The 56171-nt window shown below is 65.3% G+C and carries 57 protein-coding genes and 1 riboswitch (1 of these 58 running past the window's edge); of the genes, 25 read left to right on the forward strand and 32 right to left on the reverse strand.

The features are described from left to right. Window positions 1-258 precede the first annotated feature (258 nt). Window positions 259-402: a hypothetical protein gene (locus tag ACIBI6_RS26360; protein ID WP_364353843.1), complete on the reverse strand. Its 144-nt coding sequence runs from the start codon at window positions 400-402 to the stop codon at window positions 259-261. Window positions 403-576: 174 nt separating this feature from the next. Here ACIBI6_RS26360 and ACIBI6_RS26365 point away from each other — a divergent pair, with 174 nt between their 5' ends. The 7 genes from ACIBI6_RS26365 to ACIBI6_RS26395 all read left to right on the forward strand — a co-directional run bounded on the left by ACIBI6_RS26365 (window position 577) and on the right by ACIBI6_RS26395 (window position 9982). Further along, a complete protein-coding gene (locus tag ACIBI6_RS26365) occupies window positions 577-2289 on the forward strand; it encodes an acyclic terpene utilization AtuA family protein (protein WP_396958216.1) in 1713 nt (570 codons plus the stop codon). After that, window positions 2286-3434 (forward strand): acyl-CoA dehydrogenase family protein, encoded by a 1149-nt coding sequence (locus tag ACIBI6_RS26370; RefSeq protein WP_364353836.1) that lies wholly within the window; start codon window positions 2286-2288, stop codon window positions 3432-3434. Before ACIBI6_RS26365 ends, ACIBI6_RS26370 begins: the two co-directional genes overlap by 4 nt. Further along, window positions 3431-5029 carry a carboxyl transferase domain-containing protein gene (locus ACIBI6_RS26375; RefSeq protein ID WP_364353833.1) on the forward strand — a complete coding sequence of 533 codons (1599 nt, stop codon included), beginning with the start codon at window positions 3431-3433 and terminating at the stop codon, window positions 5027-5029. Before ACIBI6_RS26370 ends, ACIBI6_RS26375 begins: the two co-directional genes overlap by 4 nt. Window positions 5030-5035: 6 nt before the next feature. After that, a complete protein-coding gene (locus ACIBI6_RS26380) occupies window positions 5036-7159 on the forward strand; it encodes a biotin carboxylase N-terminal domain-containing protein (RefSeq protein WP_364353830.1) in 2124 nt (707 codons plus the stop codon). A 73-nt stretch (window positions 7160-7232) separates the two neighbouring features. After that, window positions 7233-8393 (forward strand): acyl-CoA dehydrogenase family protein, encoded by a 1161-nt coding sequence (locus ACIBI6_RS26385; RefSeq protein ID WP_364353827.1) that lies wholly within the window; start codon window positions 7233-7235, stop codon window positions 8391-8393. Window positions 8394-8461: 68 nt separating this feature from the next. Continuing rightward, window positions 8462-9244, forward strand: coding sequence for an enoyl-CoA hydratase family protein (locus ACIBI6_RS26390; RefSeq protein WP_396958217.1), 783 nt, complete (start codon window positions 8462-8464; stop codon window positions 9242-9244). 60 nt (window positions 9245-9304) lie between these two features. Beyond that, the gene (locus ACIBI6_RS26395; RefSeq protein ID WP_396958218.1) at window positions 9305-9982 is read left to right on the forward strand and encodes a TetR/AcrR family transcriptional regulator; all 678 of its coding nucleotides are present in this window, start codon (window positions 9305-9307) and stop codon (window positions 9980-9982) included. Between the two features lie 142 nt (window positions 9983-10124). Here ACIBI6_RS26395 and ACIBI6_RS26400 read toward each other — a convergent pair whose 3' ends face one another. Then, complete coding sequence (locus ACIBI6_RS26400) at window positions 10125-11156, reverse strand: hypothetical protein (protein ID WP_396958219.1); 1032 nt, start codon at window positions 11154-11156, stop codon at window positions 10125-10127. 219 nt (window positions 11157-11375) lie between these two features. Then, entirely contained in the window at window positions 11376-11765 is a 390-nt protein-coding gene (locus tag ACIBI6_RS26405) for a hypothetical protein (RefSeq protein WP_364353815.1), read from the reverse strand. Window positions 11766-11973: 208 nt separating this feature from the next. On the opposite strand from ACIBI6_RS26405, the gene ACIBI6_RS26410 reads away from it, so the two are divergent. Then, a complete protein-coding gene (locus ACIBI6_RS26410; RefSeq protein WP_364353812.1) occupies window positions 11974-12747 on the forward strand; it encodes an NAD(P)H-binding protein in 774 nt (257 codons plus the stop codon). Between the two features lie 127 nt (window positions 12748-12874). Here the strand turns inward: ACIBI6_RS26410 and ACIBI6_RS26415 are convergent, their stop codons facing one another. The 3 genes from ACIBI6_RS26415 to ACIBI6_RS26425 form a co-directional block, all read right to left on the reverse strand. Further along, window positions 12875-14926, reverse strand: a complete 2052-nt coding sequence (locus ACIBI6_RS26415) for an ArnT family glycosyltransferase (RefSeq protein WP_396958220.1) — start codon at window positions 14924-14926, stop codon at window positions 12875-12877. Continuing rightward, the gene (locus ACIBI6_RS26420) at window positions 14923-16176 is read right to left on the reverse strand and encodes a glycosyltransferase (protein WP_396958221.1); all 1254 of its coding nucleotides are present in this window, start codon (window positions 16174-16176) and stop codon (window positions 14923-14925) included. Before ACIBI6_RS26420 ends, ACIBI6_RS26415 begins: the two co-directional genes overlap by 4 nt. 69 nt (window positions 16177-16245) lie before the next feature. Beyond that, on the reverse strand, window positions 16246-16881 hold the full coding sequence (locus ACIBI6_RS26425) for a class I SAM-dependent methyltransferase (protein ID WP_364353803.1): 636 nt from the start codon (window positions 16879-16881) through the stop codon (window positions 16246-16248). A gap of 142 nt (window positions 16882-17023) precedes the next feature. Between ACIBI6_RS26425 and ACIBI6_RS26430 the strand changes: the two genes are divergently transcribed. Continuing rightward, window positions 17024-17746 carry a TetR/AcrR family transcriptional regulator gene (locus tag ACIBI6_RS26430; RefSeq protein ID WP_364353855.1) on the forward strand — a complete coding sequence of 241 codons (723 nt, stop codon included), beginning with the start codon at window positions 17024-17026 and terminating at the stop codon, window positions 17744-17746. A gap of 266 nt (window positions 17747-18012) precedes the next feature. On the opposite strand, the gene thiD is transcribed toward ACIBI6_RS26430, so the two are convergent. Then, entirely contained in the window at window positions 18013-18855 is an 843-nt protein-coding gene (thiD, locus tag ACIBI6_RS26435; RefSeq protein ID WP_396958222.1) for a bifunctional hydroxymethylpyrimidine kinase/phosphomethylpyrimidine kinase, read from the reverse strand. A gap of 70 nt (window positions 18856-18925) precedes the next feature. Between thiD and ACIBI6_RS26440 the strand changes: the two genes are divergently transcribed. Then, window positions 18926-20071: a GTP-binding protein gene (locus tag ACIBI6_RS26440; RefSeq protein ID WP_364353797.1), complete on the forward strand. Its 1146-nt coding sequence runs from the start codon at window positions 18926-18928 to the stop codon at window positions 20069-20071. Window positions 20072-20144: 73 nt separating this feature from the next. Here ACIBI6_RS26440 and ACIBI6_RS26445 read toward each other — a convergent pair whose 3' ends face one another. Together ACIBI6_RS26445 and ACIBI6_RS26450 are read right to left on the reverse strand one after the other, a co-directional pair. Further along, a complete protein-coding gene (locus tag ACIBI6_RS26445) occupies window positions 20145-20768 on the reverse strand; it encodes an SDR family oxidoreductase (RefSeq protein WP_364353794.1) in 624 nt (207 codons plus the stop codon). 322 nt (window positions 20769-21090) lie between these two features. Next, the gene (locus tag ACIBI6_RS26450) at window positions 21091-22227 is read right to left on the reverse strand and encodes an epoxide hydrolase family protein (protein WP_396958223.1); all 1137 of its coding nucleotides are present in this window, start codon (window positions 22225-22227) and stop codon (window positions 21091-21093) included. Window positions 22228-22312: 85 nt separating this feature from the next. On the opposite strand from ACIBI6_RS26450, the gene ACIBI6_RS26455 reads away from it, so the two are divergent. Beyond that, complete coding sequence (locus tag ACIBI6_RS26455; RefSeq protein WP_364353788.1) at window positions 22313-22960, forward strand: TetR/AcrR family transcriptional regulator; 648 nt, start codon at window positions 22313-22315, stop codon at window positions 22958-22960. A 184-nt stretch (window positions 22961-23144) separates the two neighbouring features. On the opposite strand, the gene ACIBI6_RS26460 is transcribed toward ACIBI6_RS26455, so the two are convergent. From ACIBI6_RS26460 to ACIBI6_RS26475, 4 genes are all read right to left on the reverse strand, one after another. Then, window positions 23145-24650: an SH3 domain-containing protein gene (locus ACIBI6_RS26460; protein WP_364353785.1), complete on the reverse strand. Its 1506-nt coding sequence runs from the start codon at window positions 24648-24650 to the stop codon at window positions 23145-23147. Next, a complete protein-coding gene (locus ACIBI6_RS26465; RefSeq protein ID WP_364353782.1) occupies window positions 24644-24880 on the reverse strand; it encodes a hypothetical protein in 237 nt (78 codons plus the stop codon). The genes ACIBI6_RS26460 and ACIBI6_RS26465 overlap by 7 nt, the downstream gene beginning before the upstream one ends. A gap of 268 nt (window positions 24881-25148) precedes the next feature. Next, window positions 25149-25940 carry a thioesterase family protein gene (locus ACIBI6_RS26470; protein ID WP_364353779.1) on the reverse strand — a complete coding sequence of 264 codons (792 nt, stop codon included), beginning with the start codon at window positions 25938-25940 and terminating at the stop codon, window positions 25149-25151. A gap of 79 nt (window positions 25941-26019) precedes the next feature. Then, the gene (locus tag ACIBI6_RS26475; RefSeq protein WP_364353776.1) at window positions 26020-27264 is read right to left on the reverse strand and encodes a KasA/KasB family beta-ketoacyl-ACP synthase; all 1245 of its coding nucleotides are present in this window, start codon (window positions 27262-27264) and stop codon (window positions 26020-26022) included. 39 nt (window positions 27265-27303) lie between these two features. Here ACIBI6_RS26475 and ACIBI6_RS26480 point away from each other — a divergent pair, with 39 nt between their 5' ends. Then, window positions 27304-27861, forward strand: a complete 558-nt coding sequence (locus tag ACIBI6_RS26480; RefSeq protein WP_364353773.1) for a helix-turn-helix domain-containing protein — start codon at window positions 27304-27306, stop codon at window positions 27859-27861. Between the two features lie 113 nt (window positions 27862-27974). Here ACIBI6_RS26480 and ACIBI6_RS26485 read toward each other — a convergent pair whose 3' ends face one another. Together ACIBI6_RS26485 and ACIBI6_RS26490 are read right to left on the reverse strand one after the other, a co-directional pair. Further along, complete coding sequence (locus tag ACIBI6_RS26485) at window positions 27975-28451, reverse strand: DUF1772 domain-containing protein (RefSeq protein ID WP_364353770.1); 477 nt, start codon at window positions 28449-28451, stop codon at window positions 27975-27977. A gap of 514 nt (window positions 28452-28965) precedes the next feature. Then, entirely contained in the window at window positions 28966-29535 is a 570-nt protein-coding gene (locus ACIBI6_RS26490) for a helix-turn-helix domain-containing protein (protein WP_364353767.1), read from the reverse strand. A gap of 125 nt (window positions 29536-29660) precedes the next feature. Here ACIBI6_RS26490 and ACIBI6_RS26495 point away from each other — a divergent pair, with 125 nt between their 5' ends. Then, the gene (locus ACIBI6_RS26495) at window positions 29661-31130 is read left to right on the forward strand and encodes an MDR family MFS transporter (RefSeq protein ID WP_396958224.1); all 1470 of its coding nucleotides are present in this window, start codon (window positions 29661-29663) and stop codon (window positions 31128-31130) included. 65 nt (window positions 31131-31195) lie between these two features. Here the strand turns inward: ACIBI6_RS26495 and ACIBI6_RS26500 are convergent, their stop codons facing one another. Continuing rightward, window positions 31196-31657 carry a MarR family winged helix-turn-helix transcriptional regulator gene (locus ACIBI6_RS26500; RefSeq protein ID WP_364353760.1) on the reverse strand — a complete coding sequence of 154 codons (462 nt, stop codon included), beginning with the start codon at window positions 31655-31657 and terminating at the stop codon, window positions 31196-31198. Between the two features lie 58 nt (window positions 31658-31715). Between ACIBI6_RS26500 and ACIBI6_RS26505 the strand changes: the two genes are divergently transcribed. Both ACIBI6_RS26505 and ACIBI6_RS26510 read left to right on the forward strand, forming a co-directional pair. Further along, window positions 31716-32123 carry a hypothetical protein gene (locus tag ACIBI6_RS26505; protein WP_364353757.1) on the forward strand — a complete coding sequence of 136 codons (408 nt, stop codon included), beginning with the start codon at window positions 31716-31718 and terminating at the stop codon, window positions 32121-32123. Window positions 32124-32190: 67 nt separating this feature from the next. Further along, the gene (locus ACIBI6_RS26510) at window positions 32191-32673 is read left to right on the forward strand and encodes a VOC family protein (RefSeq protein WP_364353754.1); all 483 of its coding nucleotides are present in this window, start codon (window positions 32191-32193) and stop codon (window positions 32671-32673) included. On the opposite strand, the gene ACIBI6_RS26515 is transcribed toward ACIBI6_RS26510, so the two are convergent. Continuing rightward, the gene (locus tag ACIBI6_RS26515) at window positions 32666-32860 is read right to left on the reverse strand and encodes a hypothetical protein (protein ID WP_364353751.1); all 195 of its coding nucleotides are present in this window, start codon (window positions 32858-32860) and stop codon (window positions 32666-32668) included. The two genes, ACIBI6_RS26510 and ACIBI6_RS26515, sit on opposite strands and share 8 nt — an antisense overlap. Before the next feature lie 108 nt (window positions 32861-32968). Next, window positions 32969-33095: riboswitch (TPP riboswitch) on the forward strand. Here ACIBI6_RS26515 and thiC point away from each other — a divergent pair. Beyond that, on the forward strand, window positions 33087-34712 hold the full coding sequence (gene thiC, locus ACIBI6_RS26520) for a phosphomethylpyrimidine synthase ThiC (protein ID WP_396958225.1): 1626 nt from the start codon (window positions 33087-33089) through the stop codon (window positions 34710-34712). Its footprint overlaps the riboswitch before it by 9 nt. A gap of 111 nt (window positions 34713-34823) precedes the next feature. On the opposite strand, the gene ACIBI6_RS26525 is transcribed toward thiC, so the two are convergent. Beyond that, window positions 34824-36224, reverse strand: coding sequence for a lipase family protein (locus ACIBI6_RS26525; protein ID WP_396958226.1), 1401 nt, complete (start codon window positions 36222-36224; stop codon window positions 34824-34826). A 96-nt stretch (window positions 36225-36320) separates the two neighbouring features. Here ACIBI6_RS26525 and ACIBI6_RS26530 point away from each other — a divergent pair, with 96 nt between their 5' ends. Beyond that, window positions 36321-37007, forward strand: a complete 687-nt coding sequence (locus ACIBI6_RS26530) for a TetR/AcrR family transcriptional regulator (RefSeq protein WP_364353742.1) — start codon at window positions 36321-36323, stop codon at window positions 37005-37007. Window positions 37008-37011: 4 nt separating this feature from the next. Here ACIBI6_RS26530 and fahA read toward each other — a convergent pair whose 3' ends face one another. The 3 genes from fahA to ACIBI6_RS26545 all read right to left on the reverse strand — a co-directional run bounded on the left by fahA (window position 37012) and on the right by ACIBI6_RS26545 (window position 40202). Continuing rightward, on the reverse strand, window positions 37012-38187 hold the full coding sequence (gene fahA, locus ACIBI6_RS26535; RefSeq protein WP_396958227.1) for a fumarylacetoacetase: 1176 nt from the start codon (window positions 38185-38187) through the stop codon (window positions 37012-37014). Next, the gene (locus tag ACIBI6_RS26540; protein WP_364353736.1) at window positions 38184-39440 is read right to left on the reverse strand and encodes a homogentisate 1,2-dioxygenase domain-containing protein; all 1257 of its coding nucleotides are present in this window, start codon (window positions 39438-39440) and stop codon (window positions 38184-38186) included. The genes fahA and ACIBI6_RS26540 overlap by 4 nt, the downstream gene beginning before the upstream one ends. A gap of 135 nt (window positions 39441-39575) precedes the next feature. Further along, window positions 39576-40202, reverse strand: a complete 627-nt coding sequence (locus ACIBI6_RS26545) for a TetR/AcrR family transcriptional regulator (RefSeq protein WP_364353734.1) — start codon at window positions 40200-40202, stop codon at window positions 39576-39578. A gap of 157 nt (window positions 40203-40359) precedes the next feature. Between ACIBI6_RS26545 and ACIBI6_RS26550 the strand changes: the two genes are divergently transcribed. Together ACIBI6_RS26550 and ACIBI6_RS26555 are read left to right on the forward strand one after the other, a co-directional pair. Next, window positions 40360-40632: a type II toxin-antitoxin system prevent-host-death family antitoxin gene (locus tag ACIBI6_RS26550; protein ID WP_364353731.1), complete on the forward strand. Its 273-nt coding sequence runs from the start codon at window positions 40360-40362 to the stop codon at window positions 40630-40632. Next, window positions 40629-40886, forward strand: a complete 258-nt coding sequence (locus ACIBI6_RS26555) for a Txe/YoeB family addiction module toxin (protein ID WP_364353728.1) — start codon at window positions 40629-40631, stop codon at window positions 40884-40886. Before ACIBI6_RS26550 ends, ACIBI6_RS26555 begins: the two co-directional genes overlap by 4 nt. A gap of 15 nt (window positions 40887-40901) precedes the next feature. Here ACIBI6_RS26555 and ACIBI6_RS26560 read toward each other — a convergent pair whose 3' ends face one another. Genes ACIBI6_RS26560 through ACIBI6_RS26570 form a run of 3 tightly spaced genes read right to left on the reverse strand, consistent with a single transcriptional unit; the run spans window position 40902 to window position 43345 of the window. Beyond that, window positions 40902-41717, reverse strand: a complete 816-nt coding sequence (locus ACIBI6_RS26560) for an exodeoxyribonuclease III (RefSeq protein ID WP_396958228.1) — start codon at window positions 41715-41717, stop codon at window positions 40902-40904. A 55-nt stretch (window positions 41718-41772) separates the two neighbouring features. Continuing rightward, window positions 41773-42762: a GNAT family N-acetyltransferase gene (locus ACIBI6_RS26565; protein WP_364353722.1), complete on the reverse strand. Its 990-nt coding sequence runs from the start codon at window positions 42760-42762 to the stop codon at window positions 41773-41775. Further along, entirely contained in the window at window positions 42755-43345 is a 591-nt protein-coding gene (locus ACIBI6_RS26570) for a peptide deformylase (RefSeq protein ID WP_364353719.1), read from the reverse strand. The genes ACIBI6_RS26565 and ACIBI6_RS26570 overlap by 8 nt, the downstream gene beginning before the upstream one ends. On the opposite strand from ACIBI6_RS26570, the gene ACIBI6_RS26575 reads away from it, so the two are divergent. From ACIBI6_RS26575 to ACIBI6_RS26600, 6 genes are all read left to right on the forward strand, one after another. After that, window positions 43344-43478, forward strand: coding sequence for a hypothetical protein (locus tag ACIBI6_RS26575; RefSeq protein ID WP_364353716.1), 135 nt, complete (start codon window positions 43344-43346; stop codon window positions 43476-43478). The genes ACIBI6_RS26570 and ACIBI6_RS26575 overlap by 2 nt on opposite strands. A 54-nt stretch (window positions 43479-43532) precedes the next feature. Beyond that, window positions 43533-43880, forward strand: a complete 348-nt coding sequence (locus ACIBI6_RS26580) for a DUF3263 domain-containing protein (protein ID WP_364353713.1) — start codon at window positions 43533-43535, stop codon at window positions 43878-43880. 67 nt (window positions 43881-43947) lie between these two features. Continuing rightward, window positions 43948-44514 carry a LytR C-terminal domain-containing protein gene (locus ACIBI6_RS26585; RefSeq protein ID WP_396958229.1) on the forward strand — a complete coding sequence of 189 codons (567 nt, stop codon included), beginning with the start codon at window positions 43948-43950 and terminating at the stop codon, window positions 44512-44514. 130 nt (window positions 44515-44644) lie between these two features. Further along, window positions 44645-45331 carry a superoxide dismutase[Cu-Zn] gene (gene sodC, locus ACIBI6_RS26590; RefSeq protein WP_364353707.1) on the forward strand — a complete coding sequence of 229 codons (687 nt, stop codon included), beginning with the start codon at window positions 44645-44647 and terminating at the stop codon, window positions 45329-45331. A gap of 13 nt (window positions 45332-45344) precedes the next feature. Then, window positions 45345-46490, forward strand: a complete 1146-nt coding sequence (locus ACIBI6_RS26595; RefSeq protein ID WP_364353704.1) for a glutamate--cysteine ligase — start codon at window positions 45345-45347, stop codon at window positions 46488-46490. 224 nt (window positions 46491-46714) lie between these two features. Further along, a complete protein-coding gene (locus ACIBI6_RS26600) occupies window positions 46715-48001 on the forward strand; it encodes a DUF5933 domain-containing protein (RefSeq protein WP_396958333.1) in 1287 nt (428 codons plus the stop codon). Between the two features lie 72 nt (window positions 48002-48073). On the opposite strand, the gene mnhG is transcribed toward ACIBI6_RS26600, so the two are convergent. The 8 genes from mnhG to ACIBI6_RS26640 all read right to left on the reverse strand — a co-directional run. Continuing rightward, window positions 48074-48406 carry a monovalent cation/H(+) antiporter subunit G gene (gene mnhG, locus ACIBI6_RS26605; protein ID WP_364353701.1) on the reverse strand — a complete coding sequence of 111 codons (333 nt, stop codon included), beginning with the start codon at window positions 48404-48406 and terminating at the stop codon, window positions 48074-48076. Next, entirely contained in the window at window positions 48403-48663 is a 261-nt protein-coding gene (locus tag ACIBI6_RS26610; RefSeq protein ID WP_364353698.1) for a monovalent cation/H+ antiporter complex subunit F, read from the reverse strand. The genes mnhG and ACIBI6_RS26610 overlap by 4 nt, the downstream gene beginning before the upstream one ends. A 73-nt stretch (window positions 48664-48736) precedes the next feature. Continuing rightward, window positions 48737-49303, reverse strand: coding sequence for a Na+/H+ antiporter subunit E (locus tag ACIBI6_RS26615; protein WP_364353695.1), 567 nt, complete (start codon window positions 49301-49303; stop codon window positions 48737-48739). Next, on the reverse strand, window positions 49300-50904 hold the full coding sequence (locus tag ACIBI6_RS26620; RefSeq protein WP_364353692.1) for a Na+/H+ antiporter subunit D: 1605 nt from the start codon (window positions 50902-50904) through the stop codon (window positions 49300-49302). The genes ACIBI6_RS26615 and ACIBI6_RS26620 overlap by 4 nt, the downstream gene beginning before the upstream one ends. Further along, entirely contained in the window at window positions 50901-51272 is a 372-nt protein-coding gene (locus tag ACIBI6_RS26625) for a Na(+)/H(+) antiporter subunit C (protein ID WP_364353689.1), read from the reverse strand. Before ACIBI6_RS26625 ends, ACIBI6_RS26620 begins: the two co-directional genes overlap by 4 nt. Further along, complete coding sequence (locus tag ACIBI6_RS26630; protein WP_364353686.1) at window positions 51269-54130, reverse strand: Na+/H+ antiporter subunit A; 2862 nt, start codon at window positions 54128-54130, stop codon at window positions 51269-51271. The genes ACIBI6_RS26625 and ACIBI6_RS26630 overlap by 4 nt, the downstream gene beginning before the upstream one ends. A 111-nt stretch (window positions 54131-54241) precedes the next feature. Beyond that, window positions 54242-55549 carry a hypothetical protein gene (locus tag ACIBI6_RS26635; RefSeq protein ID WP_364353683.1) on the reverse strand — a complete coding sequence of 436 codons (1308 nt, stop codon included), beginning with the start codon at window positions 55547-55549 and terminating at the stop codon, window positions 54242-54244. 119 nt (window positions 55550-55668) lie between these two features. Beyond that, a protein-coding gene (locus ACIBI6_RS26640) for an AAA family ATPase (protein WP_396958230.1) crosses the window boundary here: on the reverse strand, window positions 55669-56171 show its 3' portion. 1756 nt of this gene lie beyond the right edge of the window; the window shows 503 of its 2259 coding nt (coding positions 1757-2259); the start codon falls outside the window, past its right edge; the stop codon is at window positions 55669-55671.

Raw genomic sequence — 56171 nt, forward strand, 5'->3', positions numbered from 1 at the left:
CGTCGGGGGTGCGCTCGTGCAGCGGTGGGGCCTCGAGCCTGCGGTGCGTGCGCTTCGGTCAACGGACGTGAGACGGGCCGCGGACGTTGCTCGTAGGACGCGTTCCGTGGTGGTCGCTTGTGTGGGGCGTTCGGCGTCGGGGGTGCGCTCGTGCAGCGGTGGGGCCTCGAGCCTGCGGTGCGTGCGCTTCGGTCAACGGACGTGAGACGGGCCGCGGACGTTGCTCGTAAGACGCGCTCCGTGGTGGTTGAGTGGGACCTACATCAACCAGACGACCGCACCCGCGGCGGCTAGTACCGCGAGCACCATGAGGGCGATGGCGAGTGGGCGGGCGGTCTTCCAGGTGGAGTAGGCCCCGCCCAGCAGGAACCCGGCCAGCGCGAACAGGATGACGGACGACATCTGGTCATTCTGCCTCGCGCATCCTGTCCGCTGATAAGCACGGGAGCAATTAACAAGCACGCATGCTTGCTTTTTTCTGGATCCGGTGTGATGCTGGACCCGGAACGCGGACTTCACCGGCGGCGCAACGCGGCGCGCCGGGACGGTTCGCCGCACAGGAGGGCCTTCCAGCTGATGAGTATGCTGGCCGCCGATCCGGAGCTGATCCGAATCGGCAACTGCTCCGGGTTCTACGGTGATCGGCTCAGTGCCATGCGGGAGATGCTCGAGGGCGGGCAACTCGATGTGCTCACCGGGGACTATCTCGCCGAGCTGACCATGCTGATCCTCGGCCGCGACCGGATGAAGGATCCCAGCCTCGGCTATGCCAAGACCTTCGTCCGGCAGATCGAGGACTGCCTCGGGCTGGCGCTGGAACGCAATGTTCAGATCGTCACCAATGCGGGCGGCCTCAACCCGGCCGGGCTCGCGGAGAAACTACGCAAGGTCGCCGCGGATCTGGGACTCGATGCCAAGGTCGCGCATGTCGAGGGTGACGACTTGCTCAGCCGGGCGGGCGAGCTCGGCCTCGGGTCGCCGCTGACCGCCAATGCCTATCTCGGTGCCTGGGGCATCGTCGAATGTCTGAATGCGGGCGCGGATATCGTGGTCACCGGTCGGGTCACCGACGCCTCGGTGATCGTCGGCCCGGCCGCCGCCCATTTCGGTTGGGGGCGAACCGATTACGACCAGCTTGCCGGTGCGGTCGTGGCCGGACATGTCATCGAGTGCAGTACACAGGCCACCGGCGGTAACTTCGCGTTCTTCACCGAGTTGACCGATCTCGGACGGCCGGGTTTCCCGATCGCCGAAGTGCGCAGGGATGGCAGCAGTGTCATTACCAAGCATCAGGGCACAGGCGGTTCGGTCACGGTGGATACCGTTGCGGCACAGCTGATGTACGAGATCCAAGGAGCACGTTATGCGGGGCCGGATGTCACTACGCGGCTGGACAGCATCGAGCTGAGTCGAGAAGGCCCGGATCGAGTGTTGATCAGCGGGGTGACCGGTGAAGCGCCGCCGCCACGGCTCAAGGTGTCGCTCAATACCCTCGGCGGTTTCCGCAATGAGATGGAGTTCGTCCTCACCGGCCTCGATATCGAGGCGAAAGCCGCACTGGCGCAACGACAGTTGGAGTCCTGGCTGCCCGTGCGGCCCGCGGAGCTGACCTGGACGCTGGCGCGCCTCGACCGGCCCGATGCCGAAACCGAGGAGCAGGCGAGCGCTTTGCTGCGCTGCGTGGTGCGCGATCCGGATCCGAACAAGGTCGGCCGCTCCTTCTCCAATGTCGCGGTCGAGCTGGCATTGGCCAGTTATCCGGGCGCCAACTTCACCAGCCTGCCCGGCAATGGTTCGCCGTATGGGGTGTACACGCCGGGATTCGTCGATGCCGCCGAGGTGCCGCATGCGGCGGTGCTGCCGCAAGGCACGCGCGTCGATATCGCGCCCGCGTCGGACACTCTGGAATTGGCGGAGGTGGCCGAGCCGCAGCTGCCGGAGCCATTGCCCACCAACGGAACTCGCCGAGCGCCGCTGGGCACGATCGCGCTGGCCCGCAGCGGCGATAAGGGCGGCAACGCCAATATCGGTGTATGGGTGCGCACCGATGAGCAGTGGCGCTGGCTTGCGCATACGCTGACGGTGCGGCGGATCAAGGAACTGCTGCCCGAGGCCGCGCCGCTGACTGTTACCCGACACGTGCTGCCGAATCTGCGTGCCGTGAACTTCATTGTCGAGGGTCTGCTCGGGCAGGGGGTGGCCTATCAGGCCCGCTTCGATCCGCAGGCCAAAGGGCTCGGCGAATGGCTGCGCTCGCGTCATGTTGATATCCCATTGGAGTTGCTATGAGTCCGTGGAATACGCCGGAACGGCGCGAATTGCGCGCCACCGTAAGGGGTTTCGCTGACCGAGAAGTCCTTCCGTACCTCGATGCCTGGGAGCGCGACGGCGAGATCCCACGCGAACTGCACAAGAAGGCCGGAGCGCTCGGGCTGCTCGGCATTCAATTCCCGGAATCCGCAGGCGGTTCCGGTGGTGACGGTATCGACGCCATGATCGTCTGCGAGGAGATGCATCAGGCCGGTTGTTCCGGCGGCCTGTTCGCCTCGCTGTTCACCTGCGGTATCGCGGTACCGCACATCATCGCCTCCGGTAACGAAGACCTGATCGAGCGCTTCGCACGCCCGACACTGGCCGGGGAGAAGATCGGCTCGCTCGCCATTACCGAACCGGGTGGCGGCTCCGATGTCGGCCATCTCACGACTACCGCGCGCCGCGATGGCGATCACTACATCGTCAATGGCGCCAAGACCTACATCACCTCGGGCGTGCGCGCCGATTTCGTGGTGACCGCCGTGCGCACGGGCGGTCCGGGCTCCGGCGGGATTTCGCTGCTGGTGGTGGAGAAGGACATGCCGGGCTTCACGGTCAGCCGCAAGCTCGACAAGATGGGCTGGCGGGCATCCGATACCGCCGAACTGTCCTATGTGGATGTTCGGGTGCCGGTGCAGAATCTGGTCGGTCCGGAGAATTCCGGCTTCTATCAGATCGCCGGCGCCTTCGTCAGCGAGCGGGTCGGGCTTGCGGTGCAGGCGTATTCACAGGCCCAGCGCTGCCTGGATCTGACCCTGGACTGGGTGCGCAATCGCGAGACCTTCGGCCGCCCGCTGATCAGCAGGCAGGCGGTGCAGAATACGGTGACCGAGATGGCCCGCCGCATCGACGTGGCTCGCGTCTACACCCGAGATGTGGTGCAGCGCAGTGCCGATGGCGAAACCGATTTGATCGCCGAGGTGTGTTTCGCCAAGAACACCGCCGTGGAGGCGGGCGAATGGGTGGCCAATCAGGCCGTGCAGTTGTTCGGCGGCCTGGGCTATATGCGCGAATCCGAGGTCGAGCGGCAGTATCGCGATATCCGCATTCTCGGTATCGGCGGTGGCACAACCGAAATCCTGACCGGACTGGCGGCAAAACGATTGGGGTACCAGTCTTGACGACACTACGCACCACCCTCGATACCGCATCGCCGGAATACACGGCCGCGGCCGAGGCCATGACCACCAAACTCGCCGAGGTGGAGGCCGAATTCGCCAAGGCCATCGCCGGCGGTGGCCCGGATAAGTTGGCCCGGCATCGTAAGCGGGGCAAGTTGACCGCGCGCGAGCGCATCGAACTGCTCATCGACGAGGATTCGCCATTCCTGGAACTGTGCCCACTTGCCGCGTGGGGCAGCGACTTCCATGTCGGGGCGAGTGTGGTGTGCGGTATCGGCATTGTCGAGGGCGTCGAATGCATGATCGTCGCACCGGATCCGACGGTGCGCGGCGGCACGTCGAATCCGTGGACGTTGCGCAAGAACCTGCGCATGAACGACATCGTCATGCAGAATCGACTACCGGTAATCGGACTCGTCGAATCCGGCGGCGCGGACCTGCCGACCCAGAAGGAAGTCTTCGTACCCGGCGGACGGATGTTCCGCGACCTCACCAGGGCATCCGCAGCTGGAATCCCGACCATCGCCTTGGTTTTCGGCAATTCCACCGCCGGTGGCGCCTATATCCCGGGCATGTCCGACTACACGGTGATGATCAAGGAGCGCTCCAAGGTATTCCTCGGCGGACCGCCGCTGGTCAAGATGGCCACCGGCGAGGAATCCGATGACGAATCGCTCGGCGGCGCGGATATGCACGCGCGCGTCTCGGGTCTGGCCGATTATCTGGCGGTCGACGAGCAGGATGCCATCCGCATCGGCCGCTCCATTATCAAGCGGCTGAACTGGAAGAAGCAGGGCCCGGCGCCGCGCGCCGAGGTGATCGATCCGCTGTACGACCAGGAAGATCTGCTCGGAATTGTCCCGTCCGACCTGAAGATTCCGTTCGATCCGCGCGAGGTGATCGCCCGCGTTGTCGACGGCTCCGATTTCGACGAATTCAAACCCCTCTACGGCAGTAGCCTGGTCACCGGATGGGCGGAGCTGCACGGTTATCCGGTCGGTATTCTCGCCAACGCGCGCGGTGTGCTGTTCTCGGAGGAGTCGCAGAAGGCGACTCAGTTCATCCAGCTGGCCAATCAGTCCAATACGCCACTGCTGTTCCTGCACAACACCACCGGCTACATGGTCGGCAAGGAGTTCGAGCAGAAGGGCATCATCAAGCACGGCGCGATGATGATCAACGCGGTCTCGAATTCGAAGGTGCCGCATATTTCGCTGTTGATGGGCGCGTCCTACGGTGCGGGCCATTACGGCATGTGTGGTCGCGCATACGACCCGCGGTTCGTCTTCGCTTGGCCCAGTGCGAAATCCGCTGTCATGGGCGGTGCGCAGCTGGCCGGTGTGATCTCGATCGTGGGTCGTGCGTCCGCTGAGTCCAAGGGCATTCCGTTCAACGAGGAGGCCGACGCCGGGATGCGCGCGATGGTCGAGGCGCAGATCGAGGCCGAATCGCTGCCGATGTTCATGTCGGGGCGGCTGTATGACGACGGTGTGATCGATCCCCGTGACACCCGCACGGTATTGGGAATGGCGTTGTCGGCCATCCACAATTCCCCAGTCAAGGGCGCCGATGGCTTCGGCGTCTTCCGGATGTGAGGGAAAATGACAGCATCGCATAGCGATTCGATGAGGGTCGGCGCTCGCGTGCCGGGTGGGCCTATCACGAATGTTCTGGTAGCCAATCGCGGTGAGATCGCCCGTCGGGTTTTCGCGACCTGTCGTCGCATGGGTCTCGGTACCGTCGCGGTCTATTCCGATGCGGATGCCGCGGCACCGCATGTCGCCGAAGCCGATGCGGCGGTACGTCTTGCGGGCAATACACCCGCGCAGACCTACCTGCGCGGCGAGCTGATCATCGAGGCGGCTTTGGCCACCGGTGCTGATGCGATCCATCCGGGTTACGGATTCCTTTCCGAGAACGCGGAATTCGCACAGGCCGTGCTGGCGGCGGGGTTGGTGTGGATCGGCCCGCCGGTCGAGGCTATCGAGCAGATGGGTTCGAAAGTCGCTGCCAAGAAGTTGATGGATGCGGCCGGAGTCCCGGTACTCGCCGAACTCGACCCGGCCGAGGTCACCGCGGCGCATCTGCCGGTGCTGATCAAGGCCTCCGCCGGTGGTGGCGGGCGCGGTATGCGCGTGGTGCGCGAGCTCGCCGACCTGGAACCCCAAATCGCCGCCGCACGCAGGGAAGCCGAATCGGCATTCGGCGATCCGACGGTGTTCTGCGAGCGGTACCTGGAGACCGGACGACATATCGAAGTCCAGGTCATGGCCGATGCCAACGGCACTATCTGGGCCGTCGGCGAGCGGGAATGCTCGATTCAACGCCGCCACCAGAAGGTCATCGAGGAGGCGCCGTCGCCGCTGGTCCAGCGGATCGACGGCGAGCGCGGGTCAGGCCCGGAGGCGGCAGCGAAGCGTGACCACGCAGGGCTCCCGCGCACGGCCAATGGACAGAGCATGCGCGAGCGATTGTTCGAGGCGGCCACACTGGCGGCCGGTGCAATCGGCTACATCGGTGCCGGGACCGTGGAATTCCTCGCCGACGAGGCGGGGGAGTTCTTCTTCCTGGAGATGAATACCCGGCTGCAGGTGGAACACCCCGTCACCGAATGCACCACCGGATTGGATCTGGTGCGGACTCAGCTCGAGGTCGCGGCTGGCGGCCAGCTGGCTGCCGCGCCGCCACCGCTACGTGGGCATTCGATCGAGGTCCGGCTGTATGCCGAGGATCCCGCGCACGAATGGCAGCCGCAGAGCGGGACGGTGCATCGGATCGATATCCCGCTGGTGGCAACCGAATTCGACATTCTCGACCGTCCCGGCGTACGCCTGGATACCGGTGTGGTGAACGGTTCGGTCGTCGGTGTGCATTACGACCCGATGCTGGCGAAGGTCATCTCCTACGCCGAGACTCGCGGTGAAGCTGCACGGTTGTTGGCAACAGCGCTGCAGCGAGCCAAGATTCACGGTCTGGTGACCAACCGCGATCTGCTGGTGCGGGTGCTGCGCCATCCGGCATTCCTGGCCGGGGACACCGATACCGCGTTCTTCGCAACGCACGGATTGGATTCGCTGTCCGCGCCGCTGGTGTCCGAAGCGGATCAGGCACTGTCCATCGTCGCCGCCGCGCTCGCGGATGCCGCGGCGAACCGGAAGGCGGCCAGGGTCGGCGCCGGGCTGCCCGCGGGCTGGCGGAATCTACCTTCGCAGTCGCAGCACAAGTCGTACGAGAGCCGCACCAGCGCAACGCATGACATCGGTTACCGCTTCACCCGAACCGGAGTCGCGGTTGCTGGTCACGACGGCCTCGAACTGGTAGAGGCGGGTCCGGAGCGTGTGGTCCTCTCGGTTCCGGGCGAACGCGGTCTGGTGCGTAGGCAATTCGATATCGCCCGCTACGGCGACCTGGTCTGTGTCGACTCGCCGCTCGGACCGGTTTCGGTGCGCAGACTGCCGCGTTTCAGCGATCCGGCCGATCAGGTCGCGCACGGTTCACTGCTCGCGCCCATGCCGGGCAGCGTGATTCGCATCGGCGCGGAGGTCGGCAGCGCCGTCGAACAGGGCCAGCCGATTCTGTGGCTGGAGGCCATGAAGATGGAACACACCATCTCCGCGCCCGCCACGGGCGTGCTCAGCGCCCTCAATGTCACCGTCGGCCAGCAGGTCGATGTCGGCGCAGTGCTCGCCGTCGTCGATCCCACCGAATCCCAGGAGAACTCATGAGAGAGCGAAGCGAACGAATCATGTGTCAGTGCGGAAAGCGCATGCCGGAGCCGAGCGTCAGCGAGGCGCAGGCATGAGCTTTATCGAAACCGATGAGCAGAAGGCACTGCGGTCCGCGGTCGCCGCGCTCGCCGCGAAGTACGGCTTCCGCGACTATGTGCTGCCGAAGGCGCGCAAGAACGAGCCGCTCACCGAATTATGGGATGAGGCAGGCAAACTCGGCTTCCTCGGCGTGAATCTGCCGGAGGCGTACGGCGGCGGTGGCGCGGGCATGTACGAGCTCGCGCTGGTGATGGAGGAGCTGTCCGCGCAGGGTGCGGGCCTGCTGCTGATGGTGGTTTCTCCGGCCATCTGCGGCACCATCATCACCAAATACGGCACCGACGAGCAGAAGCAGTTGTGGCTGCCCAAACTTGCCGACGGCACCGCCAAGATGGTCTTCGGTATTACCGAACCCGACGCCGGTTCGAACTCGCACCAGATCACCACCACCGCGCGTCGTGACGGTGACGACTGGATCCTCAACGGCCGCAAGATCTTCATCTCCGGTGTGGACCAAGCCGAGGCCGTGCTCATCGTTTCGCGCACCGAGGACCACAAGACCGGCAAGCTCAAGCCCGCACTGTTCATCGTGCCCACCGATGCCCCCGGCTTCGTCAAGACGCCGCAGGAAATGGACATTATCGAACCGGACCACCAGTTCACACTGTTCCTCGATGACGTGCGCCTGCCGTCGGATGCCCTGGTGGGCAAGGAAGATGCCGCACTCATGCAGCTGTTCGCGGGCCTCAACCCGGAGCGCATCATGGGCGCGGCCATGGCCGTCGGCATGGGCCGGTACGCCATCGATCGCGCCGTCGAATACGCCAAGGAACGCACGGTGTGGAAGACGCCGATCGGTGCGCACCAAGGTATTTCGCATCCGCTCGCCGCGGTGAAAGTCGAGGTGGAGTTGGCCCGGCTGATGATGCAGAAGGCCGCGACGCTCTACGACGCCGGTGATGAGATGGGTGCGGCCGAGGCCGCGAATATGGCGAAATACGCTGCGGCCGAGGCCAGTATCAAGGCGCTCGATCAAGCCATCCAAACCCACGGCGGCGCGGGCCTCACCAAGGAGTACGGACTCGCCGCGATGCTCGCGGCCGCCCGCATCGGTCGCATCGCCCCGGTCAGCCGCGAGATGGTGCTGAACTTCGTCGCCCAGTACTCGCTGGGCCTGCCGAAGTCCTACTGATATTCCGCCCGCGTCGTTCCAATGCCGGGGCGACGAAGGCGGGATCGGATGCCACGACAGGAGGCTCGATGACCGAGACATCCACCGCGCCATACGTGCGCTATGCGGTCGGTAATGGATTCGCGATGCTCACGCTCGACTCACCGCACAACCGCAATGCCCTGTCCTCGCGGCTGGTCGCGGAGTTGCTGCAGGGCCTCGACGATGCCGCAGCCGACCCCGCCGTGCGCGTCATTGTGCTCGCGCACACCGGCAATACCTTCTGCGCGGGCGCCGACCTGAGTGAAGCCGGCAATGCCGATCCGGCCGTTGCCGCCGATGAGCGCACCCGGGTGATGATCGGCGTACTGCGCAGGCTCGTCGAAACACCGAAGCCGATCATCGCGCAGATCGACGGCAATGTGCGCGCAGGTGGTATGGGCATCGTCGCGGCCTGTGACATCGTCGTCGCCGGTCCCGGCAGCAGTTTCGCACTCACCGAGGTGCGAATCGGATTGGCGCCGTTCATGATTTCGCTGACCCTGCTGCCGCGGCTGAGCCCGCGCGCGGCCAGTCGCTACTACCTCACCGGCGAGAAGTTCGGCGCGGATATCGCCGAGCAGATCGGTCTGGTCACCAGCACCGCCGACGATCCGGCGGCCGAGGTGGCCCGACTGGGCGCGGAGCTGCGCAAGGGCTCCCCACAGGGTCTCGCCGAGGCCAAGCGACTGGTCAACGCGGACATCCTGGCTGAGTTCGACAGCTCCGCCGAGGAGCTGGCGAAACGTTCCGCGAGCTTCTTCGGCACCCCGGAGGTTCAGGAGGGCATGATGGCCTTCTTGCAGCGCCGTCCACCGACCTGGGCAGAATAGCGCCGTGATTTCGCCGACGACCAATGCCACCACGGCCGCCAGCCTGTTCGGAGTGAACTGATGGTGACACCCCACGAACCCAAGCAGGACCGCAGCCGGATCACCCGGCAGCGCCTGCTCGAGGCGACCATCGACTGCCTGGCCGAAATGGGTTGGGCGGCGGCCACGGTCTCGGTTGTCGCGGAACGGGCCGGGGTGTCCCGGGGCGCCGCCCAGCATCACTTCCCGACCAGGGAAGACCTGATCACCGCGGCACTCGAGTACATGTTCGACACCCGCACCCAGCAGTCCAAGGATGAGGCGCTGGCGATGGCCGCGCTGGCTGGCGGGGTCGAGCGCACCGAGGCGGTGGTGGCCGGTCTGGTCGACTCCTACACCAGCCCGCTGTTCAAAGCGGCGCTGCAGGTGTGGACGCATGCGGCGGCCGATCCGGCACTGCGGGAGCGAATTGTGCCGCTGGAGGCCAAATTCGGGCGTATATCGCATCGCCGGGCCGTGGCGGCGCTGGGCGTGGACGATAACGATCCGGTTACCCATCACCTCGTTCAAGCCACACTCGATATGGCACGCGGACTCGGTCTGGCCGATGTCCTGACCGATGACTCGGCGCGCCGCAAACAGATCGTCTCGCAATGGGCGGCCACGCTACACGCCGCACTGCACGCCCCACCGCCCGGCGCCCCAGCTGGGGCCGGGCTGAGCTGCCAGGCCGGAGCTGAGCTGCCAGGCCGGAGCTGAGCTGCCAGGCCGGAGCTGAGCCGCCGGGTGGAGCTGATTTTCTGCTCGAGCCGATGCCAGGTGGAGCTGGCGGATTCGAGTTGGCGGGCGGCGCTGATTGTCTGGGGGAGCTGAGTCGCCGATTGGGCTAAGGCGTCAGCAGTTACTCCTCGTCGGGACCCTTCGCCGGTGATACACGCTCGAACCAGGCGGCCGTTTCATCCGGGGCGAGCACCCGTTCCAGGGTAAGGTCGCCGACCATATTCGGGAAGAAGCGCCCGGCTGGCCAACTACGTTGGTACGGAGGCGGATCCAGCACCAGCAGATGGGTGCCGTCGACGACCGGAATATCGGAGGGCGTGCCCTCGTTCCAGATCCAGCTGCCATCCGGCGCTACCAGATTGAACGATCCGGTGGTGTGCACCATGCCGGGCACATCGCGGCACATCGCGACCGCCTCCGCCGACGGCGCCTCACCCGGAATATGCCCGCCGCCGATGAGGGCGTCGGCGAGCAGGGTGTGCAATTGGAAGTTGTCACCGATGCCGGTCATGCGCATGGCGTAGCCGGTGTTGGTCTCGCGGTGCAGCACGATGACCGGCTCGTCGTCCAGCACGCTCAACGCGTAGCCGAGGCATTTATCCCACCGGTCCGAGATTTCGCCGAGTGCGTCGTGCCGCTCGCGGATGATCTCGCGACCGGAGTGTCCGAACTTCTGTCGAACTTCCTTGTGCGACAACATGGCCAACGCAGCCCGATTCCAGTCGGCGAGCGTCCACCACGACAGTGTCGGGCCGAAGCCGAAGTATTCGAACAGTTCCGGGTCCAGCTCGACATGCTCCGGATCGGGGGCTTCGCCGACATCGGCGGTCGCCCACTGCTGCGCGAATTCGGTTGCGCTGTCGAGGGATTCGGCGAGATTGGCAAGCACGCTCGGCGCGCATACCACCGGATCCGCGCCACCTTCGACGCACGCGCCGATCAGGACCGCGATATTGGCTCGCGGTCCCGGCGGTACATCTGTCAGCACATCGGCGAGCCGTTTTCCGCCCTGCGCCATTTCCTCCGGAGTCGCCGATTGGTACAGGCGATGCAACTCCATGTGGGCTTGTTGCTGTGCTTCTGGGTCCTGCGCGTGCACCGCGCGTTCGAAGTCGAATACGGCGTCTATGAATCGATCAGTGCCCGAGCTCATGCTCGTACGCTAACACGTTGCCGCGCAACCACTTTCGGGACAAGCTCGTCGTCCAATAGTTGCCTCGGTAACAACACGCGCTCCCGCGCGCCTTTTGTAGCGCCGCGCACGAAATCGCGGGGGAAATCATGCGTGGCGCGCGAATCGGTGCGCGGGAACAGTGTTTGTTGGCCTAACGGGGCATCGGCGATTGCCGACGCAACGTTGTCGGGCGGGTGACTAGCACAAGCCTTGCTGCTGAAGGTGCCCTTCATCGACGGCGTAGGAGGTGGAACCGATGAGGACGCCGAGGAGTCCGCCGATGATCAATCCCGGAATCGCGCCGACGAAGAAGAGGGGCAGACCCGCGATGCCGCCGATAGTGGCGCCGAGCAGACCACCGACCAGCGTCCTGACCTCGATGGTGTCGCCGGGTGCCAGGCACTGGCCGATGAGGTCGGCTTGCGGGGTCGGTTCGGTTGCCGCGGCGATCGGCTGGGTCGCGACCGGTGCGGTCGGTTCCGGTGATTCGCCCGGTGCGGCCGACGCGGTCGAGGCGAAGCCGACGGTGAGCGCGATGGCGACGAGGGCACCGATGACGGTTAAGACGAATCTCGAAATGCTTCTCACAGTTTTCCTGGTGGCTCGAAAGTTGGCGCGACTGGATCATCATTCCCGGAGTTCGCGGCGTGCGAAAGGGTTTCGGATGAATGCCGCATTAAGAGGATTTCGAGGAAGTAGGTCAAGGGATCTCGAGGAACGGCATGTCACACTTGATCGCCCTGCGTCGTCCTCACTGTGAAAGCGGAACAACGCAGCGAAAACAGGAGCGGTGATCATGTCGAATATCAAGAAGATCGCGGTGGCCGGAGCGACCGGACGGTTGGGCCGCCATGTCGTGGATGTGCTGAACGAGCAGGGGCACGAGGTCGTCGCATTCTCCCGCGCCAACGGAGTGGATATCGAGACCGGCGTCGGGCTCGTGGAGGCGCTCGATGGTGTGGATGTCGTCATCGATGCGTCCAGCACGCCGTCCGCGGATCAGACCATCGCGACCGAATTCTTCCGAGCCGCGGCGCGCAACCTGCACGAGGCGGGACAGAAGGCCGGCGTCGAGCGGCTGGTCGTGGTGTCCATCATCGGCATCGATGGTTCGCTCGCCGGATACAACGCCGCGAAGCTGGCGCATGAGGCCGCGCTGCTGGAAGGGCCGCTGCCGGTGCAGATTCTGCGCGCAGCGCAGTTCCACGAGTTGGTCGAGGTAATGGTGCAGTGGGGGACCCAGGGCGAGGTCGCATACCTGCCGAAGATGCGCACCCAGTTGGTCGCGGCGCGTGCGGTGGCCGAAGCGCTGGTGGAATTGGCGGTGCACCCGTTGCCGGAGTCGCTCGACGGGCCGTTCCCTGAGATCGCGGGACCGCAGCCGGAGACGATGGCGGGTGCGGCCGGTTTGCTCGCGGCCAAGCTCGGTGCGCCTGCCCAGGTTATCGAGTCGAGTGATGAGGCGAACCCGGATCGTGAGCAGTTCGAGAACGGTGGGCTGCTGCCGGGTTCGCACGCGAAATTGGCGGGTCCGACGTTCGCCGAGTGGCTCGAAGCCACGTACGCCTGACCCACAACGCAAAATCGCCCGGGGCACACGCACCGGGCGAATTGCTTTGCGCGCCGGCCCCGCACTGCTTGTCGGGATCCGCACCCGATGTGGATTTCCCAAGGGGTGCGGATCCCGCAACAGCGGATCAGTGGGCTGTGGTCAGGTCGTAGAGGGTGATGCCGTCGACTGTGGTCGCGGTGAAGTTCTCTTCCACCCACTTGCTGATCTCGCTGCTGGTGCCGGAGCGGCCGAATCCGGAACCGCCGTCCGCACCGCCGCGATTGCCACTGCCGATGAAGTAGTGGATCTTTCCATCGGCGACGTACTGTTTGAACTGATCCAGCGTCGGCGACGGATCGCTGCCGTTGAAGCCGCCGAGCGGCATGACCGGCAGTTCGGTGGCCAGCTGGAATCCGGCGGCGCTGTTGGCGCCGGTGGCGGCGGCTACCCAGGTGTAGTCGGAGCCATTGTTTTCCAGCAGTGCGATGACCTTCTCGCTCGGCCTGCTCGCGCCGAGCAGGCCACCGGCGGGGCCACCCATCATCGGATTGCCCGCTTCGTTGGTGCCCTGTTCTCTCCCCTGAGCGCCATTGCGGCCAGCGCCATTCGTATTGCGGCCGTCAGCATTTCGCCCACCGGGCATGCCGCCGCCGAAGCCGCCTTCGCCCCCCGGGCCCCCGTTGCTTTCGGCCCAGGGCGGAGGTCCGAACCCCCCGACATTCGGTCCCGCCGACGGGATCCCGCCCTCGTGTCCGGTCGAAATGGTTTGGGCGGAATATGCGACGGGTCCGGCCAATCCGGCGAATGTGGCGGCCAATGCCGCGACAAGCGCCACCTTCCGCGGTGCGGGCAGCAGCACCGTAATGGTCGCGAGCACACCCACCACCAGCACCGCCCAGCGCAACCACGGCACAAAGCCCGAGCTGCGCGACAGCAACATCCACGACGTCGCGGTGGTCAGGCCGACCGCAAGCCCCGCGAACAACCGGACCCACAGCCGATGCCGATCCCGCCACAGCTGCACCGCGCCGATACCGACCAATGCGGCGACCGCCGGAGCCAGCGCCACCGTGTAGTACTGGTGGAAGATGCCCGCCATGAAGCTGAAGGTCAGCCCGGTCACCAGCAGCCAGCCGCCCCACAGGATCAGCGCCGCGCGCCGTCCATCGGTGCGAGCAGCCTTGCCGCGCAATAGAATTCCCGCAACAAGCGCGACCAATGCGGCGGGGATGAGCCAGGCGATCTGACCGCCCTGCGCCGGTTCGAACATCCGGGTGATCCCGGTGTTGCCCCACATGCTGCGGCCACCGCCACCGCGCGGCATATCGCCACCACCACCGGGGAAGACGCTGCCGCGCTCGTTGCCGTTCAATCGGCCGAGACCGTTGTAGCCGAGGGTGAGTTCGACGATCGAATTGTGTTGCGACCCACCGATCCACGGCCGCGAAGAGGCGGGCCACAGTTCGACCGTGAGCAGCCACCAGCCCGCCGCGACGATCATCGACAAACCCGCCGCGAGCAGCTGCAGGATCCGCTTGCCGAGTTTGGGCGGACCGGCGAACAGATAGGTCAGCGCCAGTGTCGGCACAACCAGCAGCACCTGCAATTGCTTGGTGAGGAACCCGAATCCGATGAAGACACCGGTGAGCACCAACCAGCGGGTGCGTCCGTCCTCGACCGCCCTGGTCATCGCCCAGGCCGCCGCGATCATCAGGAATACCAGCAGCGCATCCGGGTTGTTGAACCGGAACATCAGTGCGGCCACGGGCGTCACCGCGAGCGTCAGTCCGGCGATGAGTCCGGCCGCCGGGCCGAAAGGTCTGCGCACCGTCGCCCACACCAGTGCCACCGAGGCGACGCCGAGCAGCACCTCCGGCACCAGGATGGTCCAGGAATTCAGTCCGAACGCCCGCACCGACAGTTCCATCAACCACAGCGAGGCCGGTGGTTTGTCGACAGTGATCGAGTTCGCCGCGTCCGAGGAACCGAAGAAGAAGGCCTTCCAGGACTTCGAACCCGCCTGTACCGCGGCGGAGTAGAAGGAATTCGCCCACCCGCTGGAACTGAGGTTGCACAGGTAGGCGATTCCGGTGCCGAGCAGCAGTACCGCCAATGCCGGGTATTCCCAGCGGATCTCGCGCTCGGAGCGCGATTGTGGCGGTACCGCTTTCGACGATGGCGTGAGCGTAGCGGTCACTGGTGTCCGCCCTCGGTGACCACCGTGCGGGTGGCTGTCGGGTTACGGAAGACCCAGCGCAGGCCGACGAATCGGATCAGCGTGGCAATGAGATTGGCAACCACGAGTACGAACAATTCCAGATGAACGGCGGCGTCGGGAGCCCAGCGGTGCAAGGCGAACAACGAGCCGCTGGTGACCAGTAAGCCGAAACCGAAGATCAGCAGACCTTGGAATTGGTGTGACACAACGCCATTCGATCCACGCACCCCGAAGGTGAAGGCGCGGTTGGCGGCGGTATTGCCGACCGCGGTGATCAGCAGCGCGACGAAGTTGGCGACCTGCGCGCCGGTCATGGGCTGCAACACCAGGTACAGCAGCATATAGGCGAGCGTGGAGATGACGCCGACTATCGCGAACCGCACCACCTGCCCGACCATCCCCAACGGCACCCCGGGCACCAGTGGTTCCCGTCCGACCGAGCGGCGCAGCTCGTCCAATGGCAGCGCGCCGGTCGTCAGTCCGCGCAGCAGCCGCCACACGCCGAGCAAATCCTTGCGCGCGGTATCGACGATGTCGACCCGGCTGTCCGGATCGTCGATCCAGTCGACCGGCACCTCGTGGATGCGCAACCCGGCCCGCTCGGCGAGCACCAGGAGTTCGGTGTCGAAGAACCATTCACCGTCTTGCACCAGCGGCAGCAGTCGCCGTGCCACATCGGTGCGCATCGCCTTGAAACCGCACTGCGCATCCGAAAAACGTGCCTGCAGAGAGGCTTTCAGGATCAGATTGTAGCAGCGCGAGATGAATTCGCGCTTGGGTCCGCGCACGACTCGCGACGCCGCGTCGAGCCGGGTGCCGATGGCCAGATCGGAGTGTCCCGAGATCAGCGGAGCGACCAAGGGCAGCAGCGCATTGAGGTCGGTGGACAGATCTACGTCCATGTAGGCGACGACCTGGGCGTCGGAGTGCTCCCACACCGCGCGCAGCGCGCGGCCGCGGCCCTTGGCGTCGAGGTGCACGACCCGCACGTCATCGAGTTCGTCCGCGAGCAGCTCGGCGACTTGCATGGTGTCATCGGTGCTCGCATTGTCGGCCACGGTGATCCGCGCCGGGAACGGGAACCCGTCGCGCAGGTAGGCGTGCAGCCGCCGCACGCAGACACCCAGGTCGGCCTCTTCGTTGTAGACGGGGATCACGACGTCCAGCACGGGCGTGATCCCCGTTTCGGTCATTTCCGCCCGGTGCGCGGCGGTCGTCGATTCGGTCATGGTGACTACCCTCGCGAACCGCGCTGGACCCCAGCTGGGCCCTACCTGTGAGGTTCCTGGGGACCGTGGCTAGCGCATCCGCCGAATCCGCAACACGGTGTCGGTACGCAGTCCCGCCTGTCCCTCCGGTCCCGTTATTTCCCGCTCGACCGCATCCTTGGTCTGCACGTTCCAGTCCGCTCCGAGTGCCAGCCCGTCGAGCACCTCGTCCATCGTCGGAAAGTGCACGTCATGTCGGTCCTCGATAAACGAAGGCCACCCCGCGTGCCCCGCGATCAACAAAACCCCGCCGACCCCCACCGCCTCCGCGGCCCGCCGCAAAACCTTCGTCCGCTCGTCCTCCTGCGAGACCGGTGAATGAAAGAACTGCGCCGAGACCAAGCCGAATTCTCCGTCCGGAAATGATTGCGCCAGATCATGTTCGGCAAACGTGATGTGCTCGCCGACACCCGCCTCGTCGGCATGCGCCGCCGCCCGCCGCAGCGCTGTCGGGGAAACATCGACTGCGGTAACGCGCCATCCCAGCCCCGCAAGCCAAACAGCGTCCGCACCCTCACCGCACCCGAGGTCCAATGCCGTACCCGGCTCGAGCCCTGCGGCCTCACGTACCAACAACGGATTGGGCTTCCCGGTCCAAATCTGATCCCGGTCCTGATAGAACTCCTCCCAGAACTCCTGGGTGCCGGTTGCGGTGCCCTCGCTCATGCGTCGCTCTCCCATCGAAATCGCGTACTTCCGCTGTGTTCGCATGATCTATGCCGGGCCCGCGACAACGCCAACTTTCTTGCCGTTTCGGCAAGCACGTATACCGAGTTCGGCTACAGGGGTTGGTACGGTCGGATTTGTGATGCGCAGTGGGCGGGGAGTGGATGCGGGGACGCCCAAGCGGGTCGATGCTCGGACCGAGCGGTGGCGCGAGCATCGGGTGCAGGTTCGGGCGCAGTTCGTGGATGCGGCGTTTCGGGCGCTGGACAAGTTCGGACCCGAAGTGAGTATGGGGGATATCGCGAAGGAGGCCGGGGCGGCCAAGCCCAAGCTTTATCGGCACTTCGAGGATAAGACGGATCTGTACAACGCGATTGTCGATCGGGTTCGCGACATGCTGTGGGAGCGGATCGTTTCCAGTGCCGATTTGACGAATGATTCGGCGCGCGAGTTGATTCGGCGGGGCGCGGCCGAATATGTGCTCGTGGTATCCGAGCATCCCAATGTTTTCCGGTTCATGCTGCACAGCCACTTCACGCAGCGGGCCGATGAATCCGAGCGGGCGCTGCAGTCGGCTCGGCAATCGGCCAAGCGGGCCGCGGATCTGTTCGCCGGACTGCTCGCCGATAAGTCCGTCGAAGTATCCAGCGTCGAACTCGTCAACTATTCGGTATTCGGTGCGGTGGCCTCGGCCACCGACTGGTGGCTCGGCGCGAACCGGCTGCAGGCACACACCATGCCCAGCGAGAAATTCGTCGCCTACCTGGCCGAGATCATCTCCGCGCTGGCCGAGGCCAATGCGCGGCTCAACGGCATCCGCATCGATGCGGACCTACCGCTGCACCTCGCGTTCTCCAGCGACTGAGTTGTGGCACCGACCGCGAGCGCGCCATTAGCGGTCGGCTCTCGCATCCACTTCGAACCACATCGTTCTCGCCAACCGCATCGTCGAGGCCGACGGTGTTTGCGATGCCCACAGTATGCCCCCACCCACCGACAAGTTTTGGTACCCGTCGCGGCATTAGTAGCCGAAGTAGTTTTTGCCCGGCGCGGTCCGCTCGACGGTCTCGCGGAGCGTCATCGGCACGATCATGCTGTCGCCGGGATGGAGGTACACCCCACGCCAATCCGTCAGGAGTGGGACAGGCGCCAGAGCGGGGAGACCGGACCATGACCCGCGCCGAGATCGTAGGAGGCGGCTAGGCAGCGGTAGGTCCAGTCCTTGGCGAATTCGACGGCATCGGGAACCGAGTAACCGTTTGCGAGGGCGCATGCGATAGCCGCGGCCAAGGTGTCGCCGCCGCCGTGGTCGTTGCCGGTGGTGATTCGCGGGGCGGTGAATTCCAGGAAACGATCGCCGTCGAAAAGTAGATCGGTGCTCACCGCCGAGGAGCGCAGATGGCCGCCCTTGACGATCGCCCAATGCGCTCCGAGCTTGTGCAGCGCCTCCGCGGCCCGCCGTGCCGATGCATTGTCGATGACCTCGATTCCGGTGATCAGCCGCACCTCGTCGAGATTCGGTGTCACCACCGTGGCCAACGGAATCAGCGTGTGCCGCACCGCGTCCAGCGCCTCCTCGTGCAGCAGTGGATCGCCGTGCATGGATGCCGCGACCGGATCGACCACCAATGGCGTCCGATCCCGTCCGATCCCGACTTCCTGACACACCTGCGCGACCGACTCGATGATCGCGGTCGAGGCCAGCATTCCGGTCTTTGCCGCCCCGACCCCGATATCCCCGACCACCGCCCGCACCTGATCGGCCACGACCTGCGGCGGAATCTCGTGGAACCCGCTCACTCCGACCGAGTTCTGCACCGTCACCGCGGCCACCGCTACACACGCGTGCACCCCGCACAGGGCCATGGTTCGCGAATCGGCCTGGATGCCCGCGCCGCCGCCGGAGTCGGTCCCGGCGATAGTGAGGACGCGAACCGGGGTCTGCCCGTCGGGCACGAGCGGCAGGAATTTCACAACCCAGACCCTACTCAGCGTTGACCCAACCGGACGGCGCCATCTAAATGAAAACCATTATCATTAAAGTGTGATCACCTCATGGACCTCTGACCTGCTACCCGTCACCGTGCTCTCCGGCTTCCTCGGCGCGGGCAAGACGACCCTGCTCAATCACATCCTGGCCAATCGGGACGGTCGCCGCGTCGCGGTCATCGTCAACGACATGAGCGAGGTCAATATCGATGCCGCGCTCGTCGCCGGGCAGGGCCACCTCGACCGCACCGAGGAGAAGCTGGTCGAACTGACCAATGGCTGCATCTGCTGCACGCTGCGCGAGGATTTGATCGAGGCGGTCGGCAAGCTCGCCCGCGAGGGCCGCTTCGATCAACTGGTCATCGAATCCACCGGCATCTCCGAGCCGATGCCGGTCGCCGCGACCTTCGACTGGGAATTCGAGGACGGCTTCAAACTCGGCGATATCGCTCGCCTGGACACCATGGTCACCGTGGTGGACGCCTCCACCTTCCTCGCCGAAATCGCCCGCGGGCAGGCCCTCGCCGAGCGGAATCTCGAAGCGGGCGAAGGCGATACGCGCACCATCGCCGACTTGCTTGTCGATCAGGTCGAATTCGCCGATGTCCTGCTGATCAATAAGACCGACCTGGTCAGCGCCAATGCCGCTGGAGCCGTGGAAGCCACTGTGCGACAGCTCAATCCGCGCGCCCATGTGCTGCGCACCGAGAAGGGCGCGGTAGATCTCGCGGAGGTCCTCGCGACCGGCCGCTACAACCCCGTCGTCGCCGCCGAATCCGATGGCTGGGCCGAGGAGCTAGCGGGCGGCCATACGCCGGAAACCGAGGAATACGGCATTCGCAGCCTCACCTACACCGCCGAGCGACCCTTCCACCCCGAACGCCTCGCCGATGCTCTCGCCCAACTCCGAGGCTTGTTGCGCAGCAAGGGTTTCTGCTGGCTCGCCAGCCGCCCCGAACTCGCCGCCATCTGGTCCCAAGCCGGTCCGAATCTGACCTTCGAACCCGCCGCCTGGTGGTCCGCCCTGGAAGTTCCCGCGGGCCAGGAAATCGTCTTCATCGGCATCCAACTCGACACCACCCACATCCGCGCCCTCCTCGACGCCGCCCTCCTCACCGACGACGAACTCAGCGCGGGCCCCACCACCTGGACCACCTATCCCGACCCATTCCCGACCTGGGGCGCTCTGCATCAGCACTGACCTGGACCATCGATCACCGGTAGCCATGCAGGCAAACGTCGAGAGCGCCCCTCCACCTCCGCATTCTGGATTGCTAGTTGGAGATGCCGGGAGCCTGGTGAGTGTAGGTGGGGTCGGTGAGTTGGGTGAGCATGAAGGCGGCGATGTCGGCTCGGGCGATTTTGAGGGACAGGCCCTTGGCGTCGGCGGGAAAGCCTCGGCGGTAGGTGTCGGTGCGGAGGCCGTCGGTGAAGGCGCTCGGGCGGACGATGGTCCAGTCGAGGTTGCTGGCGCGGACGTATTCTTCCTGCTCGACGTGGTCGGCGTAGGCCTCGCGCAGCAGCATCCCGAACATCACGTACTTCCAGAGGAAGTTCAGGTTGCCGCGGCTGTCGCCGACGCCGAGGGTGGTCTGGCAGATCAGGCGTTTCACACCGGTCCGGTTCATCGCCTCGAGCACCGCGCGGGTGCCCTCGGCCCGGATGACGCCCTTGCGGCCCGCACCCAGCGAGATCAGCACCGCGTCCTGCCCGACCACGGCCCGCTCCACCGAATTCGTATCGAGCACATTGCCCTCGACAATGTGCAGGCGCTCATGCCGCTGTCGGACACTCGCCGCATCCCGAGTGAAGGCGGTGACCTCGTGCCCCTGTTCGAGCGCCTGCTCGACGACCAGCCGACCGACGGTGCTGGTGGCTCCGAAGACTGCGATTCGCATTGTGTTCTCCTGTGTTGATTTGCGGTGCTCCCGGGCCCTACGTGGTTACGCAGGCTGCCGCCTCCGGGCCTGACGCTCGCACCGCGGGTGTTGATTTGCGGTGCTCCCGGGCCCTACGTGGTTACGCAGGCTGCCGCCTCCGGGCCTGACGCTCGCACCGCGGGTGTTGAAAGCTGTTGAGCTGTTGGTGAATCCAGTACATCAACGGAGAACGAGACGAACCATGGCCGTGCGTCTCGGGACCATACGAGAGGGTCTACGCCGGAAACCGCGTAGCGGCTGGCGTCCGGAAGCGGGATGCCAGCCGTCGCGCAGCGTGCAGTCAGCCGAGCTTGGCGAAGAATTGCCGGATATCGGCGACGATCACCTGCGGTGCCTCATGTGCGGCGTAATGCCCGGCGGCATCGTTCGGGCCGCCTTGTGCGGAGCCGACGTCATAAGAATTCCAGCTGACGATGTTGCTGTGATCGCGCTCGGCGAACCGGCGGATCGACTGGAAATCGCCCTTGAACATCGCCAAGCCGGTCGGGACCGTGGTCGGCCCGCTCGGCTGCTGCGCGGTGCGCGCATTCTCGTAGTAGAACCGCAGCGACGACCCCGCCGTACCGGTCAGCCAGTAGATGGCCACATTGCCGATCACGAATTCCTCGTCGAGGCTCTCGCCGAACAACTGCGCGTTCCAGCCGAGCAACCCGACCGGCGAATCGGCCAGCGCGAACGCCAGCGTCTGCGGCTGCTGGCTGTGCAAGGTATTGAAGGCCATCTTGTTCTCGTGGAACCACTGCAGGTGCTGCAGCGCCGCCATATCGTCCTCGGACAGCCCGTCGAACTCCGCTGGATCGCCGGATGGGAACGAAAAGAGCTGCGTCACATGGACTCCGACGATGTGATCGGAATCCAGCCGCCCGATCTCCGGTGACACCATCGAGCCACCGTCGTTGCCGATGGCGCCGTAGCGCTCGTAGCCCAAGCGGCTCATCAGCTCCGCCCAAGCCGCGGCGGTGCGGACTGTGCCCCATCCGGTGCTGCGGGTCGGACCGGAGAATCCGAATCCCGGCAGCGATGGGATGACCAGGTGGAAGGCGGGATCGTCGGCCGATTCCGGTTCGGTCAGTGGCGCGATGACATCGAGGTATTCGAGCACCGAACCCGGCCAGCCGTGGGTGAGGATCACTGGCAGCGCATCCGGCCGGGAGGACCTGACGTGCAGGAAGTGGATATCTTCGCCATCGATCTCGGTGGTGAACTGCGGGTAGGAGTTCAGCTTCGCCTCCAGAGTGCGCCAGTCGAAGTGTTCCAGCCAGTACGCGGCGAGATTCCGCACCCGCTCGTTCGGAACGCCGTACGCGTCGCCGACGCCGGGCAACTCGTTCGGGTAGAGGGCTCGGGACAGCCGGTCGGTCAACTCATCGAGCTGAGCCTGCGGAACGTCGATGGTGAAGGGCGTGATGGCGGCCATTTCGACTCCTTTTGAAACGGAATGCTTCGTTCTGTTCGAACAGTATCAGAACGGATCATTCCGTTTCAAGTGCTAATCTGAACCCATGCCGAAGACAACCGACGCCCCAGCTCAGAAGGGTCTGCCCGGCCGCAAGGCGCAGGCCGCCCGCAATGACGGGCTCATCCTCGCGGCGGCCCGCGCGATCTTCCTCGCCGATGCCAACGCCCCCATTGCCGCCGTGGCCGAGCGCGCGGGAGTGGGGATCAGCGCCCTCTATCGCCGCTATCCGAGCAAGGAGGTGCTGCTGCGTACCCTCTGCCACGAGGGCCTGCGCCGCTACAACGCCGAAGCCGACGCCGCACTGGAGGATTCGGATGGCTGGCGTGGTCTGGTCGGATTCCTGGAGCGGGTAGTCGACGCGGATGTGCACTCACTGACCGTGCATCTGGCAGGCACGTTCACGCCGGACGATTCGATGCTGCCGGACCTCACGCATTCGGGTGAAGTCACCGAGGAACTAGTGCGGCGCGCACACGCCTCCGGGCGGCTGCACGCGGATGCCAATGCCAACGACCTCGGTCTCGTCCTGGAATCCTGCGCGGCAATTGCCATGCCGGACCAAGTCCGAACTGCGGAACTGCGCAGGCGAGTGCTCGCCATGCTGATCGCAGGGCTCTCGGGAAAAGGTGAACTGCCGGGTCCGCCGCCCGAGTCGGGAGAATTCGCATGGCGCTGGAAACCGCGCAAGTAAGCCGATGAGTTCGGTCATCGCGTGCGGTCCGCACAGTGATCGGTGCGAGTCCCAGGCCTGTGCCCGACCCGCTCGACAATGTCGGGTTCTGCCTCTAACCGATCCGGGCGGCAATGGCTGGGCCGCACAACATATTTCGACGATTCTGGTTCCCGAGAGCTATGCCATGCTCGTGACCGAGACATCAGTCGCGCTCGTTGCCGGTGGACGTCCAGGCTGCGTCGGGCCATGCGAGGGGTTGGATCGCGCGGCCGTCCACCCAGGCGGTCCAGCCGTTGTTGCAGGCGATATGCGCCCAGTCCCCGGCGCGGCCCAGGATCTGGAGTTCGACGCCGGGATCGATGCTGGTGAGCGGGCCGAGACTCGGATCGGGCGCGGCCCATGCGTCCAATCCGCCGTCGGGTACCAGGTGGGTCGGATACCAGGGGGCGGCGAGGGGTTCGATGGCGCGGCCGTCGACCCATCCGGTCCAGCCGTTGTTGCAGGCGATATGCGCCCAGTCGCCGGAGCGCTCGAGGATCTGGAGTTCGACGCGCGGGTCGATGCGGGCGACGGGCGTCCGGGTCGAGTCGGGAGTGACCCATGCGGGCATGCCGTTGTCGGGTACCTGATGGGTCGGATGAAATGCCGGTGTGCCGCCGCGCTCGACCACCGGTACGACTTCCGTGGGTATGGCGGAGGCGTCTAATGTCGGTATGCCACCGGCGAACGGCTTGACCACGGCGGGATCCAGCACATCGCGCACCAGACGGAGCGCGACTTCCGTTGTGGTCTCGAACAATTCGGCACGTGGGTGGCGCGCCGTCAGCTCGCGCCAGCATGCGAACCGGGTCGAGAACGTGGAACGGAACACCGTGAAATCGGCGAGTGCGTCCTGTTTCCTTGCCGCACCTGTCATTACGGCGATTCTTCCGGTCGTCAACAGTTGGCCGAACGACCGTGCCACCGCGGTCCCGGCGTCGGTGAATCGGTAGCTACCGAGCGCCGCCAGTCGAACAAGGCCCAGCGAGGCCAGCCGTGCCAGTCCCTCCGGCATCCGACCGGCCGCCGCCGCGAGTGATACCGGCGTGGCGCCCTGGGCGGCGGACAAGGCCCAACGGGTGTCGCCGGCGGCGAGCCCCTTGGCGAGTTGCTCCTCCAGTTCGAGCGCCCGCAGCTCGAGCGGTCCGGGTGCGACGTTTCGCCGCAGGACCCCGGCCAGGCGGCCCTCTTGTGCCGCATCGGCGGCGGCGAGCAGCGCGGCGAATGCGATGAGATCGAGGTCGATCGGCGGTGATGCGAATCCGGGGCCGTATGAGGTGAGATCGAGTAGTTGGTCGATCAGCATGGTGGCCTGGGTGAGCGTTGGCACGACGGTGAAATCGAAGCCGCCGTCGCCGCTCCCGGCCTGCATGACGAAGGTGTCGTGTTCGTCCCCGCGCAGCACCAGTGCCGCTGTCCAGTCGTCCTGCCCGACGTGGTTGGCGGTGATGGCGGTGGTGTGGGCGGGATCGGCAGCGATCCGCAGTGCTTCCTTCGCGGGTCCGGTGAGTCGGCCGTCCGCTTCGAGCAGCCCGGTGTCCCGCAGCGCCGCCACCGGGTCGTCCGGCGAGGTCGTCAGCGGCAGGGCGGACCGCGGTCCCGGCTTCAGCCCAGCGATGGACAAGGCCGCGGCGAGTTGGTCCGCGGCCAGTCGGAAGCGCATCAACATCGTCGACTCCTTCCCGCGCCCTGACCGCTGCGCGAAAGCGGCTCGGTGGGCGTGCGTACCGCACCGTCCTCGATGCGCCGGATGCCGCGGCGACCGAAGAAGCCCGGGCACGGGCCGTCGCGCACATCCGTCTGTAGCCGCGACGCGCGGTCGCTCCAGGCCGGCAGCGGCGCGACCGGCACCAGGCCGAGCAGGGCGCAAAATTCAGCAAGACCCGGACCGCGAACCATTGCGCGAGTGGTATCGGTCGCCGGGCCCGGTGTCCGCGGTGCGCGGCTTGCCGCCGGGTGTCCAGTCATCAGAGTTTTCGGGTCGACCGAATCACATTCATGGTTTCACATGCGGCGATTGCTCAGCAACAGGCCAACCGGTGGTCTCGACCCGCGAAGTTCGGACCGTGTTTTCCGCTTTGATCCGGAATGGCGCGCAACTCGATCCGACTGCCAGGCGTCCGGCTGGTGCGGCAATTTTCTATCGCGCAGTTTGGAGCCGAGCTAGCTAGCGCGGTCCCAGGAACAGCGTTTGGGTGCTTCGGCCGAGCGGGCCCTTTTCATCGAAGAGTGCCGACTCCGCCAAGCCGATGCCGTGCGGTTGGGGATAGGTCGCGGCATCCAGGCAGACCCATTCACCGACCGGCTGTCGGTGCAGGGTGACCGTGAGATCGGTATTGATGAACAAGTACTGGTTCCAGTCCAGCACCCGGCTGACACCGTTGCCCGAATCCGCCGCGGCGAGGGTGCGTTCCAGCGGACTCGGCGTGGCACCGGCGACGATCGGATATTTCAGCCGGATCCAGCAGATTGCCGGGCCGGGATCTTCGAAAGATCCGGAGACGAAGCGGTAGTCGATACCGGTGTGAAAACCGATGGACTGGGTCGACGGAAAGTGGGACGGCACCGCCTGATCCGGGCCGGGGCGCACACCGGTCGGCAGAAACTGCTCCGGCAGTTCGAGCTCCGGCTCCGCGAGTTTGAATCGCCAGGCATTCGCTCGCATGACCGGTCCGCGATCGGTGGACAGGATCGCCTCGATCAGCTCCACACTGCGTCCGGGGCGGGCCACCCGGGTGGTCACCGTCAGCGGCTCCAAGGGAACCGGGCCGAGGATTTCCACCGCGACCCGCCCGATCTGGAATCCGGCCCGCGGCTCACAGCGCTCGATCGCGTGCCCGAGCAGCGCCGATGGCGGTCCGGCGTGCTGTGCGTCGGGTGACCACGGACCGCGGGTCAGTTCGGTCGAGACGAACCGATTCGGGTTCGCCGGATCTGGGGTGTAGAAGGCGTCGGCCACGTCGTTGTCCCGTTCCGCTGGGTTGTTCGTACGGTTAACGATTCTGCTACGACGCTACTCTGCGGCGATCAGCCGCCCGCTATGTCCGGCCGAAGGCGAGGGCGACATTGTGGCCGCCGAAGCCGAACGAGTTGTTGAGCGCGAAATCGATGCGCTGCACGCGGGGCGCGCCCGCCACGATATCGAGGTCGATCTCCAGGTCCCGATTGTCGAGATTCAATGTGGGCGGGACGATTTGGTCGCGCAGCGTCAGCATGGTGAGGATCGATTCGAGCGCACCGACCGCCCCGATCGAATGGCCGAGCGCGGATTTGGGTGCGTAGACCGATGCCTCCGGCGTGACCGCGGTGATGGCATTGGCTTCCGACGCGTCGCCGATCGAGGTGGATGTCGCGTGCGCATTGACGTGCTGAATATCCGAAACCTGCAGTCCGGCAGTGCATATCGCCTTGCGCATCGCGCGCGCCGCACCGATGCCCTCCGGTTCCGACGCGACGATGTGATAGGCGTCCGAGGTGATCCCAGCGCCCAGCACCCGGCCGTGAATCTGTGCCCCGCGCGCACGCGCATGCCGCTCGGACTCCAGTACCAGAAGTGCCCCCGCCTCACCGAAGACGAACCCGTCACGATCCCGATCGAATGGCCGTGATGCCCGCTCCGGTTCGTCATTGCGTGTGCTCATCGCCCGCATCATGGCGAAACTCGCGATCGGCACCGCATCGATATGCCCCTCGACGCCACCGGCCACCACGACATCCGCCTCGCCTGTGGTGATCAGCCGCCAGGCGTGTGCGATCGCCTCCGAACCGGAGGAGCAGGCCGATACCGGCGCGAAAACCCCTGCCTTGGCACCGATTTCGAGTCCAACGGTCGCCGCCGGACCATTCGGCATCACCATCGGCACCGACATCGGCGACACCTTGCGGTAGCCGCCGTCGCGCATCGAATCGACCGCATTGATCAGCGCATCACCGCCGCCCAGACCGGTGCCGATGACGACCGCGAGCCGCTCGCCCTCGACCTCGGGTGTGCCCGCATTGCGCCAGACCTGGCGGCCGAGCACCAGGGCCATCTGCTCGACATAGGAGTGACGGCGCTGTTCGACGCGAGTGAGCTGATCACCCGGCCGTGACTTCAACTTGCCGCCGATGCGGACCGGCAGATCGTATTCGGCCACGAAATCGTCCGCGAGCATGCCGATACCACTGCGCCCGGCGAGCAGTCCGGACCAGGTCGCGTCGATGTCATCGGCGAGCGATGTGGTCGCGGCGACCGCGGTGACCACGACGGCCGGGCGAGTTTCTGAAGCGATTGTTACAGTCACGGTGTCATGAATACCTGTACCAATCGCTACAGTCAACCCATGGCCCGCCCACTCGACCACGCGAAACGCGCCGACCTGCTGGCCGGTGTCGTCGAATACATCGCCGCCCACGGTCTCGGTGACCTGTCGCTGCGCCCGCTCGCCGCGGAACTCGGCACCAGTTCGCGGATGCTGATCCACTACTTCAATACCAAGGAAGAACTGCTGGTCCAGGCGCTCACCACGCAGCGCCCGGATATCGCCGCGGTCTTCGCGGGGGTGTCCGATGCGGCTTCGCTGCGCGCGCGGCTCGGTGAATTCTGTGCGGTGAATATCGCCGGCGAGGCCACGACGAGTGTGCGGGTGCTGCTGCAGGTGCTCGGGGCCGCGTGTGTGCCGGGGAGTCCCTATGGTGAATACGCGAATGCCGCGATCGCGACCTTCATCGGGTCGCTGGCCGATGCGCTGCGTCGAATCGAATCCATCGATGATCCGGAAGCTGTTGCCACGCTCTTGGTTTCGGGTCTGCGCGGCATAATTCAGGATCGGTTGATCACCGGCGATGTCGAGCGCACCAATCGCGCTGCGCGCATGCTGATCGACCAAACCATCCGCTAGGCACCATATTCGGCCGATCGTTGCCTTGGTAGACCTGTCGGTGCAACCCTCGAACCAAATAAAAAACCCTGTGTCGAAGGTGCGGTCGACACAGGGTTTCTCGATGAGACGCGTCAGGCGAGGGCGATCGCGGCGCAGAGTGCGGCGACGGCGATGAACTGCAGCCCCACCCGGCCGTTGATCACACTGTTCCACTTATCCTGCAGTGCGCGGGCATTCGCCGGAATGACACCGGAGTGCGCGGCGGCGGTCTGCTGGGTGTTCACCGGCTTCGCGACCCGAACGTAGATCCCGAGCCAGGTCACCAGCGCCACGACGGCGATGCCCGCCGCAATCGCTGCCGCCGTGTGGCCGCCGATCGCCGCGAGAGCCGTTGTCGCGACCGCGGTCACGACACCGCTGATGCCGACGATCGGCATCCGGCGATCACCGTAGTAGTGACCCCAGCCCGCCGACATGGTCACGGTCTGGTCGTCCAGCTTGTCGTACACCGACCGCGTGATCAGTGCGAAGCAGGCGTCGGTGCCGTAGACGACGGCGTTCGCGAGGACCGAGACGATGGCGACGACCTGGATGAGTGTGGTGATCATGAGCTTTTCCGTTCTCTGCTTGTAGCGTTGTTATGGAATCTAGCAACGCTAGAAGTTGTAGTCAACCCGCATCGGAATTCCGTGCGTCGCTGAACCATCCGGCTCGGTAGCTTGTTGTTAGCGGAGATGTCGACGGAATCTGGAATCGGCGAGCAGAGGGTCCTTGGCGGCTACCGCGCGCAGCGCCTGGCAGTTGATTGCGCGATCGGGTGCTGCTCGCCATCGGCGGCACCGTGGTGATGCCGTCCATACTCTCGCTGATCCGCGATATCGTCACCGACGCCAGGAATCCGCACTCGCCATCGGCATTTGGGGCCGCGGTCGCCGGTGCGACGCGAGTCCCGAGCCGACCATCTAACCCGTTGTCGCCCTGGTCCTCTCGACCTGCGGACTCGGTGATGGTCCGGCGCTCATCGTGGCGGTGCTGGTCTCGCCGGTGCGGCCGAAAGGTGCCGGACAGGCGGGCGAGACTGCCGAGTATGGTTGGTGCCCAAAGGATTTCGGGGCAGGGGAGTCACTGACTCCAGCCGTTTTCGAGCAGTTCGAACAACTCGCGGAACGCACTCGCCGGATCTTCCCTGGTGCTCGCCACTTTGCCGGTTTCCAGCGCGAAGTGGGCGAGTCCCGCGGCCGCGAGATCGCCCTCTGGTGCGCCGGTCGCCTCGGCGATCGCGGCCGCCAATGCGGATTCGTGCCGCAGCAGCATCTGGTGCGCGTACTCGCGCAGCGCGGGCGTGGAGTCTACGAGGCGGTGGAAGGCCACGATTCCGGGATCGTCGTTGCGCGCGGTGCGGGTGCGCATCAGATAGTCGCGCAGCCCGTGGATGACCGATTGTCCGGCGGGCCGGTCGCGGACGGCTGCCACCAGGTCGGCCTCGACATCCGCGTCCAGGTCGAAGACCAGTGATTCCTTGCTGGGGAAATGCTTGAACAGGGTGCTCAGCGATACATCCGCAGCCTCGGCGACCTCTCGGACGCCGACATTGTCGTAGCCGCGTTCGGTGAACAGCTTTGTCGCGGCATCGGCCAGTGCCTGCCGCGTCTGCGCCTTCTTGCGCTCCCTGCGCCCGATCGTCGCGGTCATGCCGCAACTCTACCCGATTAGGCTATCGGCACCAAAGTCGGAGCAGTTGTACTTTTGTAGTGACTATGATTTTCTGGGTCGGTCGGCGGCCCGAAGCTGCCGAGACTCGAAGGAGGCGAGCGGCCATGTCCGCAGAAATGACCGAGACGAAGAGCGCGCGAGAGATCCGATTGGTACTGGCCGGGGTGTTGCTGGCGATGCTGCTGGCAATGTTGGACAACGCGATCGTCGGCACCGCGATGCCGACGATCGTGCGCGAATTGGGCGGACTGTCCCACGTGGCCTGGGTGGTAACCGCCTACACTCTGCTGTCGGCGATCTCGACGCCGGTGTGGGCGAAACTCGGCGATCTCTACAGCCGAAAAACCGTATTCCTCAGTGCGATTGGCGTGTTCCTGATCGGTTCGGTACTGGCGGGCGCGTCCTGGTCGATGCCCGCGCTCATCGGATTCCGCGCATTGCAGGGGCTCGGCGCGGGCGGTATCGCCGTAACCGCATTCGCCGTCATCGGCGCGCTGGTCCCGCCGCGTGAACGCGGAAAGTACCAGGGCATGACCGCGACCACGATGGCCGTCGGCACCATCGGCGGACCGCTGCTCGGCGGTGTGATTACCGAGGGACTCGACTGGCGCTGGGCCTTCTACATCAATATCCCGCTGGGCCTGGTGGCCTTCGCTTGGTCGTGGTGGCGGCTCGAACTGCCTGTCGTGCGCAGGAAGGTGAGCATCGACTACGCGGGTATTCTCGCGCTGACGACGGCGATCGCCGCACTGGTACTGATCGCGACCTGGGGCGGTGTCGACTACGCGTGGCTCTCGGCGCAGCTCGTCGGGCTGGCCATGCTCGCGGTGGCCGCCTTGGCCGCATTCCTGGTGATCGAACGCCGGGCCGTCGACGCGGTGATACCGCTGAGGATCTTCCGTACCCGCAATCTCACCCTGGCCGCGCTTACGGCCCTGGTCGGCGGCGTGGTCATGTTCGGATCGGTGCTGTATCTGCCGCTGTTCCAGCAGACGGTGCAGGGCGCCTCGGCCGCGAACTCCGGACTGCTCCTGCTGCCGATGATGATGCCGCTGCTGGTGGTCTCCCAGATCGTCGGGAAGCGGATGACCGCGACCGGCAAGTACAAGATCTTCTTCATCCTCGGCGGGCTGTTCCTCACTGCGGGCGCGATACTGCTGGCCACCATCGACGCCGAAACAGGTCGGCTGGCAACGGGTTTCGCCATGGCGCTGATGGGTACCGGACTCGGGTTCTCGATGCAGCTGTCCACCGCCGTCGCGCAGAACAGTGTGGAGATGGCGAATATCGGTGCGGCATCCGGTGCGGTCACACTGTTCCGCACGCTTGGCGGGTCAATCGGTGTCGCGGCTTTCGGATCCCTGTTCACCAGGGCGCTACAGGGCCATGTGCCCACCGAGGGACACGACTACCTCGCGGCCTTCGCCACCGGCACCGGACATGTCTTCCTGGCCGCCGCCGCCATCTGCGCACTCGGCTTCCTGATCGCCTGGTTCATCGAAGAAGTTCCATTGCGCGGCAAGGCTCCCGATCCGGTTGCCATCGACAAGTCCGAAAGCAAGGCCGCTGCCTGAAATTGCCCCGCGCCTGCCCGCTGGGATCGGGCAGGCGCGGTGTCGTTCAGGTAGGCGGTCGTCGATCACTCCGCCACGACGTCCGGGTGCGTGTGCTCGAACAGCCGAAGCATCATGTCCCCCAGAATGATTCGTTCTTCCGGACGGAGCGGGGCGAGCACCTCGTCACGTACTTGTCCCGCCTCCTTGTCGAGGGCCCGCAGCAAAGCTCGACCAGTCCTGGTGATCCGTACCGACATTCGACGACGATCGGCGCGATCGCGTGTCCGTTCGACCTGACCGGCGCTCGCCAATTCGTCGACGATCTTCGCCACATCGCTCGGATGAATATCGAGCCGAATGCCCAGATCACGCTGTGCATGCGGTCCGAAATCGGCGAGCGTGGCGAGTACGGCCATATGCCACAGCCGAAGTCCGCGCGCCGCGAGCCGATCGGCGAACCGTCCTCGCGCGAACTTGCCCACCCGTGACAGCAGGTAGGTCTCGAGCCCGAGCAGGCTCGGCGGAAGTGCACGTGCGGAATCCATGCGACAAATTATAGGTAGGAACCTACGATAGGTCTGCACCTACTAATGAGGAGACAGCGTGGATGCCCTGTACCCGAGACTGCTCGTCACCGGTTTCGCCCAATGCTTCGACTTCTACAACGCCGTCCTCCCGGAGCTCATCGGCGCGAAGCTGATCAAAGGCACCGCGGCGGGCCCCTACGCGAACTGGGATGTCGATGATCAAGCGGTACTCGTGCTCTTCGACCGCAGCACGATGGCAGAAGTAGTCGACACCATCGACCTGCCCGTCACCGCGGCACCCGCGCAAGATGTCGTGATGTTCGTCTGTCGAGTACCCGACGTCGACGCGGGCCTCGACCTGTGCCTGCGTAACGGCGCGACCCTGGCCGCCGCCGCGGCCGATCGACCGAACTGGGGCCCGAACCTGCGCACGGCACACCTGCGCGACCCAGCGGGTACCCTGATCGAGCTCCAGTCCTACTGACGGGCGATGAATTCCGTCCGCCCGCACCGTCGGCACTAATACAGGCACACCGATCGGGAGGACCACCATGCAGAAGATCGTCACGAACCTCTGGTACGACACCCAGGCCGAGGAGGCCGCCGAGTTCTACTGTTCGCTGTTCGAGGATTCGAAGATCACCAATGTCGTGCCGTACTCCGAGGCGGGTCCGCGCGAAGCCGGGCTCACCATGCTCGTCGATTTCGAACTCAACGGACAGAAGTTCACCGCGATCAACGGCGGCGGCGATTACCACTACACCCACGCCATGTCGCTGCTGGTCAACTGCGACAGCCAGGACGAGGTCGACCGGCTGTGGACGGCACTGCTCGCAGACGGCGGCCAGCCGATCGAATGTGGTTGGCTCAACGATAAATACGGCATTCCCTGGCAGATCTGGCCCGTCGAAGCCGACACCCTGCTGACCGGTACCGATCGCGCTGCCGCGAACCGCGCCACGCAGGCGATGCTCGGTATGCAGAAAATCGACCTGCAAGGCATGCGGGACGCCTACGAGGGCAAGGTCAGCTGATCTGCCAGGAGCCGACCTCGCGGTATCCGGAGTTGTAGATCGCGGAGCTGTCACCCTCGGTGATCTGGTAGTGCTTCATATTTCCGCCCCAGTAGCGCAGGATCCGGCCGAGCTCATCGGCGAGATCGGCCGGCGCCGCCACGCCTTCGGGCAGGACATCCAGATCTACCTCCAGGATGAATTTCACCCTGAGGAATGTACCGGCGCCCGGTCGGGCCTCGGCCGCTTCGCTGTATGTTCCTCCGATCGCCCTGCGGGGCGTGCAGGTGGAAAGGTATCGTCGGGCGGGAAAATTTCACACACCAACGGGGGCTCGCACCAGCGGGCTGAGAGGATGGCTAGCCCAATTCGGGCGTTCAGGGCCGTCGACCGTATGAACCTGACCGGGTAATGCCGGCGTAGGGAGGATATTCATGGGCACACATGTCGACTCCGTGACCACCGGTCCGATCGAAGGCAGCGTCAAGCACTACCAACAGGTCGATGACCTGCGCATTCCGGTGCGTCGGATCAATCTGACCAATGGCGAGCATTTCGACGTCTACGACACCTCGGGCCCGTACACCGACGACGCGGCGACCATCGATCTGGAGGCCGGTCTACCGAAGTTGCGCGACGGCTGGACCAAACCCGAGGTCGACGGTCCGCCGACCCAGCTGGCCCGGGCACGTCAGGGCATCATCACTCCCGAGATGCGCTTCATCGCCGCACGCGAGGGCGTCACGCCGGAACTGGTGCGCGACGAGGTCGCCGCGGGTCGCGCGGTCATCCCGGCCAACCACAAGCATCCGGAGCTGGAGCCGACCATTATCGGCAAGAAGTTCCTGGTGAAGATCAATGCCAATATCGGCAACTCGGCCGTATCCTCCTCGATCGCGGAGGAAGTGGAGAAGATGGTGTGGGCCACCCGCTGGGGTGCGGACACCATTATGGATCTGTCCACCGGCAAGAACATTCACGAGACGCGCGAATGGATCCTGCGCAACTCGCCCGTCCCGGTCGGCACCGTGCCGATCTATCAGGCGCTGGAGAAGGTGAACGGCGATCCGACCGCGCTCACCTGGGAGATCTACCGGGACACCGTAATCGAGCAGTGCGAGCAGGGCGTCGACTATATGACCGTGCACGCCGGTGTGCTGCTGCGCTATGTACCGCTGACCGCCAAGCGGGTCACCGGCATCGTCTCGCGCGGTGGATCCATCATGGCCGCATGGTGTCTGGCACATCATCAGGAGTCGTTCCTGTACACCAACTTCGCCGAACTCTGCGAGATCCTGGCGCGCTACGACGTGACCTTCTCGCTCGGTGACGGCCTGCGCCCGGGCTCCATCGCGGATGCCAATGACGAGGCCCAGTTCGCCGAGCTGCGCACCCTGGGTGAGCTGACCAAGATCGCGAAATCGCATGGTGTGCAGGTCATGATCGAGGGTCCGGGGCACGTGCCGATGCACAAGATCGTGGAGAACGTGCGGCTGGAAGAGGAGCTGTGCGAGGAGGCGCCGTTCTACACCCTCGGCCCGCTCGCCACCGATATCGCACCGGCCTACGATCACATCACCTCGGCCATCGGTGCGGCGATCATCGCCCAGGCGGGCACCGCGATGCTCTGCTATGTCACCCCCAAGGAGCACCTGGGGCTGCCCAACCGCGACGACGTCAAGGTCGGTGTGATCACCTACAAGATCGCCGCGCACGCCGCTGACCTCGCCAAAGGCCATCCGCACGCCCAGGACCGCGATAACGAGTTGTCCAAGGCGCGGTTCGAATTCCGCTGGCGCGACCAGTTCGCTCTCTCCCTCGATCCGGACACCGCCCGCGAGTACCACGACGAAACCCTCCCCGCCGAACCCGCCAAGACCGCCCACTTCTGCTCCATGTGCGGACCGAAGTTCTGCTCCATGCGCATCTCCGCGGACGTACGGGAATACGCTGCCCGCCAGGGACTTTCGGATGTCGAGGCGATCGAAGCAGGGATGGCGGAGAAGTCCGCCGAATTCGCCGACCACGGCGCACAGGTGTACCTGCCGGTCGTGTCGTAAAAATGGCGATAGCCCCGGACCAAGGGTGGTCCGGGGCTTCATCCAGGAAGATACACGAAGAATCCGCCGCTCAGGAGTGGATTCGCACAAATTGATGCCGAGGCAGTTGCATCAGCGTTCGCGCGGCCCGATCGGGAAACCGAGGGCGCCGAAGGTGGCGTTCAGATTGATCTCGATCTGGGTGATCAGGTCATTGAAATCGGCGAGCATGGAAACCACGTTCTCGGTGCGGCACCCGACCTGATCCTGCGCATTGGGGGCCAGGCGCGACTTCAACCAGCTGAAGGTGTCGGCCATGCCGAGTGACGGGAGGGTCAGGTGTTCGCTGAGGTGGTCGCGTTTGTAGACGATCGATGCGCCGTCGGCGCACCACTGCTGATTCAGGCGATCGGTGGTCCAGATCGGCACCGCCTCGTCCAGGACGCCCTGATAGATGAACAGCGGCGCGGTCGGGGTGCGCTCGCCGAGTACGGTCGCGTCGAAGACCTCGCGGATTTCCGGTAGTGCGAGGTATTGCGCGATCGGAATCGTCAGTATCCGTTGGTAATCGGTGAACATCTGGGTCAGTGCATTGCGTGGCAGGCACTGCGAGTTGGTCCGGTTCATCAGCGCCTTGCCCTCGGGCGTCAGGTACTGATCGGTCACCTCGCGGAACTTCGGGTAGGCGTTGTAGAGCGAGGACACGCCGATGCCGATAAGGCTGGAGAACATGGATCCGTTGACGTGCAACAGGGATTCGACGTCCGAAACCGGCGCACCGAGCGCGGCACCCTTGACGTTCAGTTCCGGCGCATAGCTCGGCTGCATCTGCGCGGCCCATCCGCTGCCCATGCCGCCGCCGGAATAACCCCACAGCGCCACCGGGGTATTCGCGCCGTCCAGGCCGAGTGGTTCGAAACGCTCGGCGGCCCGAATGCCGTCGAGTGTCATATATCCCGGCTCCTCGGCCACCGCAAGATGTCCGTTGAGGCCCTCGTAGTCCGGCACCGAAATGGCCCAGCCCTGACTGATCAGCGCGGCGATCGCGATCAGCTCGCTCTGTGAATGGATACCTTCGACGCCCGGCAGTCCTGCGCCCTGCTGTAGCACGAATGACGGTGCACAGGCGATGCTGGCGCTGTCGTAGTAGAACTGCAGCGAGACCAGCGGACGCGACCGGTTCGGATCCGCGCCCGCGGGCAGTATGACGGTGGTGACGGCGGCCGTCGGTTGTCCGAACAGATCGGTGCTGCGGTAGAGCAGCTGCCATGAGCGCACGCTCAGCGGCAGTACGGTCAGCACCGCCAGATGCACTTCGCGCGAGCGCAGAATCGCGCCGACTTCCTGCGCCTCGAAGCCCTCCGGCGGCTGATAGAACGAATCCTGTTGTGGCACAGGTACGGCTGCGGCTGGCGTGGCCGCGATACCACCGGCCAGCGAGGCCATCAAGGCCATCGCCATCGCTACCAGCGCGGCCGCCGTGCGCGATCCGCGCCGACGTTTGCGGGTCGGATCCTCATTGATCACTGGCACGGCTGCACCTTCCTCATCGACGTGACAGTGATTACAACACGGCTTCCTGTTACCAACAAGAAGTCTTTCTGAAACTGCTCCGGCTATGGTCGAGATATGACCCGCAGCAAATCCGCCGCGCGGCCCGATCCGACTCCGGCGCGGCGCCGCATCCGTGGCCTCGATGCCGAGCAGCGCAGTGCGCAGCGGCGCAGCCAATTGCTCGACGCGGCCACTGAACTATTTGCCGAGCAAAGCTTTTCGGGTACGTCGATCGAACAGATCTGTCAGCGCGCGTTCGTCGGCACCAAGGGTTTCTACGATCATTTCGACAGCAAGGAAGCGTGCTACGTCGCGCTGCTCACCCATATCACCGAGCAGATTCAACGGCGGGCTATCGAGGCGGCCATCGCGGCCGCCGAACTGCCGTGGCCAGAGCGCGCGCAGGCCATTATCGCGGCCTTCGTGCACGCCATTGCCGACGATCCGCGGCTGGCCAAGGTGACATTCGGTGAGGCGGGCGGCATCTCACCGGCGGTGGAAAAGCAACGGCGCAGTAATCGACGTTGGGCGGCGGCCTTCCTCGATCAGCAGTGGTCGGGTGTGGAGTCATCGGATCCGGAGCAGCAGCGCGGGCGAATCGCTCTGGCGCTGGCCACCATTGGTGGCATGTTCGAACTCGTCGCGGACTGGCTGCACCATCATGACGACGGTGGTGCTCCCGATCTGGTCGATACGCTGATCGAGGACCTGCAGCGTTTCATCGCCGTCGTCGATGCGGGAGTTCGAACTGCCGCGCGTTGAACGCTCAGCCGTGCGCGTGCCAGATACGCCCGCGAACCTCCCCGAGGCCGATGCGTCGAGTACCGGAACCCGGGGCCGAAGCCGTGATGACGACCTCGTCGCCGTCCTCCAGGAAGGTCCGGTGCAGCCCGTTCACCGTGACGGGTTCGGCTCCGCCCCAGGATAATTCGATGAACGAACCGCGCTGGTCCGGCTCCGGCCCGGAGATGGTGCCGGAGGCGTAGAGGTCGCCGGTGCGAGTTGCGGCGCCGTTCGCGGTGAGATGCGCCAGCATCTGCGCCGGTGACCAGTACATTCGGGAATACGGTGGATGCGAGACGGTTTGGCCGTTCCAGTGCACGGCCAGGTCGATGTCCAGCCCCCACTGTTGGCTGCCCCGCAGATAGGGCAGTGTTTCGGGTTCTTGCTTCGGCAGCGGAATGCGGGCGGTCTCCAAGGCGGCCAGCGGCGTTATCCAGGCCGAGAGTGAGGTCGCGAACGACTTGCCCAGAAACGGTCCGAGCGGCTGATACTCCCAGGCCTGGATATCGCGCGCGGACCAATCGTTCACCAGCGCGACGCCGAAGACGTGCTCGGCGAACATGTCGATATCGATGGGTGCGCCGAGTTCGGATCCGACTCCGACCACGAATCCGAGCTCGGCCTCGATATCGAGACGCTGTGATGGGCCGAAATCCGGTGTGCCGGACGGTGTTCGGCATTGACCGTGCGGCCGCACGATATCGGTACCGGAGACGACGACCGTGCCGGCACGCCCGTGATATCCAACCGGCAGATGTCGCCAATTGGGCAGCAGCGGTTCGGCATCGGGTCGAAACAGCCTGCCGAGGTTCGTCGCGTGGTCGATGCTGGCATAGAAATCGACGTAATCGCCGATCGTCACCGGCAGTTCGGTGCGCACGCCGTGCAGCGGATGTACTGCCTCCCTGGGGAGTTCGCCATCGACAAGCTCGCGAATCCGGCTGCGTACCTCCCGCCACCGACGTGGCCCCGCGGCCATGAACGCATTGAGACTCGGCTCGGCGAATACCGGATCCTCCAGTGCCGCAGCCAGATCGATGACCTGATCGCCGATCCGCACACCGACCCGGAAGTCCTGGCCCTCCGGCGCGAAGACGCCGTAGGGGAGATTATCCGGACCGAAGAGAGTGTTGTCGGGGACCTCGATGCGGGTCTTCATGCGGACCCACGGCGCTGGTTCGCGTGCGGACGCCGATTCAGGTCCCCGTCTCGGTCGGATTGCGGTCCGCGACCGGACCAAGTCCACGCATATCCGGGATCCTCGCAGGCCAGCGCGCCTTCGCCGAGCTCCAGCGGTCGGAAAGTATCGACCATGACCGCGAGTTCGTCGAAGAAATCGATGCCGATACTGCGCTCATACGCGCCCGGCTGCGGACCGTGCGCATAACCGCCGGGATGTACCGATACCGAACCCTGCCCGATACCGGAACCCCTACGCGCTTCGTAGTTTCCGCCGCAGTAGAACATGATCTCGTCGCTGTCGACATTGGAGTGGTAATACGGCACCGGAATCGATAATGGGTGGTAGTCGACCTTGCGTGGTACGAAATTGCACACCACGAAATTGATCCCCTCGAATGCCTGATGGGCGGGCGGCGGCTGGTGCACCCGGCCGGTGAGCGGTTCGAAATCGGCGATATTGAAGGTGAGCGGGTACAGGCAGCCGCCCCAGCCGACCACGTCGAAAGGATGGGTCGCGTAGCTCATCCGCGTGCCGACCACCTGGCCGCCGGGGCGATGCTTCACCAGCACCTCGATATCGGTTCCGGTGGCGATCAGCGGTTCCCCCGGCCCGTGCAGATCCCGCTCGCAGTACGGCGAATGTTCCAGCAGCTGACCGAATTTCGAGAGATACCGCTTCGGCGGGGTGATGTGGCTGGATGCTTCGATCACATACGCGCGCAGTGGTTGCGGGCCGCTCGGTAGCCAGCGGTGGGTGGTCGCGCGCGGAATCAAAACCTGATCGCCCTGCCGGGCCGGGATGGTGCCGAAGACCGTTTCGACGACGGCCGCACCGGATTCCACGTACACCAGCTCGTCGCCGATCGCATTGCGGTACAGCGGTGACGCGCCCTTGGCCACCACATAGGAGATCCGAACATCCGCATTGCCGAGCAGCAGCCGCCGACCGGTGACCGGATCGGTTCCGGCCGCGGTATCGCCGGGAAAGAGTTCGTGCAGACGCAGATGTCGATGGCGCAGTGGATGATTCGGGGTGAGGGTCTGGTCCGGCAGCTCCCATACCGTCGAATCGACAATGGCTGGCGGCAGGCCGCGGTGATACAGCAGCGAGGAATCGCCGGAGAAGCCCTCCTCGCCCATCAGCTCTTCGTAATAGAGCCGTCCCTGGTCGTCTCGATGCTGGGTATGCCGCTTCGGTGGCACCGCTCCCACCTGCCGATAGAACGCCATGACCGCACCTCCGGCTGGACCGCTGGATTTGCCTCCATCGTAGTGCCGCGGCGCCGGTAAGGTGGACATTTTGTCGGCCCACCGTCGACTTCTACGGCATTCCGCCTAGCGATGGAGTGAAGTCCTGAACAATTGTCAGGCGTGGCGCAATGCGCGATACACGGCCGCCCCGACAAAGGCCCCGAGGCTCTGCGGATCCCAACCGCCCTCGCCCGCCAGCAGCGTGCGCACCGCACCCTCGCCCGCGGACACCCACAGCTCGACCAGCACCGGCAACTTGCGCTCGGCATCCTCGGTACCCCAGGCGCGCAGCGTCGGTCGCAGCAGTGTGGCGCAACGCTCGATGGCGAGCTGGCGACCGCGCCCGAACGAATCCGCAACGGCCGGATCGGGATTGCCGTACAGCAGCCGCCACCCGTCCGGTCGCTCGGCCGCTTTCTCCAACAGTGCGCGGAAACCATCGACGAAAACGGTCTCGCCCGCGTCGACAGCGCGCGGGGGCAGCACCTCGAGCACTCCGCCGACCAGGAAGCTCTCCTCGCGTTGGATGAGCGCCTCGATCAGCTCGACGCGATCCGGGAAGCAGGCGTACACCACGGGCCTGGTCACATTCATCCGTTCGGCGATCGCGGCCATGGTGACCGCCGCGACGCCGTGCTCGACGGCAATCGCCAGCGCGGTATCGAGCACTTGGGGACGGCGACGCTCCGGGCCCAGATGCTGTGCCCGCTGCCGTGGCTGCACCGCCGTCTCGCTACCCATGCGCACAAGATATCAGTGTTACTGACCTGGTTCGCCCTGGTACCGGGCCTCTTGCGGCGGATGTCGCCCCCACGAGCGAACGGTTCAGCCGGTCTATTGTGCACTCTATGTACGTGATGATGTACATTGATACTTGCGAACGTTCGAGAGGACCGTCATGCGACCCATCTCTATCACCGAAGCTCGCGCCAACCTGGCTTCTGTCCTGGATTCGGCTACCGAAGATCTGGAAGAGGTCGTCATCACCCGCGCGGGACGAGAGTCTGCAGTCGTGATTTCGCTGCGTGAGTACCAGTCGCTGAAGGAAACCGCATACCTGCTCGGATCACCGGCCAATGCTCGCCATCTGGAGCGGTCGATCGAGCAGTTACGGGCCGGCGAGACCGAACACCATGAACTCGTCGAAACCGACGACGAGGGCGTGGAGTGAAGGTCTTGTTCACGCCGGATGCCTGGGCCGACTATCTCTGGTGGCAAGCCAACGACAAGGCAACGCTGAGGCGAATCAACAGACTCATCGAGGACATCACCCGCAACGGCTACGACGGTGTAGGCAAGCCGGAGCCGCTGCGGCAGAACCTCGCTGGGTTCTGGTCGCGTCGCGTCACATCCGAGCACCGCATTGTGTATGTGATCGAGGATGACACGGCCAAGATTGTCGCCTGCCGCTTCCACTATGAATGAGATCGGTATCAGTGATCAGTCGGTGAATTCGGCGATTACGGGGGCGTGGTCGCTGGGGCCTTTGCCTTTTCGTTCCTCGCGGTCGACCGTTGCGTCTTTAGTGCGGGCAGCGAGGGTGGGGGAGGCGAGGATGAAATCGATGCGCATGCCTTCTCTTCGGGGGAAGCGCAGTTGGGTGTAGTCCCAGTAGGTGTAGACGCCGGGGCCGGGGGCGTAGGGGCGCATTACGTCGGCGAAGCCGGTTTCGACGATGGCGTTGAAGGCGTCGCGTTCGGGTTGGGAGGTGTGGGTTTTGTTGGCGAAGAATTCGACGGACCACACATCGTCGTCGGTCGGGGCGATATTCCAGTCGCCGACCAGGGCGATCTGCGCCTCCGGATTCTCGGCGAGCCATTGGGCGCCGTTGGCGCGCAGGGCGGCAAGCCATTCCAGTTTGTAGGTGTAGTGCGGATCGTGCAGGGTGCGGCCATTGGGCACGTACAGGCTCCAAACCCGGACGCCGCCGCAGGTCGCGCCGAGTGCGCGCGATTCCACGATCGGCGCGCTGATCAGCGAGTCGGCCGCATCCTTGTCGAAGCCGGGCTGGTTCGGGAATGCGGCTTGCACATCTTCGAGTCCGATGCGGGAGGCGATAGCGACACCGTTCCACTGGTTGAGCCCGATGTGGGCGACCTCATAGCCGAGTTCGTCGAAGCGCTCGAACGGGAACTGTTCGTCGCGGCATTTGGTCTCCTGCATCGCGAGCACATCGATGTCCTGGCGGTCGAGGAAATCCGCGACCCGGTCGAGGCGGGAGCGGATCGAATTGACGTTCCAGGTCGCGAGACGCACGGATGCCTTCCTTCGCAATGGGCTATAGATCTGTTGTACCGCAGGAGGAGTTGGTTCAGCGAGAGCCTTCCGGAGCGGCATAGCGGTAGGTGTGGTGGTCGAGGAAGCCCAACTCGTGATACATCGCGATGGCCCCGCTGTTCTCGGCTTCGACCTGGAGATAGGCGTGGGTGGCACCGCGGTCGGCGCCCCAGCGGATGAGCTCCGCGCAGATCAGCGACCCCAGTCCGTGCCTGCGGTGTTCGGCCGCCACCGCGACGCAGGTCAGTCCGATCCAGCGCCGCCCATCCGGTGCTGTGGTGAGTGCGCCGCGCCCGATCGCGATGGGCTGCGGCAACCCGAGCGATGCGAAACCCACTTCGCCGTCGTGCACGGCCGTAAGCACTTCGACCAACGGTAGCGTCGAAACAGGCTGTGTCGCAGGATCTTCGCCGCTGTAGCGATGCATCGACAACCAGGTGTCATCGGGGGCGGGCACAATGCGCACCATCCGCGGCCCCTGCGGCAGTACGAAATTCTCGATATCGATCGCCAGCAGTTGAGTTTCGCGCCAACTCCGCCAGCCAGCCGGCAGCGACGCGAGCCGATCCGGCAGTGCGAGCTGCACCGGCAGTCCATGTGCGGTGTACCACTCGCCGATCCGCTGCAGCGTATCCGCGCCCAAGGCGGCCGGACCATCCGAACTGCCGAGCGGCACAGCGGAATTGGCGCGGTTGGTGTAGCCGTTTCCGGCCCGCAAGAGCCAGCCGTCGATCCAACCCTGCTCGATACCTGGCCAGGCGTACGCCGCCGCAGCTTCGAGCGCCCGGATCTCCTTGGTGCGAATCGGCCTCGGCCCCAACGCTTTCATCGCGACAACGCGATCCACCGCGACCGCGACGACCTGCCCGTCGGCGGCACGCACGGTAGGCGGATCCAACGAAATCAGTTCGCCGATTACATCTGTGAGCGGTTGTGGATAACCCGCCGGCAACCGGTACCGCAGCACCACCCGCCGACCCAACTGGATATCGGGCAGTAGCGAATCACCCGCAGGATCAGTCATCGTGTCCGAACGGATCGGGCACCGTGCCGGGAATCCAGCTGAGTCCCGGTGTGCCCCAACCGTTCCGCTTGATCGCCTTCTTGGCCGCGCGGGCATTGCGGCCGATCAGCACATCCACATAGAGGAAGCCGTCGAGATGTCCGACCTCGTGCTGCAGCATGCGGGCGAAGAAACCCTTGCCCTCGATCTCCACCGGTTCGCCGTGCTCATCGGTTCCGGTGACGCGCGCCCATTCGGCCCGACCGGTGGGGAACTGCTCACCGGGCACCGACAGGCAGCCCTCGTCATTGTCATCCGGATCCGGCATGGTCTCCGGAATCTCCGAGGTTTCCAACACCGGATTGATCACCGCGCCCCTGCGGCGCACAGCCGAACCCTTGGCGTCGATATCGGGGCAGTCGTAGACGAACAGCCGCAACGGCACGCCGACCTGGTTCGCGGCCAGTCCGACGCCGTTGGCGGCATCGAGCGTCTCGTACATATCCGTGATCAGCTGGGCCAGTTCCTCCGGCGTCTGGGTGACCTGCTCGGTCGGATTGTGCAGAACCGGGTCACCGACGATCACGATGGGGAGGATTGCCATGGGGGCAATTATTGCCGATGGGCTCGAACGGGTCGCAGCCGCCGCGATCGCGGGTGGTCATGACGCGCTACCGACCGGTAGCGAACACGCCGCGACGGTGCTGGGGGCAATCCCGCGGCCCATGGTTGAATGATCCGCGACGTACAAGCATCATTTTCGTCTGGTGATTACTCGGCGAGGGAGCAAGATGGACGGCGCAGCGGCTCGGAATCTTTCCGCGATCCAGGACGGCCCTTCTGCGAGCGAAGATGTCACGGCAGCCCCGCAGGTCGATGGCGACGGTGACGGTCTCGGCCGTCGCGAACACGACATCCTGGCTTTCGAACGGCAATGGTGGAAGTACGCCGGGGCTAAGGAAGAGGCCATTCGTGAACTGTTCGGCATGTCGCCGACCAGGTATTACCAGGTACTCAACGCAGTGGTGGATCGGCCTGAGGCTTTGGCCGCCGATCCCATGCTGGTGAAGCGGTTGCGTCGACTGCGGGCGAGCAGGCAGAAGGCGCGAGCCGCTCGGAGGCTCGGTTTCCAGGTATGACGCGCCGCCGTAAAACCGGAGCGAGCGCAACGACCATAGGGTCCGGTTTGCGGATAGGGTCATATTCGTGAGCTACCCGAATCCCACCTCCGGCGGGCCGCCGTTGCGCGCGCTGGCGATGGTGTTGATCGCGCTGGCCATCGTTTTCGCCGGGCTCGGCGCGATGTCGTTATCGAGTTCGGATTCCGACACCTCGGGGGCGGGTGATACTTCGAGCACAACGAGTCGGGCCGCCGCTACCACGGCGGTCGCGACGACCAACCCACCGGTGCAGACCACGAGTTCGGCACTGAGCAGTTCGGTGTCGGCCACCACGAAACCGTCGACCACGACCACGACGACGGCGGCGGCGACCACCACGGCGAATCGCGCTGTGCCGGTACATGTTATGAACAACAGCACCGTTGCCGGACTGGCCGCGCGCACCGCGAACGAGCTCGCCGCCAATGGCTGGAACGTTGCCGAGGTCGGCAACTATCCCGGCCCCAATATCACGAATACGACTGTGTACTACGGCAATAACGCCGGCGAGAAGGAAGCCGCACTGGCCATAGCCGATGAACTGGGCGCGACCGCCGAGCCGCGTCCCGGTGGGGCGGGTTCGGGTGTGACAGTGGTTGTCACCGGTAACTGACCAGTGCGGGGGCTCGCGACACGGCCCGGTCACGGGAGCGACACGGCGAACGTGGCATCATCTTGTCCGGTAACGAACGTGTCCACCCGCCCTTACTCGTAAACTCGGTACTCGTAAAGGAGTTCCCCCGATGGCCCCGTCCACAACTCTTCGCCCGTCCTGGCGGACTGTGACCCCGGTGCTCGCTGTCGCGGTCTTCGGCCTCGCCGCCTGCTCGAACAGCCAGGAGTCGAGCGACGTCCAGGGAACTACGCCGCCCGTGTGGACCGGTGCGTCCGCCCCGGCGGCCAGCGAATCCGGCACCGAGACGGGCGCCCCGAATGCCAACACCGGCGTGAAGGTCGACCTGAAGGACCCCGCGGGTTCCGCGGTCGCCGTCGCGAATATCACCAAGGACGGCAACCACCTGCAGGTCAGCATCGAGGCGCACGGCCTGCGCCCCGGCTTCCACGGCCTGCACATCCACCAGGTCGGCAAGTGCGAGCCCAACTCGGTCGCGCCCACCGGCGGTCCGGCGGGTGACTTCCTGTCGGCCGGCGGCCACCTGCAGGTCGGCAGCGCCAATGCCCATCCGGCCAGCGGCGATCTGACCTCGCTCGAGGTCCGTGCCGACGGTACGGCCAAACTGGTCACCACCACCGATGCGGTGACGTTGGAAGACATCAAGGGCAAGGCCCTGATGATCCACGCCGATGCCGATAACTTCGGCAATATCCCCAACCGTTATGTCCGCGCCGACGGCGTTGCCGGCCCGGACGACACCACACTGGCGACCGGCGACGCGGGTGGTCGCATCGCCTGCGGTGTAATCCAGTAGCAAGGTCACCGATATGGCCGGACCAGCAATCGCGCGGGTTCCCTTCCCCGGGTCGCCCCGGCCGACCATCGGTATCGAATGGGAAATCGCGCTCGTCGACAAGGTGACCCGCGATCTGTCGAATACTGCTGCGGCCGTGTTCGATTCGCTCGGTGACTTACATTCCTACGACGGAACCCCGCAAGTCACCAAGGAACTGCTGCGCAATACCGTCGAACTCGTCACCGGTGTGCACAACACGGTCGGCGAGGCGGTCGACGATCTGCGCGGCACCATGGATACCGTGCGCCGCGCCGCCGATCCGCTCGGCGTCGATCTGTTCTGCGCGGGCACCCACCCATTCGCCCAGTGGTCGGCCCAACAACTAACGCGCTCACCGCATTACGACGAGCTGATCGATCGAACCCAATGGTGGGGCCGCCAGATGATGATCTGGGGCGTGCATGTGCATGTCGGAGTTTCGCACGCCGAGAAGGTTTTTCCGATCCTCAACTCGCTGCTGCTGTCGTATCCGCATCTGCTGGCGCTGTCCGCGTCCTCGCCGATGTGGGCGGGCTCCGATACCGGCTATGCCAGCAACCGGACGTTGATGTTCCAGCAGCTGCCCACCGCCGGTCTGCCGTTCCAATTCGAAAACTGGTCCCAGTTCGAGCATTTCGTGCACGACGAGATGAAGACCGGGGTCTTCGAACAACTCGGCGGCATGCACTGGGATATTCGGCCCGCGCCGAAATGGGGCACCATCGAGGTGCGGGTCTGCGATGGGGTCTCGACCCACGCGGAGCTGTCGGCCTTGGCGGCGCTCATTCACTGCCTGATCGTCGATCTCGATCAGCGCCTCGACAACGGCGAAACACTGCCGACCATCCCGCCGTGGCATGTTCAGGAGAACAAGTGGCGCGCGGCCCGCTACGGTCTCGACGCGATCGTCATCGTGGACGACGACAGCAATGAGCGGTTGGTCACCGATGATCTGATGGATCTGCTGCAGCGGCTGGAACCGACGGCCAAGCGGCTCGGCTGTGCGGACGAACTCGCCCTGGTGGCGGAGATCCCACGGCGCGGCGCGTCCTATCAGCGGCAGCGCAAAGTGGCCGCGAGCACCCAGGGCGATCTGGTCGCGGTGGTCGATGCCCTGGTCAAGGAGTTGGACCAGTAGTTTTGCCTGGTTGAACGGTCGGCTGACGTTCAGCTGGTCAGGGGGATGGCGTTCATCCGCCGTTTACTATGGTCGACGTGCTTGTCGAAGATCCGAGTCAAAAAGGTGGCAGCGTCCCCGCGGCGCGAGCGACGGGCCCGGAGGCGGTAGCGGAGCGTCACCACGGCGGGACCCGGGAGCGCCGCAAATCGAATACCGAGCGGGCGCGCGCGCCGCGTTCGCGGATCTGGACGGCAGCCGCGATCGCGGCGGTGCCGGTACTGCTCATCGCCCTACAGGTGGGTTCGATCGGGCACGATTTCGAGGGGCCGCTCGGCAGTCTGTGGCACGACTATGTCGGCACACCCAAGTCCATGTCGGTGCCGTGGGCCGGACTCATACTTGCGCTGGTCGGAATCTCCAAGCGCCGCAGGATAATCGTGGTCGGCACGGCGGCGGGTATCGACGTGGTGTGGGCGAGTGTTCGACTGCTGAGCGGCGAGTCGTTCGCTATCGGCAATGGGCCGACGCTCGTGCTCACCGGTCTGGCGCTGATCGCCGGATTCCGCTGGAACGGGGTGGATCGACGCAATGCGCTGCACGCCGCCGCGCTGGGCGCATTGCTGGTACTGGCCACCAAGGTCGGTGATGTGTGGCTGCACGTTACGGTCGTCAGCCGGCCACAGGTCTACGACATCTATGTGGCGCTGGCCGATCACGCGCTCGGTGATCCGTCTTGGGTGATGGGTCGCGTGGTGGATGCGCTCGGACCAGCCGTCTACGCGGTGCTGCACTGGGTTTACATCGAGTTGCCGGTGGCGGCGATCGTCGTCGCGGTGTGGCAGCTGCGTCGGGTGGTATCGACCGGTGTATGGCCGACCCACTATCTGGTGCGCACCTTCCTGGTGCTCGGACTGATCGGCCCGGTCATCTACGTGATCTTCCCGGTGGTCGGCCCGATGTTCGCCTTCGGTCCGGACGGCCACAGTATGCAGGTCGGCAATTTCTGGCCCGGTGTCGTCCCGCCGATCGATCGCAATCCGGCACCGCTGCCGTTCGATTCCTTCACGCCACGCAACTGCGTGCCTTCCATGCATACGGCTTGGGCGCTGTCGGTCTTTCTGCACACTCGCAGGGACGCCGATGGTTCGCGTGCTCCGCTGTGGCTGCGCTGCCTCGGCGCGTTCTGGTTGGCCGCCACGCTGACGGCGACGCTGGGCTTCGGCTACCACTATGGCGTCGATCTGGTGGCCGGTGCGGTGTTGTGCCTGACGATCGAGTCCGCGCTGCGCGCTCCCGAGCGCGGCTGGGGATGGTTCCGGGTGCGGCTGGTGCTGTTGGGCGCGGTGATCCTCGGCGCGCTGTTGCTTTCGTTCCGCTATCTCGCTGTTCCGATGGCCGAGTATCCGGTGTTGGCCGGAACGGCCGTGCTCGCGCTGCTGGCCGCGATGGCTGCGGCGTTCCATGCGACGTGGTTTGCCGCGGCTCCGGTGGTCGCGGCGCAAGAGACTCCCGTCGGCGCGGCTCGATAGCCTGAGCTCCCGCGAATTCGGCGCGAGAATGGGCGCTCAGGGCAGGGCCGACCGCCCCCGAGGTCCCTCGGCTCACAACGTATCGTCGCGAAACTCGTTCACCCGCAACAGCCCGTCACGGTAGCGCTGCTCCCGATATGCCGTCCGGCCGATCAGATGCGCGATCACCGGCGCGGTGAGCAGAGTGAACAGCCCGACCAGCAACAGCAGCCCGATATTGCCGTGGCCGCGCAATTGGATCGCCGCACCCTCCAGAACCAGGATCAGGCCGACCACCTGGGGTTTGGTGGCGGCGTGCATGCGCGAGAGCGTGTCCGGAAAGCGCACGATGGCAATCGATGCGGTCAGCGCGAGTGTCGCGCCGCTCAGGATGAGGACCCCGGAGGCCACGTGCCACAGATTCATGTGTCGTCCCGGATGTGGAATCGGGAGACCGCGGCGGAGCCGAGGAAGCCGACCAGTGCCAACGCGACGATCGCGGGCACGACCGTGGTGTCGTCGCTGTATGCGGCCCAGACCGCCAGGCCGGAGGCGGCAATGGCCATCAGCGAGTCGATGCCGACAACGCGGTCCTGGATGCTCGGCCCGGCCAGGATGCGATAGCTGACGATCACGGCGGCGGCCATCAGCATGATGCCGGCCACAATCGCGACAACGATCACGTCTGCACCTCGCCGGCGCTCGGTTCCGCCGTGACCGGCGGTGCTGTGTTATTGGTTCCCTCGCTACGCTCGCTCACGGGTCCACCTCCGGAGTTGTTCGGGCCGAACGCCATTCGGTGGGGCGCTCGAACGATGAGATGAGCAGCCGCTCCAGCCGCCTGGTGGTTCGATAGAACGTGGCAACCGCCTTCTCGCTGCCCACGTCCAGGACGTGCACATAGAAGACGCAGCGCTGCCGGTCGATCTCCAACACCATGGTGCCCGGAATCAGATTGAGTACATCGGCGCACAACACCAGCACCAGATCCGATCGCATATTCAGATTCACCCGCAGCACGCCGGAGGCCGGCGGTGCTGCCGGACGGATCGCGAACCAGGCCACCTGCAGACTGGATTCCAGCGCGTAATACGAACCGACGACGACCAATTCGATCAGCGACAGCGGATGTATGCGCCCGGATACCGGAACGCGCGGCAGCGGCAAGGTCAGCATGATCAGCGCGCCGACGACGAGACCGGCCAGCACATTGCCCACACTGACTTCGCCCCAGAGCGTCGACCACACCGCCGTCAGCCACAACAGCACGCCGATGCGCACGGCGGTCGATCGAGTCGGGACAAGTCGACGGACGGTGCTCATCGGATGGTTCCCTTCGCCCCGGCGTACGAATTGCCGAGCACCGCACCGACATACACCGCGGGATTGCTCAGATCGTCGGCGGCGCGGTCCGCGATGCGCAGAATCGGACCGGCGAATACCGTCAGGCACAGACCGACCACCACCAGCGCCGCCGTCGAGCCGACCATCAGCACTGGCATGCGCCCCGGATCGGTGCGTTCGTCATAGCGCACATCGGTCGAATCCTCCACCAGCGTCGGTGGTTTCGCCGCCGTGAGATGTCCCTCCGGCGCCTCGACGCGCGGCCGCCAGAATGCCTTGCTCCACACCCGCGCCATGGCGTACAGCGTCAGCAGGCTGGTCACCACCGAACCCGCGACCAGCACCCAGGCCAGTACACTGCCGGCCGCCGCACCCGCCTGCAGCAGTGCGACCTTGCCGATGAATCCCGAGAACGGAGGTATACCACCGAGATTCAAGGCGGGCACCAGGAACAGGATCGCCAGCAGCGGACTGGCCGCTGCCAAACCGCCCAATCGTCGCAGTGATACCGATCCCGCCTGCCGCTCGATCAGTCCGACCACCAGGAACAGCGCCGTCTGCACCAGAATGTGGTGCGCCACATAGAAAACCGCGCCGGAAAGACCCGCAGCGGTGGAGAGTCCGATACCGAACACCATGTAGCCGATGTGGCTCACCAGGGTGAACGACAGCAGGCGTCGGATATCGCTCTGCGCGATCGCACCGAAGATTCCGACCACCATGGTGAGCAGACCACAGACCAGCAGCACATCGTCGAATCCGCCGTCCGGGAACAGCAGGGAGTGCGTCCGGATGATCGCGTACACACCGACTTTCGTCAGCAGGCCCGCGAAAACCGCGGTCACGGGCGCGGGTGCGGTGGGGTAGGAGTCGGGCAGCCAGTTCGACAGCGGAAAGACCGCCGCCTTTATGCCGAAGGCCACCAACAGCACCGCGTAGATGGCCATCCGAATACCATTGGGCACCTGGCCCATTCGCACCGCCAGCTGCGCCAGGTTCAGTGTTCCGGTGGCCGCGTAGGCCAGCGCGATACCGGTCAGGAAGATGAGCGACGACACCATCGAGACCATCACATACGCGATACCGGCCCGGATCCGGTCCGCGGTAGCGCCGACGGTGAGCAGTACGAACGATGCGGCGAGCAGAATTTCGAAGCCGACGAACAGGTTGAACAGATCACCGGCCAGGAATGCGGCCGAAACACCCGCGGTGAGTACGAGATACGTCGGGCGATAGATCGAGGTCGGCTGGCGGTCGTCACCGTCGCGAATGTTCTGGCCCGCACCGTAGATCGAGACCGCGAGCAGCACGATCGCCGAGACGAGCAGCATGGCCGCGGATAGTCGATCAACCACCAGCGTGATGCCGATCGGTGTACCCCACCCGCCGACCTGCAGCGCGGTGGTGCCGTCGCGATCGACCAGATACAGCAGCACCCCGCAGATGCCCACCACGACCGACAGCACCAACAGCATGACGAAGCGCTGGATGCGCGGCTGCCGTCCGAACACCAGCGTGCCCGCCGCCCCGAGCAAGGGCACCAGGACCGGTAGCGGTGCGAGCGCGGTCAGCACACTCAATCCTCCGGATCCTCTCTCTCACGCCGGGCGGCGACCTCGGCATCTTCCGGGTCGTTGTGCACGGTGTCGGTGGTGGTGAGGATGTAGGAGCGGTAGGCGAGGGCGAGCACGAAGGCCGCAAGACCCATGGTGATCACGATCGCGGTGAGCACCATGGCCTGGGCGAGCGGATCGGCCGTATCCTCGCCCTCGCCCCGGATGGGTGGCCGACCGTCCCGTCCGCCGACTGTAAGGATCAGCAGATTCACCGCATTGCCGAACAGGATCATGCCGAGCAGCATTTTCGAGACCGCGCGTTCGAGGATCAGATAGACACCGCACGCGACGTGAATCCCGATCAGGATCAGCAGGGTCAGATTCGCACTCACTGGGAACCTCCACGTAACGAGGCGGATTCGTCCTCGTCGGTGGCCAGCTCGCTGTCCAGGCGCGCGCCGAGGCTGCGCAGCACGTCCAGGACCAGCCCGACCACGATGAGATAGACACCGAGATCGAAGAACAGTGCGGTGACCACCTTGATGTGCCCGATCACCGGCAGCGTCACTTCGACAATCGCCGACGACAGCGGCGGCGCGCCGAATAGCAGTGAGGTGCTCGCGGTTCCGGCGGCCAGCGTCAACCCGCCGCCGAGCAAATGCCCCGCATCCACGGGCAGCGCCTCGCCGAGTTCATAGGGGCCGCCGGCGAGATAGCGCAGCGTCAGTGCGAGTCCGGCGGTCAGTCCGCCCGCGAAACCGCCGCCCGGCGCATTGTGGCCGGAGAAGAAGAAGTACACCGACAGCACCATGATGGTCGGGAAGACCAGTCGGGTGGTGACCTGCAGGACCATCGATCGGTCGCGCCGGTCCACCAGCCGCCCGGCGGGCAACCAGCTGATCAGGTCCGGATCGTAGTTCGGGGAGTCCGCCGCACGCGGGGCGCTGCCGAAACGGCGGCTGCGGAATACCAGCGATGCCACCCCGGTCGCGGCCACGACAAGCACCGAGATCTCGCCGAGGGTGTCCCATGCTCGGATATCGACCAACAGAACATTGACGGCGTTCTTACCGCCGCCGAATGTGTATGCGGCATCGGGGATCAGGTGCCAGATGGGTTCGGTGGAGCGGGCGGCGACGGCGAAGGCGGCCAGCACCGCGACCGTCGCACCCACCAGTGCGGACAGAATCGCCCGCCGCACTTTGAATGCGGCGGTGCGACTTTCGTCGATTTCGGCGGGGAAGGCCCGCAGCACCAGCACGAAGATCACCAAAGTCAGTGTCTCGATCAGGAATTGGGTCAGCGCAAGATCCGGCGCACCGTGCATCGCGAAGATCACACCGCAGCCGTAACCGGTGACGCCGACGACGAGCACACTGGCCAACCGGTTGCGCAGCACCGTCGAGGCCAGTGCCATGACGGCCATGATCGTGCCGATGACGAGCTGAGATGGCGAATCCCACAGGCGCAGGCGAACTCCGGTGCGGGTGCCGATCGCGAGCAGTACGGTCGGCAGCAGGATCAAGGTCACCAGAATCGCCGCCTGACTCAGCGGCAGCGAACCACGCTGCACTGCGCCCGTCATTCGTAGCGACAGCCGGTCCATGGCCCGTAGGGTGGCGTCGTAGGCACGGTCGGCATTGCCGAGCATGGTCGCGGATTCGCCGATACGACCACGCAGCCCGAACACCACAATGCCCGCGATGATGATCAGGATCGTCAGCGTCAGCGCGACATTGAAGCCGTGCCAGAGTGCGAGATGCGAATCGAGTACGCCGGGCAGGGTTTTCGCGTAGGGGGTGAGTAGTTCGTCCAGCCATGTCGCGCCGAGACCCGCGATCAAGCCCCCAACCGCGAGCAAGGCGGGCGCCGCCGTGAACAGCGCTCCCGGCGCACGCCAATGGCCATTTTCCGAATAACCGTGCTCCGCAGGGCGCACGTGCTCACCACTGGATAGCACCTCTCGATCCGCAAAAGCTCCCCAAATGAACCGAATGCTGTAGCCAACGGTCAGCATGGATCCGAGCACTACACCGACGGCCAACGCGGCCTTAGCCGGTGCGGCAAGGACATCCGCATCCAACACCGCGGCCAGCGCACTTTCCTTGCCCACGAACCCGAGCAGCGGCGCAATCCCGGCCATACTGAGCGCCGCCAACACCGCGACACCGCACAGCACCGGCGCCCGCCGCCCCAGCCCGGACAACTCCCGCAGGTCCCGCGTACCGGCCCCGTGGTCGATGATCCCGACCACCATGAACAAACACGCCTTGAACAGCGCATGCGCCACGATCAAGGCTGAACCGGCCAGTGCCGCATCCGGTGTACCGAGCCCGACCAGCATGATCAGCAACCCCAACTGGCTCACCGTCCCGAAGGCGAGCACCAGCTTCAGATCCGTCACCTGCAATGACCGCAACCCGGCGAGCAGCATCGACGCCATACCGAGCGTGAGGATCAGCGGATGCCAGGCTGGGCTTTCCGCGAATACCGGCGCCAGCCGCGCCACCAGATAGACACCCGCCTTCACCATGGCCGCCGCATGCAGATACGCGCTCACCGGTGTCGGCGCCGCCATCGCACCCGGCAGCCAGAAGTGCAGCGGCACGATTGCCGATTTGCTCAACGCCCCGACCAGCAGCAGCACCACCGCGACATCCACCGCGATGCCCGAAGGCGGCCCCGCGAGCAGATCCGACAGCAGATAACTGCCGCTCACCTGACCGAGGATGACGATCCCGACCAGCATCGCCAGCCCGCCCGCACCGGTCACCAATAGCGCCTGGATCGCCGCCCGCCTGCTCACCGCCTGTTCGGCATTGTGGCCGACCAGCAGGAACGACAACACTGTCGTCATTTCCCAGAAGACGAACAGCAGCAACATATTATCGCTGGTGACCAGGCCGAACATGGCCCCGGCGAAGGCGACCAACTGGGCCGCGAACACCGGCAGCCGCGGTTCGTCGTTCTCGAAATACCGTGCGCAATAAGCCAGAATCACCGCGCCGATGCCGAGCACCAGCGCGGACATGAGGGCGGCGAGCGAATCGAAGCGCAGCTCGATATTCATGTCGATGCTCGGCGCCCAAGCGACTCGAACCCGCTGTGTGCTACCCCAATTCGCGATCACCCAGCCGAGACAGCCGAACGGGACGAGTGCGAGTACGTAGAAACCGTTGCGCCCCAACGCCCGCACGCACAGCGGTGCCGCGAGTGCGGCTATCACGAGCGCGAGCAGGATTCCGAGCAAACTGCACTCCGTCGGGTAGTTGCGGCGGGGTGATACCGAATGACCTTACTTGGAGCCTGCGACTTTCGTCGGCCGAGCGAATATGGCGTATGCCATCTCCGCGCGGATGGGCTATATGTCCGCTAACGTTTCCTCGTCGACGGATTGCCCCGGCCTGGGTCGGCTGCGCGGTCGGAATCGGCGCAGCACTACCAACCCGAGGGCCGAACCGCAGGCTATCGCGAGCGCGGTCCGGCCGGCCAGGGCTTGATGGTCGGCACCCCCGTTCAGCGGCCATTCGGCGGTGTCGTGCGGCAATGCGGTGATGATCGACGGCAGATACAGCGCGGAGAGGGCGAGCACCCCGCTCGGTGCGTATCGGGGACGCGCGGTGCCACAGCAGTAACCGGCTGTCAGTGCCAGTGCCGCACTGCCCGCCGCGGTCACGTAGCCATGGTCGTGGGTGGGTTTCACCAGGGCGAATACCGCGAGTCCGGTGATCAGCGAGATGGCGATGAAGGTCGAGGGCAGGCGAATCCCGATGAGCAGTCCGACGGCGGTGACCGCGATCAACGCGGCGATGCTCCACCCGGGCCGCGGATCCCCGCCGATCGCCTCGGCGGCGGCGACCAGAGCCACCGCCAGATACACCCCGGTGCCGTCGCGCGCGGGTAGCAACATGGCCGCGGCGGTGGCGGCGATGACCGTCGCGGCGACCGCCATCCCGATTTCGACCGCATGACTGACGTTCGGCGCATGTTGATACTGGCGCGCCAGCCATTCGGTGATGGCCAGGATCACCAGTGCCAGCACCATCGAGGCCAGGATCGGCGTGACCGGAAGTTCGACGGCGATCCGCGGCGGCTTCGATTCCTCGGCCTTGGACCGATTGCGCAGCGTACTGACGATCAGCAGCACCACGGCAACACTGACGAGCCAGCGTGGCGGCGTCTCGAGCACCGCGTACGGATTGTCTTCGGAGATCTCCAATAGTTCCGCGAGATCACCGAAGACGAAAAAGCCCGCGGCGCCGATCGCGAATCCGACCGCCGGACCCGATCGGCGCCGCACCGCCGCACCCAACGCACCGAGCAGCACACCGGCCAGAATCGAATCCAGATAGTTCTGGGTGGTCAGCAGGTCGGCTGAGGAGACATGGCGTCCGGCAATGTGATTGATGTCCATTGCGATCGCGCCGAATAGTGCCGCCGCCCATGCCACCAGCGGCTTGTGGAAGGTGATGACCATCACCGCGACGGCCACCGCGACGATCACCCCGGTCGCGGCGCCGCGCGGGACGCTGTTGTTCAGGCTGGCCAACCGATACGGCGAACTGTCGGCGGTCCAACTGAAGCTGATCGGTAGGAACAGTGCGGTGCCCGCGACCGCGGCCCCGAAGAAGGCCGTGATCGTATCGATCGCATTGCCGATCTTGCGCACCTCGTCGAACTTACTCGCGCTCGACGCGGGATCCGATGATTGCGCCCAAATTGCCCGAATATGTCGGATCTGCGGAAAATGCAGGAAGACAGCAATTACCGGACGATTGCTTCAATCGGCTATCGGCGACTTTCGGCGTACCGGCGCAGCGACTCGACCTGCTCGGCATCCAGCGACGGCCGCACCACCGCCCTGGCCGCCGCGACATCCCCGGCGGTGACGTCGGCGGCGTCCATATCCCGGCGCATCGCGGTCAATGCGGCCTCGCGCAGCAGCGCACTGCAATCGGCTGCGGAATAGCCGTCCAGATCGGCGGCGAGCGCGGCCAGGTCGACATCGGCGGCCAGTGGTACCGACTTCCCGGCGGCCCGCAGGATTTCCAGTCGGGCGTCGCCATCCGGTGGCGGCACGAAGATCAGCCGTTCCAACCTGCCGGGGCGAAGCAGTGCGGGATCGATCAGCTCCGGACGGTTGGTCGCACCGAGCACGACCACATCGCGCAGCGGTTCCACGCCGTCGAGTTCGGTCAGCAGTGCCGCGACCACGCGGTCACCGACGCCGGAGTCACTGTTGCGACCGCGGCGCGGCGCCAGCGCGTCCACCTCGTCCAGAAAGATCAGCG

Source organism: Nocardia sp. NPDC050412 (assembly GCF_044458825.1).
Taxonomy (GTDB): domain Bacteria; phylum Actinomycetota; class Actinomycetes; order Mycobacteriales; family Mycobacteriaceae; genus Nocardia.

Bases quoted from the DNA above. Each gene is read 5' to 3' on its own strand.
- ACIBI6_RS26360 (WP_364353843.1), bottom strand. From the start codon at position 402: ATGTCGTCCGTCATCCTGTTCGCGCTGGCCGGGTTCCTGCTGGGCGGG.
- ACIBI6_RS26365 (WP_396958216.1), top strand. From the start codon at position 577: ATGAGTATGCTGGCCGCCGATCCGGAGCTGATCCGAATCGGCAACTGC.
- ACIBI6_RS26370 (WP_364353836.1), top strand. From the start codon at position 2,286: ATGAGTCCGTGGAATACGCCGGAACGGCGCGAATTGCGCGCCACCGTA.
- ACIBI6_RS26380 (WP_364353830.1), top strand. From the start codon at position 5,036: ATGACAGCATCGCATAGCGATTCGATGAGGGTCGGCGCTCGCGTGCCG.
- ACIBI6_RS26385 (WP_364353827.1), top strand. From the start codon at position 7,233: ATGAGCTTTATCGAAACCGATGAGCAGAAGGCACTGCGGTCCGCGGTC.
- ACIBI6_RS26390 (WP_396958217.1), top strand. From the start codon at position 8,462: ATGACCGAGACATCCACCGCGCCATACGTGCGCTATGCGGTCGGTAAT.
- ACIBI6_RS26395 (WP_396958218.1), top strand. From the start codon at position 9,305: ATGGTGACACCCCACGAACCCAAGCAGGACCGCAGCCGGATCACCCGG.
- ACIBI6_RS26400 (WP_396958219.1), bottom strand. From the start codon at position 11,156: ATGAGCTCGGGCACTGATCGATTCATAGACGCCGTATTCGACTTCGAA.
- ACIBI6_RS26410 (WP_364353812.1), top strand. From the start codon at position 11,974: ATGTCGAATATCAAGAAGATCGCGGTGGCCGGAGCGACCGGACGGTTG.
- ACIBI6_RS26420 (WP_396958221.1), bottom strand. From the start codon at position 16,176: ATGACCGAATCGACGACCGCCGCGCACCGGGCGGAAATGACCGAAACG.
- ACIBI6_RS26425 (WP_364353803.1), bottom strand. From the start codon at position 16,881: ATGAGCGAGGGCACCGCAACCGGCACCCAGGAGTTCTGGGAGGAGTTC.
- ACIBI6_RS26430 (WP_364353855.1), top strand. From the start codon at position 17,024: ATGCGCAGTGGGCGGGGAGTGGATGCGGGGACGCCCAAGCGGGTCGAT.
- ACIBI6_RS26445 (WP_364353794.1), bottom strand. From the start codon at position 20,768: ATGCGAATCGCAGTCTTCGGAGCCACCAGCACCGTCGGTCGGCTGGTC.
- ACIBI6_RS26450 (WP_396958223.1), bottom strand. From the start codon at position 22,227: ATGGCCGCCATCACGCCCTTCACCATCGACGTTCCGCAGGCTCAGCTC.
- ACIBI6_RS26455 (WP_364353788.1), top strand. From the start codon at position 22,313: ATGCCGAAGACAACCGACGCCCCAGCTCAGAAGGGTCTGCCCGGCCGC.
- ACIBI6_RS26460 (WP_364353785.1), bottom strand. From the start codon at position 24,650: ATGTTGATGCGCTTCCGACTGGCCGCGGACCAACTCGCCGCGGCCTTG.
- ACIBI6_RS26465 (WP_364353782.1), bottom strand. From the start codon at position 24,880: ATGGTTCGCGGTCCGGGTCTTGCTGAATTTTGCGCCCTGCTCGGCCTG.
- ACIBI6_RS26480 (WP_364353773.1), top strand. From the start codon at position 27,304: ATGGCCCGCCCACTCGACCACGCGAAACGCGCCGACCTGCTGGCCGGT.
- ACIBI6_RS26485 (WP_364353770.1), bottom strand. From the start codon at position 28,451: ATGATCACCACACTCATCCAGGTCGTCGCCATCGTCTCGGTCCTCGCG.
- ACIBI6_RS26490 (WP_364353767.1), bottom strand. From the start codon at position 29,535: ATGACCGCGACGATCGGGCGCAGGGAGCGCAAGAAGGCGCAGACGCGG.
- ACIBI6_RS26495 (WP_396958224.1), top strand. From the start codon at position 29,661: ATGTCCGCAGAAATGACCGAGACGAAGAGCGCGCGAGAGATCCGATTG.
- ACIBI6_RS26500 (WP_364353760.1), bottom strand. From the start codon at position 31,657: ATGGATTCCGCACGTGCACTTCCGCCGAGCCTGCTCGGGCTCGAGACC.
- ACIBI6_RS26510 (WP_364353754.1), top strand. From the start codon at position 32,191: ATGCAGAAGATCGTCACGAACCTCTGGTACGACACCCAGGCCGAGGAG.
- thiC (WP_396958225.1), top strand. From the start codon at position 33,087: ATGGGCACACATGTCGACTCCGTGACCACCGGTCCGATCGAAGGCAGC.
- ACIBI6_RS26530 (WP_364353742.1), top strand. From the start codon at position 36,321: ATGACCCGCAGCAAATCCGCCGCGCGGCCCGATCCGACTCCGGCGCGG.
- fahA (WP_396958227.1), bottom strand. From the start codon at position 38,187: ATGAAGACCCGCATCGAGGTCCCCGACAACACTCTCTTCGGTCCGGAT.
- ACIBI6_RS26540 (WP_364353736.1), bottom strand. From the start codon at position 39,440: ATGGCGTTCTATCGGCAGGTGGGAGCGGTGCCACCGAAGCGGCATACC.
- ACIBI6_RS26545 (WP_364353734.1), bottom strand. From the start codon at position 40,202: ATGGGTAGCGAGACGGCGGTGCAGCCACGGCAGCGGGCACAGCATCTG.
- ACIBI6_RS26550 (WP_364353731.1), top strand. From the start codon at position 40,360: ATGCGACCCATCTCTATCACCGAAGCTCGCGCCAACCTGGCTTCTGTC.
- ACIBI6_RS26565 (WP_364353722.1), bottom strand. From the start codon at position 42,762: ATGACTGATCCTGCGGGTGATTCGCTACTGCCCGATATCCAGTTGGGT.
- ACIBI6_RS26575 (WP_364353716.1), top strand. From the start codon at position 43,344: ATGGGGGCAATTATTGCCGATGGGCTCGAACGGGTCGCAGCCGCCGCG.
- ACIBI6_RS26570 (WP_364353719.1), bottom strand. From the start codon at position 43,345: ATGGCAATCCTCCCCATCGTGATCGTCGGTGACCCGGTTCTGCACAAT.
- ACIBI6_RS26580 (WP_364353713.1), top strand. From the start codon at position 43,533: ATGGACGGCGCAGCGGCTCGGAATCTTTCCGCGATCCAGGACGGCCCT.
- sodC (WP_364353707.1), top strand. From the start codon at position 44,645: ATGGCCCCGTCCACAACTCTTCGCCCGTCCTGGCGGACTGTGACCCCG.
- ACIBI6_RS26595 (WP_364353704.1), top strand. From the start codon at position 45,345: ATGGCCGGACCAGCAATCGCGCGGGTTCCCTTCCCCGGGTCGCCCCGG.
- mnhG (WP_364353701.1), bottom strand. From the start codon at position 48,406: ATGAATCTGTGGCACGTGGCCTCCGGGGTCCTCATCCTGAGCGGCGCG.
- ACIBI6_RS26615 (WP_364353695.1), bottom strand. From the start codon at position 49,303: ATGAGCACCGTCCGTCGACTTGTCCCGACTCGATCGACCGCCGTGCGC.